Here is a 53632-nt window from a genome sequence, read left to right on the forward strand (position 1 = left end):
GTGGCCCCGGTGTTGAGGCCGTCGAGGAGGCCGTACGCCGCGGGGCTGAGCCCCAGCCCGAGGACGAGGTACAGCGGCAGGACGGCGGTGACCATCTCGGCGGAGACGTCGGTGATCAGGCTGACGCTGCCGAGGGCGACGACGTTGCCGCCGACCACCTTCCACCGGCCGCGGCGGCCCGGTCCCGGGGCGTCGGACGGCAGTTCCGTCCTGCCGATCGTGGAGAGATACACGGGGGTTGCGACCTCCGGGTGCGGGGGCGGATGCCGCCCGCCCCGCAGGGGAGCGGGTGGGCGCGGGCGGCATCCGGCCGGAGCGGGTGCGTCAGTGGCAGGTGCCGGTGCCGCTGTCGTTGTAGGTCTTGCCGGACTGCGGGACGAACTGCCAGTCGTAGCTGTTGGCGTGCAGGGTCAGCTTCAGGACGCCGAAGGTGTCGTTGTTGCGGGCCTCGCTGTTGGGCTGGATGGTGCCGAAGCCGTAGAGGCTCGCGCCGCCCATGCCTGCGACGAACTGGCGCAGGCCGCGCGCGGTGTCCAGCCGGCCGCTCGGGTCCTGCGGGGCGAAGCGCTCGTACTGGTGGTTGTGGCCGGTCAGGATGACCTCGGCGTTGTGGTCGTACAGCGCCTGGACCAGCGGACCGGTCGAGGGGTCACCGGCGTGGCTGGAACTCGACGTCCAGCGGGGCTTGTGCCAGAGGGCCACCGTGCACTGCTTGGTGCTCGCGGCGAGGTCGGCGCGCAGCCACTGTTCCTGCGCGGAGCCCGCGCTCATGGAGACCTCGGAGTTGAGCGCGACTACGTGCCAGGCGCCCAGGTCGTACGAGTAGTAACCGCGGCCCGAGGGACCGGCGTTGGCGCCGAAGTAGTTGAAGTACCCCGAGGCGCCTGAGGTGTGGTAGTCGTGGTTGCCCGGGACGGGCCGGGTACGGGCCTTGTGGCGGCCCCACGTCGGCTCGTAGTACGTGGCGAAGTCCGAGGCGGTGCCGTCGGGGTAGGCGTTGTCGCCGGTGGTGAAGACGGTGCCGGATATGTTGTCCAGCAGGTTCGCCGTCACGCCGTCCCCGGAGCCCGAGGTGGCGATGTCACCGGCGCCGACCAGCACCGGGTCGCCGGTGGGCGGGGTGGTGCTGGGGCTGGGGCTGGGCGTGCTGCCGGTCTCGATCACCAGCTGCGGTGCGGTGGTGCCGGTCTCGCGGGAGTCGTAGTCGGCGCCGTTGCTGCTCGACGAGGTGACGCCGATGCCGAAGGTGCCGTTGCCGGTGACGTACGAGGTCACGTCGACCTCGTACCAGGTGTTGCGGGCGACCGTGCCGAGGGTGCCGAGGGCGGCACCGCTCATGGAGGGCCTGTTGTTGTACGTCACGGACGTCTCGGACCAGCTGGTGTCGGACATCGCGCGGAACGTTCCGCCGCTGCTGCTCTCGGCGCCGGAGACGTCGTCGACGTGGATGCGGAGCGTGGCGCGGAGCACCGGCTGGGTGATGCCGGAGACGTCGAACCTGAGCAGGGTCTGCTTGACCGGGCTGTTGTCCACGCCGAGCTGCTGCGAGGCGCCGTAGTTGGTGCCGGGGTTCTGGCTGTCGACGTGGGCGTCGGCGGTGGCGATGAAGGTGGTGCCGGCCGCTGCCGCCGAGGGGGCGAAGGCGGTGAGGGCGGTGGCGGCCAGGGCGGCCGAGGCGACGGTGCCGACGAGGGCCGCTGTGAGGGCCTTCCGACTGGGCATGCCGAACCTTTCGGTGGGGGACGGGAGCGACACGGAAGGTAGATGCCCAGCGGATCGACCAGATGTTCCAACGGAGTTGGCCGGGTTGCCACGGGATGAACCGCGAACGACACGATCCGGCCGCAGCTGGCCGCAGCTGGCCGCAGCTGGCCGCAGCTGGCCGCAGCTGGCCGCAGCTGGCCGCAGCCGGCCGGAGCCCGGCCGCCGGCCCCCGCCCCCGCTCCCGCTCCCGTCGGCAGGCTGTCACACCGCTCCGCCCCGTCCCACCCACCGGAGCCTGTCGCGGGACGGCACGCGGCAGTCTCTCTCCTTCGTCAGACCCGGCTCCGCCTCTGCAACTGGGCGAGGTGGACGACCACCGTCGTGTAGAAGCGGTCGACCGACTCGCCGACGCTGCGGATGAAGCCGGACTCGGTGTTCCCCCGGGCCCCGCCCATCCCCTTGAACAGCGAGAGGCGGAAGCCGGTGATCGGCGCCCCGTCCCTGGGCAGCAGGTCGCCCGGCTCCGGCCGCAGGCGCTCCAGCGTGCCGCGCGGTCCGTTGTTGGCTTCGACCAGCGTCTCGACGTGCAGGTCGGCAGGCGCCTCGGCGAGGATCCGGACGAGCCGCTTGGCGGCCGTGAGGGGATAGCCGCCCTCGGGCGCCGGCACGTCCATCGACGTACGGAGTTTGCCGGTCCGCAGGTCGGCGGTCAGGCCCAGGATCCCCGGGGAGCCGTCCACCCGGATCTCGGCCGACAGACGGCCCTCGGCACACAGCCTGTCCGCGGCCTCCGCCCGCCGCGCCTCCGGGTCGCCGCCCCGGCGGGCCCGCTGCACCGGCAGTGCCTTCTGCCCGAGTTCCCCGCCGAGCCGCAGGCACAGCTGCCGGACCAGCCGCTCCCAGCTCTCCACCACCTCGGCGGCGCGCGGGTCCCCGGAGGACAGTGTCTCGGCCTCGATGCCGGTCCGCACCGGAACCCATGCCGGGCCCATGTTCTGGAAGCCGTGGCAGCCGGAGTTTTCGTGGTGCAGGTAGTGCAGCAGCTCCTGCAGCAGCCAGGCGTGGGCCGCGCTGCCCACCCCCTCGTGCCGGATGAGCAGCTGCGCGTGCTGCGCGACCTCGGCCCAGGAGAGGTGCCAGAGCCCGACCTTGTGCTTGCGCCGGCCGTCGAGCTTGACGTTGACGAGGGGACTGCCCTCCAGCGCGACGTCGTTGGAGAGCGTGATCACCGCTTCGTAGCCGCGCCGGGCGGCGATGTCCATGTAGTCCTGGACCTGGTCGTCCCTGAGGGGGTTGCCGTTGGTCTTCGTCTCCACGAGGGCCGTCCACAGCTTGCCGGCCCGCTCCACGCGGATCACCCCGTCCGGCCGGCGGGGGGACTCGCCGTGCGGCAGCGCGACCTCGGTGAACGTCTGCATGCGGCCGGCGGGGGCGCCGAATCCGGCCGTGAGCCGGCGTCCGAACTCCGGCACCTCGGCCATGACCGCGAGGAGGACGGACGTGGCCCGGGCCTCGCGTTCCCGGTCGCTCTTGGTGAGGGGCAGGGGGAAGAGGCGGGCGGGCCGCCACGACTCGTTCTCCGCGAGGGACTTCCTCGCGGCCCGCGGGACGGTGATCTTCTTCTTGGCCGTTCGTACGGCCCGGGGCCGGGCCGGCGTGGCGGCGCCGGCCGGTCCCGCCTGGGCGGGGACCGTGGGAGCGCCCGGTGCGCCGGGAGCGGCGACGGCCCCGCCGACCACGGCCGCACCCGCGCCGACCACGGCCGCACCTGCGGCGGCGGTGCCCGAGTCGGCCGTGCCCGTGCCGGTGACGGCCGCGCCCGCGCCGACGACCTCCGCACCGGTGACGGCCGCGCCCACGACGATCGCCGTGACGACGGACCCGCCGTCGCCCGGCCCGTCGCTCCCGGCCGCGTCGGTCCCGTGACCCGCAGAGGACTCGCCCGCACCGGCCCCGTCCGCCGTCACCTCCGCTGCCGCTTCCTCCTCCTCGTCGTCGACGACCGCGATGCCGAAGTCGGTGGCGAGCCCGGCGAGTCCGGAGTCGTACCCCTGGCCCACGGCCCGGAACTTCCATTCCGCGTCGCGCCGGTAGAGCTCCCCGAAGATGAAGGCCGTCTCGGCACCCGCGTCCGGGATCGAGAAGCCGAGGAGCGCCTCGCCCGACCCGTCGGACAGCGTCAGCCGGAGGTCGGCCAGGTCGCCGAAGCGGGCGCCGCCGTACCGGCTGGCCGCGACGACGATCCGCGCCACGTCCGGCGCGACGGCCGTGAGGTCGATACCGATGCGGTCCTCGCTGCCGTCGGGGGTGGGGGTCTTGCCGAGCAGCTGGACGCTGCCGTCCTTCGCCGCGGGCTGGTTGTAGAAGTAGAAGTCGCCGTCGTCGCGGACCTTGCCGTTCTCGTCGAGCAGGATCACCGAGACGTCAGCGTCCCCGTCTCCCGCGGCGCTGCTCCAGCTGAGGCCGGCGACCACCGCGCCGGGCCGCTCTGTGAGCGCGGAGAGCGCGACGTTGGCCCCTTTGGGCATTTCGTGCATGTGGAGTCCCCCCGGACCCGAGGCCGCCGGCGTCGGCTTCCGGCAGCCGTGTCCAGTCGATCGGTTGGTGCTGTGACGTGACACACGTTTGTGGCCAGTGAGTGAACCGTAACTGTCCGCATCCGGAGGGTGGGAGGGCGCTTTTCGGCCACCTCGCACGAGCCCGGTGTGGTGGTCGCACGGGTACGGAGGTCCCCAACTGTGGTGGTCCGCCACATACGCGGGTGGCCCGGGCGCTTCTACGGTGTGGCGACACGACTCGTCCCCCCGGAACCCGCTCGGAAGTGGTGACTATGGCCGCCAAGGCAACCGCTGCAACACCCCCCGGCTCCATCAGGCGCATCGTCGGTGCCAGCCTGATCGGGACCACCATCGAGTGGTACGACTTCTTCCTCTACGGCTCTGCCGCCGCGCTGGTGTTCAACACCCTGTTCTTCCCCGCCGCCGACCCGCTCACCGGCACCCTCATCGCCTTCGTCACCTACGCCATCGGCTTCCTCGCGCGGCCCCTCGGCGGGATCGTCTTCGGCCACTTCGGCGACCGGCTCGGGCGCAAGAAGCTGCTGGTGATCAGCCTGCTGCTGATGGGCGGTTCGACGTTCGCCATGGGGCTGCTGCCCACCCACGCCACCATCGGGTCCGCCGCGCCCGTGCTGCTCACTGTGCTGCGGCTGGTCCAGGGGTTCGCGCTCGGCGGCGAGTGGGGCGGCGCCGTCCTCATCGTGGCCGAACACGGCGGCGACCGGCACCGCGGCTTCTGGGCCTCCTGGCCGCAGGCCGGCGCGCCCGGCGGGAACCTGCTCGCCACCGGCGTGCTCGCGCTCCTCGCCGCCGTCCAGTCCGAGGAGGCCTTCCTCGCCTGGGGCTGGCGGATACCGTTCCTGCTCTCCGGCCTGCTGGTGGTCGTCGGCCTGTGGATCCGGCTCTCCGTCGCCGAGTCGCCCCTCTTCCTGGAGGCGCAGGCCCGGGCCGAGGCCGCCGCGGCCGAGGGCGTCGAGGACCGGGCGCCCGTCGTCCAGGTCTTCCGGAAGTCCTGGCGCGAGGTGCTCACCGCCATCGGCGCCCGGTTCGGCGAGAACATCTCGTACTACGTCCTGACCTCCTTCCTCCTCGTGTACGTGACCGTCCACCTCGGCCTGCCCAAGAGCGCCGCGCTCAACTCCGTGCTCATCGGCTCCGCCGTCCACTTCCTCACCATCCCCGCCTGGGGCGCGCTCTCCGACCGGATCGGCCGCCGCCCCGTCATCCTGATCGGCTCCGTGGGCATGGCGGTGTGGGCCTTCGCCTTCTTCGCGCTGCTGGACACCGAGTCCTTCCCCGTCATCGCGCTGGCCGTGACCGCGGGCCTGCTGCTGCACGGCGCGATGTACGGGCCCCAGGCCGCCTTCGTCACCGAGCTGTTCGACACCCGGGTGCGCTACTCGGGCGCCTCCATCGGCTCGCAGCTGGCCTCGATCGTCGCCGGGGCGCTCGCCCCGATCATCGCCGTCGAGCTGCTGAAGGACTACGGTTCCGCCACCCCGGTCTCCGTCTACCTCTGCCTCGCCGCCCTGGTCACCACCCTCACCGTGGTCCTGGCCCGCGAGACCAGGGGCCGGGCGCTCGCCGAGCCCGGCGCCGTGGCGGCCGCCTCCCCGGCCGCCGAGCGGGTCTGACGGCCGGGCGTCCTACCATCCGGACCATGCACAGCTCTCAGTACGAAGCCCCCGCCGGCGGCGGCCGGGCCGCCCACGCGGCCCGGCTCCTGCTCGACCTGCTCGCCCAGGGCGGCACGGCCGAGGAACTCGGCAGGGTGGCCGAGACCGCCCGCGCCTCCGGAGCCACCCCGGAGGAGCTGGCGTTCATCGCCGGGGCCACCGAGGCCGCCCGCGGCATCCACCGCACCCTCGGCCAGCACCGCCGCCGCGAGGCCGAGCTGGAGGCACTCTTCGACACCGCGGGGGACCTGGCCGGGCTGCGCGACCTGGACGCCGTGCTCCGCGCCATCGTCCGGCGGGCCCGCACGCTGCTGCGCGCGGACGTGGCGTACCTGACCCTGCACGACCCGGCCGCCGGGGACACGTACATGCGGGTCACCGAGGGCTCGGTGTCCGCCGCCTTCCAGCAGCTCCGGCTCAACATGGGCGACGGACTCGGCGGCCTGGTCGCGCAGACGGCCCGCCCGTACGCGAGCACCGACTACCGCACCGACACCCGCTTCCGGCACGTGGCCGCCATCGACACCGGCGTCGCCGAGGAGGGGCTGCGCGGCATCCTCGGCGTCCCGCTGCGCCTGGGCACCCGGGTGATCGGGGTGCTGTTCGCCGCCGACCGGACCGTGCGCGAGTTCACCCAGGACGCCATCGCCCTGCTCGGCTCGCTCGCCGACCACGCGGCCATCGCCATCGACGGCGCCCGGCTGCTGGAGGAGACCCGCGGGGCGCTGGTCTCCCTGGGCGCCGCCAACCAGGCCATCAGCCGGGCCGCCGACACCCACGACCGGCTCACCGACCTGGTGCTGCGCGGCGGCGAGGCCGGCGACGTGGCCCGGGAGACCGCCGCCGTCCTGGGCGGCGCCCTCGTCGTGCACGACGCCGACGGGAGCGAGCTGGCCCGCACCGGTCCCGCAGCCGCCGCGCCCCCGCCCGCGGGGGTGGCCGCCTCCCGGGCGGCCGGCCGGGCCGTCGCCGTCGACGGCGTGTGGGTGTGCGCCGTGCTCGCCGGACCCGAACTGCTGGGCTCCATAGCCCTGTCGGGGCGCACGGAGCTGCCCGACACCGACCGGCGGCTCTTCGAACGGGCCGGCCTGGTCACCGCGCTGCTGCTGCTGATGCGGCGCTCGGTCGCGGAGGCCGAGGACCGGGTGCGCGGCGAACTCCTCGACGACCTGCTCACCCTGGCCCCCGACGCCGGCGCCCGGCAGGTCTCCAGCCTCGCGCTGCGCGCCCGCCGGCTCGGCGTCGACACCACCCGGCCGCACAGCGTGCTGCTGGCCCACTGCGCGCCGGAGGCCCGCTCCCGGCTGGCCACCGAGACGGCCCGGCACGCCCGCGCCCTCGGCGGCCTGGCCGGCCCGCACGGCGGCCACGCCGTCCTGGTCGTCCCCGGCACCGAACCCGGCCCGCTCGCCGCCACCCTCGCCGCAGACCTCGGCCGGGCCACCGGCACCCCCGTCACGGTCGGCTCGGCGGGACCGGCCACCGGCCCCGAGGACTTCCCCACCGCCTACGCCGAGGCCACCCGCTGCCTCACGGCCCTGCACACCCTCGGCCGCACCGGGGACGGCGCGGCGCTGGCCGACCTCGGGTTCGTCGGCGTGCTCCTCGGCGACCGCACCGACCTGGCCGGGTACGTGGACCGGATCCTGGGCCCCGTCATCGAGTACGACCGCAGCCGCGGCACCGAACTCCTGCGCACCCTGGACGCGTACTACCGGCAGGGCGGCAGCCTCACCCGCGCCAAGGACCACCTGCACGTCCACATCAACACCGTCACCCAGCGCCTGGACCGCGTGGCCCGCCTCCTGGGCAAGGACTGGAACACCCCGGCCCGGGCCCTGGAGACGCAGCTCGCCCTCCGCCTGCACCACCTCTCCCGGGGCTGACGCGGCGGCTCCGGGAGCGGCGGCGGATCACCGGCGGCCGCACCCTGGTGTCCGCCGGGGCGGGGTGGCAGCATGCCGCGCATGACGGGGACTGTGGTGAGCGGGACGGAGCAAGGGCCGCGCGGCTGGCCGGTGTTGGGGAACCTGCCGGCGTTCGCGCGCGATCCGCTGGGCTTCTTCGAGGACCTGCGCGACCGGCACGGCGACTGGGTCCCCTGGGCCCTCGGACCGCAGCGCAACCTGCTGGTGTCCCGACCGGAGCACGTCGTGGAGCTGATGGGCGCGGTCGAGGACACCTTCCGGCCGCCCGAGCTCGGCTGGGCCTTCCGCCACCTGCTGGGCGAGGGCGTGGTGCTGAGCACCGGCGCCGACTGGCGGCGCAAGCGGGCGCTGGTGCAGCCCGCCGTACGGCCCCGGCAGGTCAAGGCGTACGCCGCCACGATGATCGACTGCGCCGAGGCGGTGGCCCGCGGCTGGCGCGACGGGGCTCGGATCGACGTCCAGAAGGAGATGGCGGCCCTCACCCAGCGCATCGCCGTCCGCACCCTCTTCGGCACCGAGACCGGCGGCCGGGAGGAGGCGATCGGCGCCGCGATGGCCGTGGCCCAGCGCGAACTCGGCGCGGAGCTGCGCGGCGTCACCGTCTTCCTGCCGCCCTGGGTCCCCACCCCGGGCCGGCGCCGGATGCGTGCCGCGGTCGCGCAGCTCGACGAGGAGATCGCCCGCGTGATCACGGCCCACCGGGCCGCCGCGACGGCCGGCGAGGAGCGCGAGGACCTGCTCAGCCGGCTCCTCGCGGCCCGCGACGAGCGGGGGCTGCCGCTCACCGGGAAGGAGCTGCGCGACGAGTCCATCACGCTCTACATCGGCGGCCACGAGACCACCTCCACCACGCTGACCTGGGCCTGGCAGCTCCTCGCCCGGAACCCCGCCGCGCGCGAGCGGCTGGAGGAGGAGCTGGCGGAGGTGCTCGGCGACCGGCTGCCGGGCCACGACGACTACGCACGGCTGCCCTGGACCCGGCAGGTGGTCAAGGAGTCCCTGAGGCTCTACCCGCCGATCTGGCTGATCACGGCGATCGCGGGGGAGGGGGCCACCCTCGGCGGCCGCCCGGTGCCGGCGGACACCTCGGTGTGGTGCAGCCAGTGGTCGGTGCACCGGGACGCGCGCTGGTTCCCCGACCCGGACGCCTTCCGCCCCGAGCGCTGGACGCCGGGCAGCGAGGACCAAGCCGACGAACGCGCCTGGTTCCCCTTCGGCGGAGGCCCGCGTGCCTGCCTCGGCGCCCGCTTCGCGATGGTGGAGGCGGTGCTGCTGCTGGCCGTGCTCGCCCGGCGGTTCCGGATCGAGCCCGAGGTCCCGATGGGCCGCCCGTTCACCGGACTCACCCTGGTGCCCCGGGCTCCCGTCCCCGCCCGGCTGCGCTCACTACGCTGAGGACACATGCACGTACTGAGCAGCCGGATCCTGCTGACGCCCCGTGACCCCGCCCGCAGCCGCGCCTTCTACGGCGGTGCGCTCGGCCTCGCCGTGTACCGCGAGTTCGGCACCGGCGAGGAGCGGGGCACGGTGTACTTCCTGGGCGGCGGCTTCCTGGAGGTGTCGGGGCGGTCGGCAGAGGGCCCGGCGCCGGGGCTGCGGCTCTGGCTCCAGGTGGCCGACTGCGCCGCCGCGTACGAGGAGCTGCGCGCCCGGGACGTCGAGGTGCTGCGGCCCCCGGTGCGCGAGCCGTGGGGGCTCGTGGAGATGTGGATCACCGACCCGGACGGGGTGCGGATCGCGGTGGTCGAGGTGCCCGAGGACCATCCGCTGCGGTACCGGCCCTGAGGGGCCGGCCGGCGGCGCATGCGGGCGGGCGGCGGCGTGTCCGGTCGGGGCGGTGGATCACGCGGGAGGCCGACGGGCCGTACGGCCGGTCGACGGCGCATAAGGAGCCGGCGGCCCGTACGGCCTGGCCGCGGCCCGTACGGCACCGCCGTCCCGAACGGCCCTGTCCCGGACGGGTGGTGACGGTGGGGCGGAATGCTGAACGGACGGCGCTCCGGGGCGGTCACCGGTTCACGCGGCGGACACCGGCAATTTCCTACTGACCAGTAGACATGGGGGCGCGCCCGGTCCATCTTGGGCGTGAACATGTCATGTCCAGCGGCCCCGCCAGGCCGCCGTCGCGTCCAAGGAGCAACCCCCCATGCCCAAGGCCATGTTGAGAGCCCGCACGACCGCCGCCGCCGCCACCGCGGCCGCCGCTGCCGCCGCCCTGATCGTCTCGGCCGCCCCCGTCCAGGCCGCCCCGGCCCCCGCCAAGGCCCCGGCCGTGATAGCCGCCGCACCGCTCGCCAGTGCCCCCGGCGGCAACGCGGCCATCCTCGGCATCGACTACAACGCCTGGCTGCGCGACGTCGGCGCCGTCGTCGACGTCGCCCGCCCGTACGTGCAGCAGCGCCTCGACGCGTCCCCGGCGGGCGAGAAGCCGGCGATCGTCCTCGACATCGACAACTCCTCGCTGGAGACGGACTTCCACTACTTCTGGACCTGGCCGACCCCGGCCATCTCCCGGGTCCGCGACCTGGTCGCGTACGCCCACTCCCGCGGTGCCGCCGTCTTCTTCGTGACCGCCCGCCCCGGCATCGTCTACTCGCCCACGCTCTACAACCTGAAGACCGTGGGCTACCCGGTCACCGGCCTGTACGTGCGGGACCTGCCGGACCTGTTCGAGGAGGTCAGCACCTACAAGACCGCCAAGCGCGCCGAGATCGAGGCCCGCGGGTACACGATCATCGCCAACATCGGGAACAAGTCGAGCGACCTGGTCGGCGGCCACGCCGAGCGGACCTTCAAGCTGCCGGACTACGACGGCAAGCTCTCCTGACGCGCCGCACGAGCCCGCAGGGCCCGGCGCCCCGGCCGCGCACCGGAATCCGGACGGCGAAACCCGGTTGACGGAGCCGGCCGGGGGCGCTGGGATGGCCTGCCCGTCCCCTGTGAAAGGCAGGCCGTGCGCTCGACTCCCGTGACCCCCGAGGGCGATCTGATCCGCTGGACCGAGTTCCCCGGCCGCGAGCCGGTCCGGGTCTGGCTGCACGGACTGGGCGCGACCTCCGCGTACTTCAACGAGATCGCGCACCATCCACTGCTCGCCGGCCACCGGTCCCTGCTGGTCGACCTGATGGGCCACGGCCTGAGCGACCGCCCGGCCGGGTTCGGGTACGCGCTGGAGGACCACGCCGACGCGGTGGCCGCCGCCATGGCTGCGGCCGGGGTGGCGGACGCCCAGGTGGTCGGGCACAGCATGGGCGGCTCGGTGGCGATCGTCCTGGCCGCCCGGCACCCGCGCCTGGTCTCCCGACTGGTGCTGGTCGACGCGAACCTCGACCCGCTGCCGCCCGCCCCCGGCACCGCCGGGAGCAGTGGCATCGCCGCGTACACCGAGGCGGAGTTCCTGGCCGGCGGCTGGGCCGAGGTCCGCGACCGGGCCGGGGGCCACTGGTGGTCCACCATGCGGCTGACGGACCGTACCGCCCTGCACCGCAGCGCCGTACGGCTGGCCGGCGGCACCCGGCCCACCATGCGGGAGCTGCTGGTGGACCTCGACGTGCCGCGGACCTTCCTCCACCCGGAGGCCGACGGCGCCCCGGACCGGGCCGACGCCCTCGCCGCGGCCGGGGTCGCGGTGGTCCCGGTCGCGGACTGCGGGCACAACATCATGCTGGACAACCCGGACGGCATGGCGGCGGCCACGGCGGAGGGCCTCGGCCGGCCCGCGTGAGGCGCTCCCCTTCTCCCCGGCGGGGATCCGGTCAGCCGGTCAGCCGGTCACCGCCGGCCCGGTGACGCGGGCCGCGATGGTCCGGGCGCAGTCCAGGGCCTCGGTCCGGGTGGTGTCCACCTCCACGTCGTAGGTGACGCCCCGGTGGACGAGGGGGTGCTGCGTGGCGGCCATGCCGGGGGCCCGGTCGCCGCGTGCGATCTCGCGGGCGCCGAGGACCTCCGGGTCGCAGTGCACGCCCACCCAGAGCACGTCCAGCCCCTTGAGGAGGTCGCGCAGGCGCGCCTGCGACGCGGCACCGCCGAGGAACACGTCGTCCACGATGATCCGTGCTCCGGCGCGGGCCATCGCGGCGACACCGGTGTTCCAGGCCTGCTCCAGGTCGCGGAAGCCCGCCCCGACGCTGACCTCGCCGTCCTCCCCGAAGCCGATGCCGAGGCCGCCCTCGCGCATCGCCGCCGGCAGGGTGTCGATCAGGGTGTCCACCCCGATGGCCAGCCAGGGGTCGGGGAGCACGGCCTGGAGGCAGCGGGCGATGCCCGACTTCCCGGCGCTGGAACTGCCGTTGAGTACGATCACATGGGTCATCCGGTCAGCCTAGTGCTGTGGCCGGAAAGGTCTGCCGGGGTCGCGGCGTCCGGTGCGGTGCATCGCAAGGCGGAGGGCCACGGCTCGTACTGGACGTACCTGCGTGGTCCGACAATGCAGCGAGGTGCCGTGCCGGGCGTCGCGAGACGGTGAACCTTTGCGGTCACAGCACTAGGAGCCTCCGGAGGCCCGGCGCCGCCGAATTGCGGGTCCCTGGCACGGCCCTTGGCGCGGCACCCGCTCCGACCCCGCCCCGGGCGCCTCGCCGACCCCGCCCCGGCCGCGTCGTCGCCCCCGCTCCGTGGCCGGTGGCGTGTCGTCTCACCGCTCCCCGGCGGCCCCTGGACACGCGGCACCGTCCGCCGCCTCCGCGCACAGGCTGCCCTCCACCTTGTCCAACAGCCGGAGGAACTCGGCGCGTTCGCCCTCGTCCAGGCCGCGCAGCGTGAGCTCCTCCAGCCGCCGCCACGCGTCGCGCACCTCCTGGAGCAGCCCGCAGCTGGCCTGGGTGGCCTCCACCAGGGCCGCACGCCGGTCCGCCGGGTCCGGCATCCGGCGCACGTGCCCGGCCTGTTCCAGGCGCTGGAGCATCTTGGTGACCGTGGACGGGTCGAGACCCACGGCCTTGATGAGCTCCGACTGGCGCACCGGGCCGTTGTCCCAGAGGTGCATCATCACGAACTCCTGGCCGGGGTAGAGGCCCAGCTCCTTGAGCAGCTTGCCCGCCGCGGTGCGGTGCAGCCGGGCCACCCGGCTCACGGCGTGGCTGACCGGCCCCTCCAGTTCGGCGCCGGGCGCCGCGGTACAGCCGGAGGTCGCGCCCGTGTCGGCGGCGGTGTTCATGATCGCTCCCTGGCGGTTCGGACTCGCTCCCCACATTTTACCTTGGTCGGCCAATGAATGAGTTACAGTGGCTCCCGACGGCATTACTTGGTCGACCCATTATCTTTCTGCGAGGCGACTCATGACCACCGCTTTCGACCCCATCGACCTGTCCGGCGTCCGGCTCGCCAACCGCATCGCCATGGCCCCGATGACCCGCAGCCGCGCCGGCGGGGACGGCGTACCCGGCGAGCTGACCGCCGAGTACTACGCCCAGCGCGCCTCCGCCGGGCTGATCGTCACCGAGGGCGCGCAGCCCTCCGTCGTGGGCCAGGGCTACCCGGACACCCCTGGCCTGCACACCGCCGAGCAGATCGCCGGCTGGCGCAAGGTGACCTCGGCCGTGCACGCCCGCGGCGGCCGGATCTTCGCCCAGATCATGCACACCGGCCGGATCGGCCACCCGGACCTGCTGCCCGACGGCCTCACCCCCGTCGGCGCCTCCGCCGTGACCGCGCGGGGGCAGGTGTACACGCACGAGGGCCCCAAGGACTTCGTCACCCCGCGCGAGCTCACGTCCGACGAGGTACGGGCCACCGTCGCCGACTTCGCGGCTGCGGCCCGCAACGCCGTGGACGCGGGCTTCGACGGCGTCGAACTCCACGGCGCCAACGGCTACCTCATCCACCAGTTCCTCGCCCCCGGCACCAACCTCCGCACCGACGAGTGGGGCGGCACGCCGGAGAACCGGATCCGCTTCGCGGTCGAGGCCGTCAAGGCCGTCGCGGCCGAGATCGGCCCGGAGCGCACCGCCCTGCGCCTCTCGCCCGGCAACGTCTACAACGACATCGACGAGCCGGAGCCGCGCGACACCTACCTGCTGCTCCTCAAGCAGCTGGCCCCGCTGGGCCTGGCCTACCTCCACGTCCTGGAGAGCTCGCCGGAGAGCCGGGAGGTGACGCGGGCCCTGCGCGCCGAGTTCCCCGGGGTGCTCGTCCTCAACCCCGCCACCGAGGGCCCGACCGACCACCGGGCACTGTCCCTGGTCGAGGAGGGACTGGCCGACGTGATCTCCTTCGGGCAGCTCTTCCTGGCCAACCCCGACCTGCCGGAGCGGCTGCGCACGGGCGGCCCGTACAACGCCGCGGACGCCGCGACCTTCTTCGGCGGCGACGCCCGCGGCTACACGGACTACCCGGCGCTCTGAGGACCCGTGCACCCCGGGCCCGCCCTCCCCGCCCGCGGGGCGGGGCGGGGCGGGCCCGGGGAATCAGCCGAATGGCGGCCCGACGTGAATCCTGCGCCGGGAAGATGTGAGGATGGCCCCATGAGCAACAACGTCTTCTTCGACATCACCATCAACGACGAGCCGGCGGGCCGGATCGTCTTCAAGCTGTACGACGAGGTCGTCCCCAAGACGGCCCAGAACTTCCGTGAGCTGGCCACCGGTCAGCACGGCTTCGGCTACGAGGGCTCCTCGTTCCACCGCGTCATCCCCAACTTCATGCTCCAGGGCGGTGACTTCACCGCGGGCAACGGCACCGGCGGCAAGAGCATCTACGGCGAGAAGTTCGCCGACGAGAACTTCGACCGGAAGCACGACCGCCCGGGCCTGCTCTCCATGGCCAACGCCGGCCGCAACACCAACGGCTCGCAGTTCTTCATCACCACGATCGTCACCGACTGGCTCGACGGCAAGCACGTCGTCTTCGGCGAGGTCGTCGAGGGCATGGACCTCGTGAAGAAGATCGAGGGCCTCGGCTCCGGCAGCGGCCGCCTCGCCGCCAAGGTCACGATCGCCAAGTCCGGCATCGTCGAGTAGTCGTCCCCCCACCGGGACACCGCACCACGCGTGCAGGCCCTCCTCCGGAATCCTCCGGGCGGAGGGCCGCCGCGCGTTCCGGCCGGGTGCGGAAACGGGTAGGAACCCTCGTACGGAACCCCAGTCGGCGCCCTCCCCGGTGAGGGAACGGGCGCGTACCGTGGGGTAGGACGGACGGAGGACCCCATATGAGCGCGCTGCCCCACGAGACCCCGCCCCGCACCCTGGGCGATCCGTACCGCCTCGCCGCGGGGGAGGGGCCCCAGAGCATCGCCGAACTGCGTGCCGCGCTCGCCGTCGTCTCCCCGGCCGACCTGACCGCCTTCGACGCGCGCCTCGGCGCAGCGCGGCTGGACGAGGTGCCGCTGGTGCTGACCGAGTACCGGCACGTCTGGGCCCTCCGGGCCCGCCCCGAGGTGGCGGAGGCCATCGGCGCGTCGCTGGAGGGCAGCGAGAAGGCCAGCGGCCTGGACGAGTTCTTCGCACAGTTCGACGGCGCGGGCTTCGACGGGCCCGGCTTCGGTGAGGGGGGCCGTTGAGCGACTGGCACATCCTCCTGCCGGAGCGGCTCAACCGCGAGGTCGCCGAACTCACCCCGGGCGAACGCCAGGCGCTCTACCGCGCGCTCAAGGGGCTGGCCGACGACCCGCGCGCGGACAGCGCCGCCGAACCCGTCGCCAGCGCCGAGCTCCGGCGCGTGCTGGCGGGCCCCGCCACCGACACCGGACGCCTGGTCACCGTGCTGTACCGGGTGATCTCCGACACCCGCACCGTGGCCATCATCTGGATCATCAGCGGCCCCTGAGCGCGAGGACCCGCGCGCAGGGGCCGCCGGGCGGCCCGCGCCCGTACGGAGACGCGCGGCGACGCGCGCGGCCCCGGCCGGCTCCGCGGGCGGGCCCTAGGAGACGAGGCGTACGGCCTGGTCGCGCAGCTCGTAGCGGGCGCCGACCACCGCCAGCCTCCCCGCCGCGATGCGCTCCGCGAGGTCCGGCTCGCACCTGAGCCGGTCGCGGACCAGCCGTACGTGCGCCGTGACCGTCGCGTCGACCCGCGCCTCGCCGTGCTGCGTGCGGTCGATGGCCGGCCGGATCTGGTCCGCCAGGTACTGGATGTGCGCCGGCAGCCGCTCGCCGGTCTCGTCGGCGTGCACGGCCGCCTTCACGGCGCCGCAGGACTGGTGCCCGAGCACCAGCACCAGCGGGACCTCCAGCTCCAGCGCCCCGTACGCGACGCTGCCGAGCACCGCCTCGTCGAGCACCTCGCCGGCCGAGCGTACGGTCATCAGGTCGCCCAGCCCCTGGTCGAACACCAGCTCCGGGGGCACCCGGGAGTCGATGCAGGCCAGCACCACGGCGAACGGGGCCTGTCCGAAGACCAGTTGGCGGCGCACCGCGGGCGACTCGTGCGGGTGGCGCTGCCGGTTCGCGCGCCAGCGCCGGTTGCCCGCGGCCAGCTCGCGCAGGGCCTCGGCGGGCGTGCCGGGACGGGGGCCGGAGCCCGCCGGCGCGGCGGCCGCGGGCAGCGCCCCGAGGGTCAGGCCGCCGCCGGCGACCGCGGTGCCGGCCACGGCTGCACGGAGCAGGCCGCGGCGGCTCGTACCGCGGCGGCCGGCGGGTGCGGAGGACGTGCCTGCCCCGGCGGGGGCGAGGGATATCGGGGGAGTGTCTCTGCTGTCCGTCACCGGCGGACGGTAACCCTTGGCCAGAGGTGAGGGCCCTCAACTCCCCGATGTCGAAGGGGAATCGGACAGACAACGACGGAAAGCAACCGCCTTTCCCGTCCACCGGCACCCCGCCAGCCCAACCCCCGGGGCCGGCCGGCACGGCTCTCCGCCCTCACGGCCCTGCCGGAGACCGGCCGGCCCCTGCCCGAGCCCGTCGCCCGACCGCCCGCGGGCCCCCGGGCGGACCCACTGTGCCATGCTGGGAAGGGCCCTTCCCATCGGGTGTGCGAGGCGTGGCCATGAGTACGGACAGTGGTACGGCGGCGAAGGTCATCGACGAGGCGTACGACACCCTCGCCAAGGAGTTCCGGGGCCCGCTCGTGCGCCCCGACGACCCGTCCTACGAGACGGACCGCAGGATCTGGAACGGCGCGGTCGACCGCCGCCCCGCCCTCATCGCCCGCTGCGCCGGGGTCGCCGACGTGATCACCGTCGTACGCTTCGCCGCCTCCGCCGGACTCCCCGTCGCCGTGCGCGGCGGCGGCCACAGCTTCCCCGGGCACTCCGCGTGCGACGACGGCATCGTCGTCGACCTCTCCCCGATGCGCGGCATCCGCGTCGACCCCGAGCAACGCACCGCCCGCGCCCAGGCCGGCGTACTCCTCGGCGAACTCGATCACGAGACCCAGGCGTTCGGCCTGGCCGTACCGGCCGGCGTGGTCACCCACACCGGCCTGGCGGGCCTCACCCTCGGCGGCGGCATCGGCTGGCTGATGCGCGCGTACGGGCTGACCGTCGACCAGCTGCTCTCGGCCGACCTGGTCACGGCCGACGGCACCCTGGTGACCGCCGACGAGAACCGGAACGCCGAGCTGTTCTGGGGCCTGCGCGGGGGCGGCGGGAACTTCGGCGTGGTCACCGAGTTCACCTTCCGGCTCAACCCCGTCGGCCCCGAGGTGCTGGCCGGCCCCCTGATCTGGCCCATGGAGCGGTCCGCGTCCCTGCTGCGCTTCTACCGGGACTGGATCACCGACGTGCCGGACGCGCTGACCACCGTCGTCATGCACCGCAAGGCCCCGCCCCTGCCCTTCATCCCGCCCGAGCTGCACGGCGCGCCCGTGGTCATGGTCGTCTGCTGCCACATCGGACCGGTCGAGGAGGGCGAGCGCGTCCTGCGGCCGCTGCGCGCCCAGGCCCCGCTGCTGGACCTCTGCGTGCCCAAGCCCTTCACCGCCCACCAGGCGATGTTCGACCCCTCCTTCCCGCACGGCCGCTGGTACTACTTCAAGGCGCTGGACGTGGCCCGGCTGACCGACGAGGTCGTCGACGTGGTCGCCGAGCACGCCGCCCGCATCCGCTCCCCGTTCACCAGCTTCCCGATCTTCCAGCTCGGCGGGGCCGTCGCCCGGACCGGCGACGACGAGACGGCCTTCACCGGCCGGTCCGCCGGCCACACCGTCAACCTCAACGCCATCACCGAGGACGCCGAAGGCTTCGAGGAGGAGCGGGAGTGGGCCCGGGAGTTCTGGTCCGCGCTCGCCCCGCACCAGACCGGCGTCTACGTCAACTTCCTGATGAACGAGGGTGAGGACCGGGTGCGCCAGGCCTACGGACCGCAGAAGTACGACCGGCTGCGCCGCCTCAAGGCCCACTACGACCCCGACAACCTCTTCCACCTCAACCAGAACATCCCCCCGGCCGCCGCCTGACACCCCCGGCCGCGTCCGGCGAGGCCCGCTACGGCTCCTCCTCCCCGGCCGCCAGCCCCTCCGGCACGGCCGCCCGCAGCGCCCGCGTCACCGCGGCCACCCCCGGGTGTGCGGCCCCGCCGCTGCGGTACGCGACCTTGGTGCGGCGCCGCACCGGCAGCCGGGCCAGCGCCACGCCCGCCGGCGGGTCCACCACCCCGAGCTGCGGCACGACCGCGACGCCCTGGCCCGCGGCCACCAGGGCCAGTACGGTGCCGAACTCGTCCACCCGGTGCCGTACCCGGGGAGAGAACCCGGCCGCCTGGCACGCCCGCACCGTCACCGCCTCGCACAGCGTCCCCGGCGTCGCCGTGATCCACGCGGCGTCCCGCCAGTGCGCGAGCACCCGCAGCCTGGCCTCCGCCGGCACGGCTGCGGCGGCGGCCCCGGCAGCGGCGGCGGGGGTGGGGGTGGCCAGGTACATGGACTCGCCGCACAGCGGCTCGGTGTCCAGGCCCGGCTCCCGCAGCGCCGGCACGAAGTCGTAGTCGTGGATCAGGGCCACGTCCAGGTCGCCGGCCCGCAGGGCGTGCGCCACCCCGGCCGGGTCGATCTCCGAGACCATCGGTTCGAGGTTCGGGTGCCGCACGGCCAGCTCCGCCAGGGCGGCGGGCACGATGGACCGGGTCGCCGTGGGGAACGCGCCGATCCGCAGCGGGCCCGCCGGCCCGTGCCGGACCTCCGCCAGCTCCGCGGCCGCCCGCTCCAGGCGCTCCAGCACCGCCTCCGCGTGGCGCACCAGGTTCTCGCCGGCCGGGGTGAGCCGCACCCGCCGCCCGGTCCGCTCCAGCAGGGGCACCCCCGCCTCGCGTTCCAGGGCGGTGAGCTGCTGGGAGACGGCCGAGGGCGTGAAGGCCAGGGCCTCGGCGACGGCGGCGATGGTGCCGCGGAGGGCGAGTTCGCGCAGCAGGCGCAGGCGGCGTACGTCGAGCATCAGTACAGCTTACGTTTTGCCTCAGAAATGCGAACTGGACCTGAGCATTCGGTCGGGGCGAGGCTCGGGGCATGGCACTCGACTTCTTCCCCCAGGGGATCCACGTACCGCTCGTCACCCCGTTCGCGCCCGACGGCGGGATCGCCCTCGGCCCGCTGGAGGCGCTGGCCCACGCCGTCCTCGACGAGGGGGCCGCCGGGCTGGTGGCCCTGGGCACCACGGGCGAGGCGGCCGCCCTGGACGACGGCGAGCGGTCGGCCGTGGTCGACCTGTGCGCCCGGGTCTGCCGCGAGCGCGGGGTCCCCCTGACCGTCGGCGCGGGCGGGTCCGACACCCGGTCCGCCGAGCGGGCGCTGGCCGGGCTGGCCCGGTGGCCGGACCTCGCGGCGGCCCTGGTGACCGTGCCCTCGTTCGCCCGGCCCTCGCCCGAGGGTGTGGTCGCCCACTTCACGCGGCTGGCCGCGACGAGCCCGGTGCCGCTGGTGATCTACCACATCCCGTACCGCACGGGCCGCCCGCTGGACGCCGCGACCCTGCGGGAACTCGGGCGCATCCCGGGCGTCGCCGGGGTCAAGTACGCGGCGGGCGGCATCGACCAGGACACCGTGGACCTGCTCGGCGACCCGCCGGCCGGGTTCGCCGTGCTGGCCGGGGACGACGTGTTCACCTCGCCGCTGCTCGCCCTGGGTGCGGCCGGCGCGGTCCTCGCCTCCGCGCACCTGGCCACCGCCCGCTTCGTCGAGCTGGCCGGCGCCTGGCGGGCGGGGGAGGCCGGGCGGGCCCGGGAGCTGGGACACCGGCTGGCCCGCCTCTCGGCCGCCGCTTTCGCCGAGCCCAACCCGGCCGTCGTCAAGGGGGTGCTGCACGCCCAGGGCCGCATCCCGACCGCGGACGTGCGGCTCCCGCTGCTCCCCGCCCGGCCCGAGTCGGTGGACGACGTCCTCAAGGTACTGGCCGAGCTGGGGGCGTGAGACGGGGGACGCCGTGCGGGCCCGCTCGTCGTGCGACGGCGGGCCCGCGGGCGGGGGTCGCCGGCGCGTGGGGCGCCGGCCCGTGTCCCCTACTCGATGACGAGCTCGACCGGGATGTTCCCGCGGGTCGCCTTGGAGTAGGGGCACACCTCGTGGGCCTGCTTGACCAGCAGCGTGCCGGTCTCGCCCTCCAGGGCCTCCGGCAGCTCGATGCGGAGGGTGACGGCGAGGCCGAAGCCGCTGCCGTCCTGGCCGATGGAGGTCTCGGCGGTGACGGACACCTCGCTGGTGTCGACCTTGGCCTGTCGGCCGACGAGGCCCAGGGCGCTGGAGAAGCAGGCCGCGTAACCGGCCGCGAAGAGCTGCTCGGGGTTGGTCCCCTGGCCGTTGCCGCCGAGCGCCGGGGGCATCGCGAGCGGCAGGTCCAGCTGGCCGTCGGAGCTGACGGCGCGGCCCTCGCGGCCGTTGGCGGTGGCGACGGCGGTGTACAGCGCGTCCATCAGGGGGCTTCCTCTCGTGGCGTGGGCACCCCCCGGCTGCGGCTCGGGGAGCGGCGGCCTGTCCGGCCGTGCCACTAATAGAGCACACAATTCAGTTGTGCACAACTGAATGGCTCCCGAGGTAAGCTGGAGCACATGAGCGAGCACTGGACCGAGAACGTTCCCGACGAGGCCTTCCTCCGGCTGGACGGGCAGATCTGCTTCTCGCTCAACGCCGCCTCCCGCGCCTTCGGCGGGCTGTACCGGGTGATCCTGAAGGACCTCGACCTCACCTACCCCCAGTACCTGGTGATGCTGGTGCTCTGGGAGCGCGGTCCGATGCCGGTCAGGGACCTCGGCCATCACCTGCGCCTCGACTCCGGCACGCTCTCGCCGCTGCTCAAGCGGCTGGAGGCGGCCGGCCTGGTGCGCCGGGAGCGGAGCACGGAGGACGAGCGGTCGGTCTCCGCCCACCTGACCGAGGCGGGCTCGGCGCTGCGGGAGCGGGCCGCGGCCGTGCCCCGCCGGATCGCGGCGGCCACCGGGTACGGACTGGCGGAGATCCAGGACCTCCAGGCGCGGCTCGACCGGCTGACCGCAGCCCTGGACGCGGCGGCCCTGTCCGAAGCCTGAGCCGTTTTGCCTCAGAGGCAAGAAGGATTGCCGGGCAGGCAACAATCTGGCTCAATCGGGGCATGGAACCCGCCCCCGAAGAGGGCCCAGGCCAGGGCCCTGCCGCGCCGGCCGAAGAGCTTCCGGCCGTCGCCCCGCAGCTGCGCGAGCTGCGCCGCCGTACCGGACTGACCCTGGAGGCCGCGGCCGCCCGGGCCAGGCTCTCACCGGCCCACCTGTCACGGCTGGAGACCGGCCAGCGCCAGCCCTCGCTGCCGATGCTGCTCGGGCTCGCCCGTACCTACGGTACGACGGTCTCGGAGCTGCTGGGCGAGACCCCGGCCGCCCCCGACCCGATCGTGCGGGGCGGGGGAGCGGGGGCCCGCGAGGCGGACGGCTGGACGTACTGGCAGGCGGGCGGCTCCGGCCGCGGCATGCAGGCGCTGCGGGTGCACGTCCCGTACGGGCGGTCGCAGGGCGAGCTGGTGCGCGTCCACCCGGGCGAGGAATGGCTGTACGTGCTCACCGGGCGGCTGCGCCTCCACCTGGGCGAGACCGAGTACCTCCTGGAGCCGGGCGACAGCGCCCACTTCGACTCCCTGACGCCCCATCGCATCGCCGCCGCCCAACAGGGCGGTTCCGACCTGCTGTTCGTCCACACGCTGCTGCAGAGCGCCCTGGCCGGGCTGTGCCTGGGCGGCACGCCCCGGCCCAAGATCTGAGGAGACCGCCATGCCGGACAACGTCACCGCCGCCGCGGCACAGGAAGCGGCCGGGCCCGCCGGGGCGCCCACGGGGGACCGGGTCGAAACGAAGTTCCCGCGGGGGCTCGTGATCCGCCTGTTCGCCTACCTCTTCGCGGGGCACGCCTTCGCGGCGTTCCTCTACCTGCTCTTCGAGCTGGGCTCCCGCTCCAACCCCTGACCCTTCGGCCCCACACACGCGAACGCGGCGGCCGGTGCGCACTGCACCGGCCGCCGCGTGGCGTCCCCGCCCCTGCGGGGAGGCCGGAACGGGGACACGGAAGGCGGGCCCGGCCTCGCGGGGGCCGGGCCGGCGGCCTCAGAAGGAGAAGACCGCGTCGCTGCTGTGCTCAAGCGCGCAGCGGTTCGCGAACGTGTGCCGGAAGGACACCCGGGTGCCTTCCCAGATGCCGTCCGCCGTCACGCTGAGCGGACGCCACTCGCGGGTGCACATCGCACCCGAACCGGTGGCGGCGAGGGTGTCGAACGCCGCGTTGGAGGCGCGGAGTTCGGTACAGGCGCCGGAGGGGTCCGGGTGGGTCCCGGTGGCGGTGGGCATGCAGCTGAGCGTCACGGCGCGCAGGACCGTTCCCTCCTCGACGTCGTCCCCGTCGACGAGGGTGAGTACCAGGGCGGACGGCGCGTACAGGCGGGCCGCCCCGGTCTGGGCGGCGTCGGCGGGGGCGACGCCGCTCAGCGCGGTGAGGGCGGTGAGCGCCGTGGTCGTGGCAGCCAGCCCCAGGACCCGTGTCATGGACCGCATTTCGAACACTCCCTGTGTGTGGATTCGGATTGCGGACGTGAGTCTTGCCGAACCCGGCGCCTGATGCCCGGTCATACCATCAGTTTCAGTCGCTGGTTGTGACCGTTTGAGTGCAGGTTGTGCTCGTTTCAGCGCGCTGACCAGTACGAATGCGATCGGGGGATTCGGCCGAAGAAAGCCGTACCCGATTGTTGATCAAGCAAATTTAAGGTGAATAAATCCTTGCGCCATCGAATGGAAGGGCTGAGGGCTCAACTCGGCTGCGGTGAGGGTGAGTTGAGGGATTCCGCTTTCTGGTCTAGACCTTGACAGGTCCAGACCATTTCGGTTCAGTGGGCGGCAGCCCCCCCACGGCAACTCCCCCCACGCAAGGAGCAGTTACGTGTCCCGAGCGCCGTTCCTCCCCGCCCTCGCCACCGTCACCGCCATCGCCGCGGCCGCCGCCTCCCTCGCGATCGCCCTCCCCGCCGCCTCCGCATCCGCCGCCGCGCCCTGCGCCGCCCCCTGGGCCGCCTCCGCCGTCTACACCGGCGGCGCCACCGTCTCCCACAATGGCCGCAACTGGGGCGCCAAGTGGTGGACCCAGGGCGAGACGCCCGGCACCACCGGAACCTGGGGCGTCTGGGCCGACCAGGGCGCCTGCGGCGACGGCGGCGGCACCGATCCGGGCCCCGGCCCGGTCGACCCGTCCGGATTCGTCGTCACCGAGGCGCAGTTCAACGAGATGTTCCCGAACCGCAGCGCCTTCTACACGTACGCCGGCCTCAAAGCCGCCCTCGCCGCCTACCCCGGCTTCGCCAACACCGGCAGCGACACCGTCAAGCGCCGGGAGGCGGCCGCCTTCCTGGCCAACGTCTCCCACGAGACGGGCGGGCTCGTCCACGTCGTCGAGCAGAACACCGCCAACTACCCGCACTACTGCGACGCCGCCCAGCCCTACGGCTGCCCCGCGGGTCAGGCCGCCTACTACGGCCGCGGCCCCATCCAGCTCAGCTGGAACTTCAACTACAAGGCGGCCGGCGACGCGCTGGGCATCAACCTGCTCGCGAACCCCCACCTCGTCGAGCGGGACGCCGCCGTGGCCTGGAAGACCGCCCTCTGGTACTGGAACACCCAGAACGGCCCGGGCACCATGACCGCCCACGCGGCCATGGTCAACGGCGCCGGCTTCGGCGAGACCATCCGCTCCATCAACGGCTCCCTGGAATGCAACGGCGGCAACCCCGCGCAGGTCCAGAGCCGCATCGACGCCTACCAGCGGTTCACCCGCGTCCTGGGCGTCGACCCCGGCGGCAACCTCGGCTGCTGACCGCCGCCCCGAAAGCCGCGTGGGGGCGGCGGTGCCCGCCCCCCACCGCCCCCACGCGCCCCGAGCCCACCGCGCGGCTTACTGTCCGAGCTCCAGCACCCGGCCCGTCTCCGTGCCCTCGACGGTCCGGACGTACGCCTGGGCCACCTCGGCCAGCGGCACCGGCGGGAAGCCGGGGAAGAAGTCCCCGTACGCGTCCAGCGACTCGGTGAACACCGTCGGGCTGACCGCGTTGATCCGCCGCGGCGCGATCTCCGGGGCGGCCGCCTGGACGAACGCCTCGACCGCACCGCTCGCCATCGCCGCCGCCGAGGCGGTCGGCACCGGCCGGCGCGCCGTGATCCCCGTGATCAGCGTGAAGGAACCGCGCGGCGCGATCACGTCCAGGCCCTGCCGCACCAGCTCCAACTGCGCCAGCACCTTGCCCCGGAACGCCGCCGTCCAGTCCTCCGGGGTCATCTTCCCCACCGGCTTGTACGGGACGTCCCCGGCCGCGCTCGCCACCGCGTCCAGCGGGCCGGCCGCCGCGTACATCGCCGCGATCTGCGCCGGGTCGGTCACGTCGTACCGCAGGGCGCCGCCGGAACGCCCGACGGTCACCACCTCGTGGCCGCGGCCGGACAGGGTCTGGTGGACGGCGGAGCCGAGCGTGCCGCCCGCGCCGATCAGGAGGATTCGCATGCCCCGACGCTAGGCGAGCCGCCACGGGCGAGGGAAATGCCTCTCGCGCGGCATTTATGCTTGGCGGTCATGAATGTGGATCTGCGGCACCTGCGGGCCCTCGTGGCGATCGGCGAGGAGGGCACCATCACCGGCGCGGCGGCCGCCCTCCACATCAGCCAGCCCGCCCTCTCGCGCACCCTGGAGCAGCTGGAGAGCCGCCTCGGCACCACCCTCGTGGAGCGCACGACCCGCCGCCTGCACCTCACCCCGGCCGGCCTGCGGCTCCGCGAGCACGCGCACCGGATCCTGAACCAGCTCGACGACGCCCTCACCGAGGCCGCCGCCGGCTCCCGCCCCCTGCGGATCGGCTTCGCCTGGGCGGCGCTCGGCGAGCACACCGTGCGCCTGCTGCGCGACTGGCGCCGCGACCACCCCGCCACCCCCCTCCGCGTCCACCGCGGCGAGGACCCCGCGGCCGCCCTGCGCCGGGGAGAGCTCGACGCCGCCTTCGTCCGCGTCCGCCCCGACGACCCCGGGACCGCCTCCGTCGCCCTCTACCAGGAGCCGCGGATCGCCGCCCTGTGCGCCGACGACCCCCTCGCAGACCGCGACGCGGTCACCCTCGCCGAACTCGCCGCCCGCCCCGTCGTCCTCTGTTCCACCGCGGCCACCACCGACGCGCTGTGGCCCGCGGGCCCGCCCGCCGCCCTGGAGGTCGCCAACGTCGACGAATGGCTCACGGCCATCGCCACGGGCGAGGCCGTGGGCGTCACGGCGGACGCCACCCGCCACAGCCACCCGCACCCCGGCGTCGTCTACCGCCCGCTCGCCGACGCCGGACCCGTGACCGTCCACCTCGCGTGGCCGCGCACCGGCGCCCACCCCGCTGTCGCCGCCTTCCGCGACCACGCCCGCCGGACCCTGGCCGCCAGGCCCTAATTCGGTTGTCCGGCCCGTGCCGGGCGGCCTAGAACTACCGGGTGATACGAGGAGAGAAGACCGGGCTGCGCGCCCGGCACGCCGAGGACGTGCCCCTGCTCCACGCCGAGCTCTACGACGACGTCCCCGGCCACGCACGCGCCGACACCCGGCCCTGGGTGCCCTGGCCCGCCGCGCACGACGAATCGCCCTACGCCGTACGGCCCCCGGGCGAGCGGGACGCCTGCTTCTCGGTGGTCGAACTGGCCACCGGCGAGCTGGCCGGCGAGGCCGTCCTCTGGGACGTCGACCTCCACAACCGCGGCGCCCACCTCGGCCTCGCCCTGCGCCCCGCCTTCCGCGGGCGGGGCCTGGGCGGCGAGGTCGTCCGGCTGCTCTGCCACTACGGCTTCACCGTCCGCGGTCTCCACCGTCTCCAGCTGGAGACGCTGGCCGACAACGCCGCGATGATCGCCGCGGCCAAGCGGAACGGCTTCATCCGCGAGGGCGTGCGCCGCAGCGCGGCCTGGGTGCACGGCGAGTTCCTCGACGAACTCGTGCTGGGCCTCCTCGCCGACGAGTGGACCCCGCCGGCCGCGTAGGCCGCACGGCGGTCCGTACGCGAGCGGGCCCGTACACGAGCGCCCCCTACGCGGACGCCCCGTACGCGGACGCCCCGTACACGAGCGGCCCGGCCCCGGGACCAGATCCCCGGGGCCGGGCCGCTCGCGTGGAGCCGTACGGGCGGCTCAGGCCAGGATCAGCCGGCCCCCGCCGCCGTCCTGCCCCAGGCACTCGCGGTCGATCGCCCGGTTCAGCGCGGCCGGGGAGGCCGCCGCGGCCAGCCGCAGCTCGATGATGGCCCGCACCGCGGGCCACTCCTCGTCCAGGATCGAGTAGAAGGCCGTGCTGCGCACCGCGCCGTCCAGCCCCCGCGAATGCGCCCGGCGGACGCCCTCGCAGGTGGCCCCGAGACGCTCGATCGCGGCCCGCGACCGCGTGTTCCGGGCATCCGCACGCAGCGAGATGCGGCGCACACCCCAGGTCTCGAAGGCGTGCCGCAGCATCAGCAGCTTCATCTCGGCGTTGATCCCCGTCCCCTGGGCGCGGGGCGCCAGCCAGGTGTTGCCGATCTCCGCCGCATCCGGCACCGCCGTCGCCGGATCGCCGTACGGCACGCCCGGCACGGAGGGCCACACCATGGGGCCCTTCCAGTAGTCCAGCTCCAGGAAGCGTGTGGAACCGACCACCCGGCCGTCCGCGGCACTGATCACCGCGAACGGCAGCATCCGGCCCGCCGCCTGTTCGGAGAGGGCATGGTCGATATACCGCTCAGCCGCCTCCAGGCCGTGGGGCACGGGAGTGAAGGCGTACGACGTACGGTCCTCGGCACCGGCCTCGGCGAGCGCGAGGGCGTGGTGGGGTGCGAGGGGCTCCAGCCGCGCGATGCGGCCGGTGAGGGCTACGGGTACAGGCACGGGCCCTTCGGTCCTTCGGATGTCGGAGTGTGCCCCGCACCCTGGTCATGGTGCGAAGGCGGTGGTACAGCATGCGACCGAGGCATGGCTGGGGTGGGAAAGGAAGGGTAAAGCGAGAGGGGCGGTCAGGTGAACGCGGGGCTCTACCTGCCGGGGTGACGCGGAGCCGCGATTGGAATTCGCGGATCGGCGACGGGCTCACCATAAGGCCTAGCCGGTCTTTGGAGAAGGTGGTGGGAGCATGTGGCTGACCACGTTCTCGCCGCGCCCCCCGACAGGCCCCTGACCTGGGGCGGGACACCTCCGGACCAGGCCCGGGCGGCGCGTCGCGGACGCCCGGGTCAAGGCTCGGTCAAAGGCCCCGGCAGCACCCCCGCGCGGCCCCTCCCGCGGCCCCCGAGGGACCTCGTACGGGGACGCGCGCGCTGCCGCTCAGCCGAGGAGCGACGAGGCCTGGCGGACCGCCGTCGCGAGGCGGCGTACGTCCTCGTCCTCGGTGCCGCGTGCCAGCCGCTCCGCATGGCCCGCGAGCGCCGCGGGCGCCACCGCGCCGGGCAGCGGCTCCCAGCCGCCCGAGCGGGCGCGCAGGGCCGACGCCAGGTACGCCGCCACCGCCGAGACCTGGAGACGCGGGTCCGACTCCGACCACAGGGGCGCGGCCAGCGAGGACGCCTCCACGCGGCCCGACTCCTCGTGCGGGGCCCGCGTCCGCGGATCCAGCCAGCGCACCGTCGCCGTCGCCACGTGCCCCGAGGCGCCGGCCCGCAGCCGTACCGCGTACAGCGCCGTCACGGTGTGCCCGGCCCCCACCTCGCCGCCGTCCACCCCGTCGTTCCGGAAGTCGCCGTCGGCCACCTTCCGGTTCTCGTACCCGACCAGCCGGAACCGCTCCACGGTCGCCGGGTCGAACGCCACCTGGGCCTTCGCGTCCCGGGCCCGCAGCTCCACCTGCGCGGGCAGCTGCTCGCAGAACACCGTGCGGGCCTCCTCGGTGTCGGAGACGTACGTGGTGTGCCCGTCGCCCCGGTCCGCGAGCCGCTCCATCAGCTCGTCACCGTACTCGCTGCCCACGCCCACCCCGGACAGGGTGATCCCGTACGCGCGCCGCGCACCCTCGATGCGCTCCAGGATGGCGTCGGCCGAGGTCGCCCCGGTGTTGGCGAGCGCATCGGACAGCAGCACCACCCGGTTCGTCGCCCCCGCCCGCCGGCCGGCCACCGCCACGTCGTACCCGCGGGCCACCCCGGCCTCCACGTTCGTCGAGTCCGCGGTCCGCAGCGCGTCCACGGCGGTGCGGATCCGCTCGCGAGCGCCGGCCAGCCGGGTCATCGGCAGCAGCGTCTCCGCCTCGGAGCTGAAGGTCACCAGGGCGACGGAGTCGTCGTCGCGCAGCCGGTCCAGCATCAGCGCCAGCGAGGAGCGGACCAGGTCCAGCCGCCCCGGCTCGGCCATCGAACCCGACACGTCCACGACGAACGTCAGCGCGGCGGGCGGCCGTTCGGACGCCGGCGCCCCGTCCCGGGTGGCCAGCCCCACCCGTACCAGCGACCAGCCGGGCTGCGCGGTGGCCGCCCCGTCCACGGTCACCGAGAAGCCGTCGCCCTGCGGTCTCGGGTAGTCCTGCCGGAAGCTGTTGACGAACTCCTCGGGGCGCACGGTCGCCGCGTCCGGCAACCGCCCCTGGCCCAGGGCCCGGCGGGCGTAGCCGTACCCGGCCGTGTCCACGTCGAGTCCGAAGGTCGACAGGTAGTCGGCGGGCGGAGCGGACGGCCGCAGGCCGTCGTCCTCGCCCTCCCGGGCGCCCTCCGTCGTGCCCTGCGCCGCGCCTTGGGCCGCGCCTTGGGCCGCGCCGCCTGCGCGGGCACCCCCGCCGGTGGCGCCGCCGCCCGTCACGCCGCCGCTCTCGGGCGCGGCGTAGCGCGGCGGCCGCTGGTACGAACCGTTCGGACCGTCCACGGAGGAACCGCCCCCGCAGCCCGTCACCAGCAGCCCGCCCGCCAGCGTCACCGCCAGCACCTGCCCGTACTTCCTTGTGCAGAGCTCCACTTGGCCCCTCCTCGGTCTACGGCACTTGTGAATGTGACGTCTGCGAAGGCGAAGCGGAGCGCGCGGCAGGGTTGCGAATCGATCTCGAAAGGACAACGCCAGGCGGAATGTAAAGGTCAGGACACGGCCGCCGCCCGCGACCACCGGGATGGGGTCACCAGCGCCAGACGAGGCTCCCGCCTTCGGGGACGGCCGCCCACCGGGCGGCCGCCTCGTCCAGGGCCGCCCCGGTACGGGCCAGCTCGGCCTCGCCGAGCGGCGGGCGGCCCACGCCCCGGCCCGAGGTCGGCAGCCCCGACCACACCCGGTACGCCCAGTTCACCGACAGCTCCGCGGCCAGCACCGCGTCACCGCCGCGCCGCAGCACCTTCAGCCCCGAGCGGCGGTGCCGCGACGGCTCGACGGGCTCGAACCCCTGGAAGGTGGCGCCGCGCGCCACCGCGCCCCAGAAGCCGTCGTCGAGGCCGAGGGCGGACTCGACGACGGCGTGCACCAGGTCGTGCGGCATGGTCGGACCGGTCGGCTGGGCGGGCAGCCGGACGTCCGGCCCCCTGCGGTCGCGGACCAGGATCTCGTGCTGGTTGTCCGGCAGCTTCCGGAAGGACATCTCCATCACGCGCGACGGTAGGCCGCCCGGCCGCCGGGACCAACCGGTTTTCAGGAGCGCGGCAGCAGCCGCTGCACCTTGCCCTTCAGGTCCGCCTGCAGGTAGCCGCCGCCGTACTCGTCGGAGACGTACACCCGCATCGTGGCCTCCTTGTCGATCAGCCCCCGGTCCACGATCACGTAGCGCATGGTGGGCTTCTCGACGCCGAGTTCCGAGTCCGCCCGCTTGATCAGCCCCGGCAGGGCGTCCCAGTTGACCGTCGCCAGGTCGATCGGCTCGTCGTCCGCGTCCAGCGTGCTGCCGGGGCCGGTACGGCGGGCCGAACCGCCGATGTCGTAGCGGTAGTCGTCGTACACGCCCTTGCGGCCCTTGGGCGTGATGTCCGCCATCGCGTACTGCTCGTAGATGGTGATCTCGACGACCTTGTCCGTGCCCGCGGCCTCCTTGAACGAGGCCACGGCGGCCCGCACGTTCGCCGGGGTCAGCAGGGTGCCCTTGGTCACCACGCCGCCCGAGCCGGTCCCGCCGTCCGTCGCGTCCTTGTCGTCGGTGCCCGTGGTGGCCGGGACCGTCGGGCGCACCGACGACCCGCCCGTCGCCCGGCCCCCGCCGCCCCCGGCGTTCGAGTCCTTGCCGTCCGGGATCAGCTGCGTGAGCGCCACGGTCGCCGCGATCAGCGCCCCGCAGATCGCGATGGCCAGCACCACCGACCGCCGGCCGCCCGGGGGCCGCGGTGCGGGCACCGGCGACGGCGCGGTGGGCGCGCCGCCGTACCCGCCGGGGGCGGACACGGGCGGGTACGGGGTCGGCGACCCGTACGGGCTGCCCCCGTACGGGCCCTGCCCGTACCCCGGCTGCCCGAACTGGCCCTGCCCGTACGGGGAGGCCCCGTACGCCCCCGCAGCGACCCCGGGCTGCGCCACCGGGGTCACGGGCGTCCGCGGCACGGGGGGCGCGTCCTGCTTGGCGAAGCCGCCGAGACCGCCCGGCGCCGTCGGCGCGCCGGCCGCCTCCCCGGCCGCCCGCAGCAGCTCCTCCAGGCGCTCGGCGTCGGGCCGCGCGGCCGGGTCGCGCACCAGCAGCGCGGCCACCACGGGCCCCAGCGGGCCGGACCGGACCGGCGGCGGCACCGGGTCCTCCAGCACCGCGACCATGGTGGCCATGGTGGTCGCCCGGCGCAGCGGGTGCATGCCCTCGGTCGACACGTACAGCATCATGCCCAGCGACCACAGGTCGGAGGCCGGGTGGCCCTCCTCGCCCCGGATCCGCTCGGGCGCGATGTACTCGGGGGACCCGATCAGGTCCCCCGTGGCGGTCAGGCTGGTGGAGCCGCGCAGCGCGGCGATGCCGAAGTCGGTCAGGACCGCGCCGCCGTTGGGGCGCAGCAGTACGTTCGCGGGCTTCACGTCGCGGTGGTGTACGCCGGCCGCGTGCGCGGCGCGCAGGGCGGCCAGCACGTCCAGGCCGATCCGCACCGCGTCCGCCACCGGCAGGGAGCCCCGGTCCAGCCGGTCCGCGAGGGAACCGCCCTGCACGAGCTCCATCACGATCCACGGGTGCGAGCCGTCGGCCGGCTCGATGATCTGGTGGATGGTGACCACATGGGGGTCGGCGAGCCGGGCCAGCGCCCTGGCCTCCCGCACCGCCCGCTCGCGCAGGGTGCGCGCCAGCGCCGGGTTGGCCTCCGCCACCGCGGGGTCGGGCGGCCGGACCTCCTTCAGCGCGACCTCACGGTCGAGGGAGATGTCCCGGGCCCGCCACACCGTGCCCATGCCGCCGCTGCCCAGCCGTGCCAGCAGTTCGAAGCGGCCGTCGATCAGCCGTCTGCCGGCCTCACTCGTGTCCATGGCAGGTCATAGTAGGAGCATGAGAGAACGCCGGATGACGGGCGTCGGGGGGATCCGGCTCTCGTACGCGGCCTGGGGCCCGCCGGAGGCCCCCGCGATGGTCCTCCTGCACGCCACCGGGGAGGGCGCCGACGACTGGGAAACGGTCGCGCCGGCGCTGGCAGGGGAAGGCGCCGGGAGCGGCGCGGCCGCCGCACCCTGGCGGGTGTACGCCCCCGATCTGCGCGGCCACGGCCGCAGCGACCGCCCGGGCACCTACTCGCTGGAGCTGATGCGGGACGACCTGCTCGCCTTCCTCGACGCCCTCGGGCTCGGCGAGGTCGTGCTGGTCGGGCACTCCATGGGCGGCGTGGTGGGCTACCTGTTGGCCCAGGACCAGCCGGAGCGCGTCCGCGCACTGGTCCTCGAGGACGTGCCGGTGCCGCGGCCCCGGAAGCCGGTGGCGCCCGTGCGCCCCGAGGGCGAACTGGACTTCGACTGGGACATGGTGCTCGCCGTACGGGCCCAGATCGACACGCCCGACCCCGCCTGGGCGGGCCGGATGGGGCGCATCGGCGCCCCCGCCCTGCTGCTCGCCGGCGGCCCGGCCAGCCATGTGCCGCAGGACGGGATCCGCGAGATGGCCCGCGCCCTGCCCGACGCCGAACTGGCCGACGTACCGGCCGGGCACCTGATCCACGCCGCGGAACCCGAGGAGTTCGTGCGGCTGGTACGGGACTTCCTCGCCCGGCGGGTGCGGGGCGGCGGGCGCCCGTAGCCGGCCGGGCACGGCGGTGCGCGGGACGCCGGACGCACGCCGTGCGCGTCACCGCGTCCCGTGGAGCGCCACCTCGGGCGGCGTCACCGCGCCCCGGGCGGCCTCACCGCACCCCGCGCGTGCGGAACTGCACGCTGACCCGGGGGCCCACCGCCCGCGTCGACTTGGGGACCGCGTGCTCCCACGTGCGCTGGCAGGAGCCGCCCATCACCACCAGGTCGCCGTGGCCCAGGGGGAGGCGTATCGCGGTGGGGCCGCCGCCCCGCGGCCGCAGGGCCAGGTCGCGCGGGTCGCCGACGGAGACGATCGCGACCATGGTGTCCTCGCGCGAGGACCGCCCGGTGCGGTCGCCGTGCCAGGCCACGCTGTCCCGGCCGTCGCGGTAGAGGCAGAGCCCGGCCGTGGTGAACGGCTCCCCGAGCTCGGCGGCGTAGTGCGCCGACAGCGCCTCGCGGGCCTCGGTGAGCGACGGGTGGGGGAGCGGGGCTTCCTCGTCGTAGAAGGCGAGCAGCCGCGGCACGTCCACCTCGCGCTCGTACATCTGCCGCCGCTCCGCCCGCCAGGGGACCTCCGCCGCCAGGTGTTCGAACAGCGCGTCCGCCCCGCTGACCCAGCCGGGCAGGTGGTCGATCCAGGCTCCCGAGCCCAGCCCGGTGCGCCGCAGCCCGGTCAGCGGGCCGAGGCGGATCTCGTCGGTCTGGTCGAAGAGCGAGCCCTGGAGGTGCGCGTGCATGGTTCCAGCGTACCCCCGGTGCTCGAATGCATGTACGAATCCGGGGGTGAGTCCGGGGAACGCCCCCGCACGGCCGCGCGGCGGGGCGCCGCCGCCGTCTCCCTGCCGCCGTCGTGATGCGCCCCCCGCCCCCACGCGGCAGGATGAGCCGCATGCTGCTGGCCGAGGTGGCGCGGGTGTCGCGGGAGGTCGCCGCGACCTCGGCGCGCTCACGGAAGAAGGAACTGCTGGCCGGGCTGTTCGCCGCCACCGACGCGGACGACGCCCCGCTCGTCATCGCCTACCTCGCCGGACGCCTCCCCCAGGGCCGGCCGGGCGTCGGCTGGTCCACCCTCCGCCACCCCGTCCCGCCCGCCCCGGAACCCACCCTCACCGTCCGGGACGTCGACGCCGCCGTCACCGCCCTGGCCGCCGTCTCCGGCGCCGGCGCGCAGGCCGGGCGCCGCCGCGTCGTCGCGGAACTGCTGGGCGCCGCCACCGCCGACGAGCAGCCCTTCCTGCTGCGGCTGCTGGGCGGCGAGGTCCGCCAGGGAGCGCTCGACGCCCTCGCCCTGGAGGGCGTGGCCGTCGCCGCCGGCGTCCCGGCCGACGCGCTGCGGCGGGCCGTCATGCTGGACGGCTCGCTGCCCCGGGTGGCGCGCGCCGTACTGGCCGGGGGCGCGGACGCGCTGGCCGCGTTCACGCTGCGGGTCGGGGTCCCCGTACAGCCGATGCTCGCCCACACCGCCAAGTCCGTGGCCGAGGCCCTGACGGCGCTCGGGCCGTGCAGCGTGGAGGAGAAGCTCGACGGGATCCGCGTCCAGGTCCACCGCGACGGCGCCGACGTACGGGTCTACACCCGCTCCCTCGACGAGATCACCGCCCGGCTCCCCGAGGTCGCCGCCCTCGCCGCGGACCTGCCCGGCGACCGGTTCATCCTCGACGGCGAGGTCATCGCCCTCGGCCCCGGCGGCCGACCCGTCGCCTTCCAGGAGGTGGCGAGCCGGGTCGGGTCACGCGTCGACGTGGCCGCCGCACGGCAGGCGCTCCCGCTGTCCCCCGTCTTCTTCGACGTACTCGCCGCAGACGGGCGGGAACTCCTCGACCTGCCCGTACGCGAAAGACAGGCCCGCCTCGACGCCCTCGTGCCCGAGCCCTCCCGCATCCGGCGCCTCGTCGTCGAAGACCCCTCCGAACAGGCCGGCAGCGCAGAGGAGTTCTGGGCCGAGACGCTGCGGCGCGGCCACGAGGGCGTCGTCGTCAAGGCCCTGGACTCCGCCTACACCGCCGGCCGCCGCGGCCGCTCCTGGCTCAAGGTGAAACCCGTCCACACCCTCGACCTGGTCGTCCTCGCCGCCGAATGGGGCCACGGGCGGCGCACCGGCCTGCTGTCCAACCTCCACCTCGGCGCCCGGGCCGCCGACGGCGGCTTCGTCATGCTCGGCAAGACCTTCAAGGGGCTCACCGACGAGATGCTGCACTGGCAGACCGGCCGGCTGCGCGAACTGGCCGTCGAAGACAGCGGGTTCACCGTCCGCGTTCGGCCCGAACTGGTCGTCGAGGTGGCCTTCGACGGCCTCCAGCGCTCCACCCGCTACCCGGCCGGCGTCACCCTCCGGTTCGCCCGCGTCGTCCGCCACCGGCCGGACAAGAGCCCCGCCGAGGCCGACACCGTCGAGACCGTCCTGGCCACCGGAGGACCGGCGGCCGAGGCCTGAACCCCCGCCCGGGCGGGGACCCCGTACGCCGGCCCTTGCCCGGGCGGGACCCCGTACGCCTCCCCTTGCCCGGGCGGACCCCGTACCCGCGTCACGGCGGGCGGGAAGGGGACCCCGTACCCCCGTCACGGCGCGCGACGGCACCGGACGGAACCGGAGAACCCGGCACACCTTTGGTACACGTGACCCATGGGACTCACCAGCACCTCGTTCCTCGTGCTCCTCGCGGTGCTCACCGCGCTCGCGATGCTGGCCACGCTCCTCCTCTGGGCCCGCGTGCCCGGCCCGGGCCCGCTCCGCTGGACCGGCCGGCTGGCCATGATCGCCCTCTGCCAGCTCACCGCGGTCGCCACCGTCGGGGCCTGGGTGAACAACGGCTACGGCCTCTACGCCTCCTGGAACGACCTGCTCGGCACCGACGCCTCCGACACCGTCGACGCCTCCATGCCCGGTCCCCCCGCCCGCCGCGCCCAGTTCACCCCCGGCGCTTCCGGCACCCTCAGCACCTACTTCCGCGGCACCCGCTCCCGCCTCTCCGGCGAAGTCCTCGTGTGGACGCCACCCGGGTACGACGACCCCGCGCAGCGAACCACCCGCTACCCCGTGGTCATGCTGCTCCACGGCATCCCCGGCGCCCCCGAGTCCTGGCTCGAACACGGCGGCATGCCCGACGCCTACCGGCGCTTCGTCGACGACGGCACCGCCCGCCCCGCCCTCCTCGTCATGCCCACCATCGACCCCGGCGGCATCGACACCGACTGCGTCGACACCCCGCTGCGCAAGAACGCCACCTGGCTCGCCGACGACGTCACCGAACTCGTCGCCGGCCACTTCCGCACCCTGCCCGCCCCCGGGGGCTGGGGCCTCATGGGCATCTCCACCGGCGGCTACTGCGCCGCCCGGCTGCCGCTCCAGTACCCGGGGACCTTCGCCGCGGGCGTGGCCCTGGACCCCGACCCGCTCGCCGGGGACCCGGACGTCATCCCGGACGCCGCGCTGCGCGCCCGCACCAGCCCCCTCGCGCTGGTCAAGGGCACCAAGGCCGACGTGTCCCTGTTCCTGGCCACCTCGCGCCAGGACCGCGACAGTCCGGTGGGCGCCATCGAGGAGTTCGCCCGCGCCGCGGCGGGCACCCCGGTCCGGCTGAAGACGCTTGTCGTCCCCGAGGGCGGGCACAACTTCCGGACCTGGACCGGCATGTACCCGTCCGCACTGCCCTGGCTCAGCGACCGGCTCACCCCGCCCGCCGGGCCGGATCAGCCGACGACGAAGTCGAACTCCGTGCTCTCGCCCACGGTCCCGTACGCGCCGACCGTCCAGACCTCCATCCAGTAGCCGCCGCTCGCCGGAGGTGTCCAACTCGCCCGGGTGCCGGTCGTCTTGTGCACTCCGCTGTCGTACGTGGTGTTGTCCACGCGCCACGCGCCACGCGCCACGCGCCAGGTCGGCGGGCGCGGGCGGGTGGCCGGGCCGCCCGTCGCGACCGGCGAGACGTTCCCGTAGTGGTCGACGGCCTGGACGCGGTAGTGGAGGGCCGTGCCCCACCAGGAGCCCGCGTCCGTGTACGAGGCGCCGGTGACCTTCGCGGGGCCGTCCGGGTCCTCCTGGCCCAGGGGCGCGCCCCAGACCGGGTAGTGGTGGGTGTCGTCGGTGTTCGCCGTCCGGCGGACCACGTTGCCGGCCGTCGTGCCGGCGGCGGTGATGCCGGTGACCCGGGCGGGCGGGGTGACGTCCGGCGCGCCGGTGTCCGCCGTGGCCGAGTGCGCGGAGACGTTGCCGGCCGCGTCCACGGCCCGGACCCGGTAGTACCAGCGCCGGTGGATGTCGGCTGAGATGTCGCGGAACACGTCGGAGGGGGCCAGGGTGGCGATCCGCGTGAAGGTGCCGGACGCGGAGGACGCGCGGGAGAGGCGGTAGGAGGCCACCCCGCTCGCGCGGGTCCAGTCGGTCTCGACGGCACCGCCGCGCACCCGGGCCGCCAGGCCGGTCGGCGCCGCGGGGGCGGTCCGGTCCACCGTGGTCACCTTCGCGTCGGTGCTGTCCGGCGAGACGTTGCCCGCCTTGTCCACCGCGCGGACCTCGCAGGCGTAGGCGGCGCCCGTCGCGGGTGGCGAGCCGACGTACGAGGTGGTGGTGCGGAGCGTGTCGGTCAGCCGGGTCCAGGCCGTGCCGCCCGCCTTGCGCCGGTACACGTGGTAGCCGGCGAGGTCCATCTCCGGGGAGCGGTTCCAGCGGAGCGGTGCGGGTGGTGCTGACGTCGGTCCAGGCGTCGATCTTCCGGACGCCGTCGAGGTACACGCGCACGCCGTCCCGGGCCTTCGCGGTGAGGGTGAACGGCCCGCCGGAGCCGAAGTCCCGGGTGACCGTCCAGCGGACCCGCAATGTCACATGTCGAACTGCAGGTTCGTCAGCCCCTGCGGGCGGGCGCCGGACAGGAAGGTGCGACCTCACGTGTCGTCGTGCTCGAACCCCAGCCGGTCGATCACGTCGATCACGCCGTCGACGCTCTCGCACAGCCGGACGGTGATGGGGACCAGGCTCTTGCGCTCCACCGTCCCGCTCAGCGTCACCCGCCCGTCGACGACCTCGACGGTGAGCGCGGAGGGGGAGAGGTTCAGGGTGCGGGTCAGCACGTCCTCGAGGATCTCCTGCTGGATCGACCGGTCCCGCCGCAGGAACACCCGCAGCAGGTCGCTGCGGCTGATGACGCCGATCAGGAAGCCGCTGCCGTCCACCACGGGGAGCCGCTTGATGCCCCGCTCCTCCATCACGCGGGCCGCCTCCACCGCGCTCCACTCCGGCCGGGCCACCACCGCGGGACTGGTCATCAGGCCCTCGGCCGTGCTGGCCCCCGTACCGTTGCTGCGCTCGCCGTCCGGAGTGTGACGGCGCAGCAGGTCCGCCTCGGAGACGACGCCGACGGGCTTCCCGTCGTCCACCACGGGAACGGCCGTGATCCCGTACTCGTCCAGCAGCCGCGCGATCTCCTTGAACGTGGTGCCCCGCTGCACGCTCACGGAGGCGGGAGTCATCAGATCGGCCACCCTGCGGTGCCTCATGGTGTGTCCAGTCCTCTACGGAAGGTGTGGTTTGTCCACCCTTGTCTATCAGGACCGGCTCAGTACCGAACCCCGAGGGTCGTCGCCAGGCACCCGCCGCCCACCGCGCGGCCAGGGCCGGCGGCCGTGCCCGTAGCGGTCACCTTCCACTCGCCGACGTCCTCGGCGTAGCCGCTGTTCAGCGCGAACTGCACGGTCACCGGCTTGGAGCCGTCGGGCAGCTGGAACGTCAGGTAGCCCAGCGCGGTGTTGCCGGCCGGGATGGTCAGCGCGACGGGCAGCCGCGGCCCGGCCGTGGTCTTCGCCACGACGTCCGCGTCGAACTGCTGCCCCTGGGCGTCGACCAGTGTCGCGCCGTTCACCGGGCTGTCGCGGTACGGGCCCCTCCCGATGTTCTTGAGCCGGAACTGGACCGAGACGTAGCGGTTCCCCTCGTCGGGCGTGAAGAACTCGTCGGAGGAGGTGGCCGGGTCGACGACCTTCAGGACGGTCACGGCGACCTTCTCGGACCGCTGGCCGGTCAGTGTGACAGTCGTCCCCAGCGGGACGGGCTCGGCGGGGGCGGCGGACGCCTGCGCGCCCAGTCCGCCCGCGACGAGCGCGAGCGCTGCCAAGAGCGAGGCCGGTAGACGGCGCATGGCTCCTCCCGGTGGCTGGTCCCCGAGGGCGCGTGCCGGAGCTACCTCCACGATGCTCCCGGGCCGCGCCCGCCGCCACCCGGTCGGCGCAGTGCCGTGGCGGCGCAATGTCACAGGTGACCGCACAACGTCACAGGTGACGCCTTCGGGTGACCGGAGACCCGGCTCAGGACGTCACACCGTCCAGCCCCCGCGCGTCCAACGGCAGCCCCCACACGTTCCGCCGGTGTACGGCACCCAGCTCGGCCAGCAGCGGCGAGGGCGGCACCACCAGCACCGGGCAGGCCGCGCGCGCCACGCAGTACCGCGCCACCGACGGCCGCAGCAGGCGCCGCAGCGGTCCCCGCTGCCCCGCGCCGACCACCAGTACGTCGTCCGGCGCCCGCGCCACGTCCACCAGCACCGCGCCGGGCGTTCCCACGGCCGTCAGGCCCGCGAGGGTCACGCCGGGCCCGGCCGGGCCGAAGGCCTCGTCCAGGATCTCCCGCAACCGGGCCACGGCCGCCTCCCGCCAGGTGTCCCGCTGCGTCCGGTCCCGCCCGGGCAGCTGCCAGGCCAGTACCGTCCACAGGTCCGCACCCCGCTGCCGGGCCTCCGCCGCGGCCCGGTGCAGCGCCGCCGCACCCGCCGGAGTGCCGCTGACCCCGACCACCACCCGCATCGCGTCCCCTTTCCCCGCCGGGCGACGTACCCGGCCCTCCCATCGAACGCCCGCCCGCACCCGGCGGGAACCGGCCATGACGCATTCCTGACGCCCCCCTGACGTGCCCGGGGCGAACCCTGACGCGCTCCTGACGTCGCCCCCGGGACCGTCCCGCCCCGGGCGGATGACCACCCGTCAGCGGACGCCCGGCATACGGGTGTCCGCGCACGGCCATCCGGCTGGCGGCGGCGCGCCCCGCGGCCGGAAGGCCCCGTTCGTGTCGCCTGGGGTCGGACGCACCGGTTCTCCGCACGGGGCCCGCTCGTCACCACCAGTGAGGCAGTTCCATCATGAGCCTGAGCATCCGCAACCAGCTCGCCGGCACCGTCACCTCCGTCACCTCCGGCGATGCCATGGCGACCGTCGCCGTCCGGCCGGCCGGCGGCCAGGACATCACCGCCGCCATCACCGCCGACGCCGTGAAGGACCTCGGCCTCGCGGCCGGCACTCCCGTCATCGCGCTGGTCAAGGCCACCGAGGTGGCCCTCGCCACCGCCGAGGTCCCGGGCATCAGCATCCGCAACCAGCTGCCCGGCACCGTCACCGGGCTCTCCACCGGCGCCGCCATGGCCAGCGTGAAGCTCACCGTCGCCGGCGGCGACCTGACCGCCGCCATCACCAGGGACGCCGTCGAGGCGCTGGGCCTCGCGGCCGGCTCCTCCGTCGTCGCCCTCGTCAAGTCGACCGAGGTCTCCCTCTCGGTCGCCTGACGCACCGCGTGCCCCGCCTCCCGAGGGAGCCGGGGCACGCCCCTGTCCGTGTCCGCCGGCCGAGGTACCCGCGACAGCCACGCGGCGGGAAACCGCCGTCCCGCTCGCTACAGCCGGTCGATGAAGACGCTCGTCGACTTCACCCGGGCCGTGGCCCGCTTGCCGACCTCGATGCCCAGTTCCTCCACGGCCTCCCGTGTCAGCAGAGACACCAGCCGGTGCGGCCCCGCCTGGATCTCCACCTGCGCGGCCACGTCGCCGAGCTTGACGGCCGTCACGATCCCCGGGAACGCGTTGCGCGCCGAGGTGTACGCGGACTCCTCGTCGGAGTCCCCGTCCTGCGCGACCTCCACGCAGAACGCCGCCAGGTCCTTCCCCTCCACGAAACGCCTGCCACCCTCGCGCCGGGTGGGGAAGCGCCCCGCGTCGGCCCACCGCCGCGCCGTGTCCACGCTGACGCCCAGCAGCCGGGCCGCCTGCCCGATCGTGTAAGACTCCATGCCCTCACCCTAGGGGGCCACCCGCGCCCGGCCCGATGCGCCCCGCGCCACCCCCTGGTGACCCCCGGGGTCCGAGACGGTCGCGCGGCGCGGAGGCGGGCGGGCAACCGATTTCGCGGAAACGGTGGTCAGTGGGGTGGAAGGGGGATGCGGGATGCATGCCGAGGAGGAAGAGGAGTTCCAGGCGTTCGTGAGGACGCACTGGACCCGACTGGTGCGCACGGCGTACCTGCTGACGGGCGATCCGCACGACGCGGAGGACCTCACGCAGACAGCGCTGGCCAAGGCGTACCGGTCGTGGCGGCGGGTGTCGCGCAGCGAGCGCCCGGAGGCGTACGTGCGGCGGATGCTGGTCACCTGCAACAGCGACCGGTTCCGCAAGCGGCGGGTGCCGGAGCGGCTGACCGGCGCCCCGCCGGACACCGTGGCGCAGGGGGACGCGGCCGGGGAGTGGGTGGAGGAACGCACCGCCCTGATGGCCTCGCTCGCGATACTGCCGGCCCGGCAGCGGGCCGTGGTGGTGCTGCGGTACTGGGAGGACCTCGCCGAGGCGGAGGTCGCGGAGGTGCTCGGCTGTTCGGCGGGCACGGTCAAGAGCCAGGCGTCCAAGGGCCTGGCGAAACTGCGGGCCTGTCCGGGCCTCGCACGGATCACGGACCGGCGCGGCCCGGTGACGGCGGACCAGGGGGTACGGGGATGAGCGAGCGGTACGAAAGCCACTTCGAGGAGGCGCTGCGCGACCTGCTGGCCGAGGACGCGGCCGAGGTACAGCCCGCCCCGGTGCCGTACGCGGCGATCGTCCGGCAGGGCCGGGTCGAGCGGCGCCGCAGGGCGCTCGCGGTCGGCGCCGCCGTGATCGCGCTGACGGTGGTGCCGGCGGGGGCGTTCGCGCTGGCCGACTTCGGCGGGCACGGCTCCGGCAGGGTGGCCGCCCCGGCGCCCACCGCCGTGAAGCCGAGCGCGGACACGGCCTCACCGGAGCCGGGGGGACCCGCCGCGCCCGCGACGCCGGGGCAGTTGGCCGACGGGATCACGCTGGAGCAGGCGGCCCAGGGGCTGACGGACTGCCTGGCCGTGAGCGGAGCGCACGGCGCGAAGGGCGCGCAGCGGGGCACCGCGACCGAGCGGGACCACGGACAGGCAGGGGACTACCGCCTGCTGCTCGCCGTCCGGTCCACCGGGGACGACAACGCCCCGGGCGACGGGATCCACGTCGTCGCCGTGAAGGAAAAGGCTCCGGCCACCCGGCTGATCTGCACGGTCAAGGACGGCAAGGCGGTCGGGATCAACGCCTCGGTCGGGGGAGGACCGGTGCCGGGCGAGGGCAGGGTGGTCCCGGACATCAACGGCCAGAAGCTCTACCGCCAGGCCGTCATCACCAGCCCCGGCTACCGGCTGCCCTTCCGCTGGGGCGCCATCGGCACGGTCGACCCGTCGATAGCCAGGGTCACCGTCGCGTACGGAGACGGGCCGGCCGCGGAGGCGGCCCTGGACCACGGCTGGTACGCGGCGACCGGCGTGCTGACGGAACAGCCCGGCAGGGCTCCGCACGTGGTGGGTTACGACGCGGCGGGCAAGCGGGTCTATGACTCGGACGAGGACCGTATGTACGACCGGGCCCTCTAGCCGGCGGCGGGCCGGGCGGGGGCGGGGCGCCGCCGCACCCAGACCAGCACCAGCACGGAGGCGACGGCGGCGAAGGCGCACCAGGTGGAGGCGAATTCCAGCCGCCACAGGGCCACGCACAGCACCGCGCCGACGGAGAGCAGCACGCCCAGGAGGCGCAGCAGCCGGTCACCGGAGAGGAGGAGGGCGCCGAGCGTGGCGCACAGGTAGAGGACGACCAGGACACCGGCGCCCGGCAGGTCCAGCAGGTAGCCGACGGTGTGGCCGCGCACCTCGGCCACCGGCTCGCGGCGGGTGAGCCCGTACGCGAGCACCCCGGCGGCGGCCAGGCCGGCCGCGAGCGGGGCCAGGAGCCGGCGGGGAGCGGCCGGGCCGGCGGCGAGGAGCACGCCGAGCGGAACCCAGAGGGCGGCGACCGGGAGTGCGATCACCGCCCAGGCGGTGGTCGCGGCACCGGAGCCGCCTCCCGACCGCCAGACGGCGGACTCGACGATCTGGTGGGCGCCGAGCAGTGCGGGCAGCGCGGCGACCATCAGGTCGCGGGGCCTCCGCACGGACGCCAGGCAGGCCACTCCGACCGCCGACACGGCCGTTCCTGCCACGAGGTCCGCCGTCGCGCTCCAGCACATACGGGGGAGTGTGCCCGGTGGCCGAACTCCGCTGCCGTAACCGGACGGTCTGGTAGAAACGCGTCGTGGCCGACCTTGAGATCGCGAGCGCGAGCACCGCGGACCTGCTGCTGATGCGTGACTGGGCCGAGAGCGAGGGGTGGAACCCGGGGGAGGGCGACCGGTTCGCCTTCGCCGTCGCAGATCCCAGAGGGTTCCTGATCGGGCGCCACCGGGGCACTCCCGTGGCGTGCATCTCCGCGGTCCGGTACGGCGCGGGGTTCGGGTTCATCGGCTTCTACATCGCCCACCCGTCCGTACGGGGCCAGGGGTACGGGATCCAGCTGTGGCGGGCGGGGATGGCGGCCCTCGACGGGCGGCTGGTCGGCCTGGACGGTGTGGTCGAGCAGCAGGACAACTACCGCAAGTCCGGTTTCCGTCCGGCCTGGACCAACCTCAGGTACGAGGGCGTCCCGGTGCCCGGGGACCCGTCGCTGCCGGCGGGGGTCGAACTGGTCGACGCCCGGGAGGTGCCCTTCGAGCGACTGGCCGCCTACGACCGGCGGTTCTTCCCCGAGCCGCGCGACGCCTTCCTGGCGGCCTGGACGGGACTCCCGGGCCGCACGGCGTACGTCGCCCTGCGCGACGGGGCCGTCGAGGGCTTCGGTGTGATCCGGCCGGGAGTGACAGCGGACCGGATCGGCCCGCTGTACGCGGCCGACCAGCGGATCGCCGTGGCCCTGCTGCACCGCCTGGCCTCCGCGGCGGCGGGCCGCCCGGTCTCGGTCGACGCCCCGGACGTCAACCCGGCGGCCCTCGCCCTGATGGCGGGCGCCGGCCTGACCCCCGTCTTCGAAACGGCCCGCATGTACACCGGCGACACCCCGACCCTGGACTTCCCGAACCTGTACGGAGTCACGAGCCTCGAACTGGGCTGAGCCCGCCGCAGGCGCCGTGCCCTGGGCATCCGGTGGGGGACGGCTCGTGGCCGACCACGGGGCCGAACAGCGCGCTGACAGGGGAGACCGGCTGCCACCGTCCGCGATGTGCGGACCCTCGCGCTCTGGTGGTTGCGGGGGCCGGGTGCCCGGGGCGGGGGAGGCTCGGGCACCCGGCGGTTTTGTGGGCCGGGGGTTACGCGGCTGCCGGGAGGGTGCCGGAGGCGGCGGCGCCGGCGATGGCTCGTACCGCGAGGGGGATCTGGTCGGCGGTGAAGTCCAGGTGCGTGACCACGCGTACGGTCGTCGGGCCGAAGACGCTGACCCGGACTCCGTACTCGTCCATGGTGTGCCGGCCGAACTCGGCGGCGGTCAGGCCCGTCGCGGCGACGTCGAAGAGCACGATGTTGGTCTCCACGTGCTCCGGGTGGATCACCAGGCCGGGGATGCCGGCCAGCTCGGCGGCGAGGCGCCGGGCGTTCGCGTGGTCCTCGGCCAGCCGCTCGACGTGGTGGCGGAGCGCGTAGACGCCGGCCGAGGCGACCACGCCGGCCTGCCGCATGGCGCCGCCCCAGCGCTGCTTGAGCCGCCAGGCCTCCTCGATGAACGCGTGGGAGCCGGCGAGGAGTCCGCCGACCGGCGCGCCGAGGCCCTTGCTGAGGTCGATGAAGACGGAGTCGAAGTGCGCAGCGTAGGTGACCGGCTCGATGCCGGAGGCCACCGACGCGTTGAGCAGTCGGGCGCCGTCCATGTGAGTCCACAGGCCGTGCTCGCGGGCGATGCCGGTGATCCCGGCGACGGTCTCCAGCGGCCAGACGGTGCCGCCGCCCGCGTTGGAGGTCTGCTCGATGACCACGCCGGAGGTGCGCGGCGCGTACCGGCTGGGGGTGCGGATCGCGGCGCGGAACTGCTCGGGGGTGAAGACACCGCGCTCGCCCTGGAGGGCGCGGACGTTGATGCCGCTGATCGCGGCGGGCCCGCCGACCTCGTAGTTGATGATGTGCGCGGTCGCGTCGGCGAGCACCTCGTCGCCGGGGCGCGAGTGCAGGGCCAGGGCGATCTCGTTGCACATGGTGCCGGAGGGCAGGTAGACGGCGGCTTCCTTGCCCAGGAGCTCGGCCGCCATGGCGGTCAGTTCGTTGACGCTGGGGTCCTCGCCCTTCTGCTCGTCCCCGATCGGGGCCTGGGCCATGAAGGCGCGCATCTCGGGGGTCGGGAGCGTGATGGTGTCGCTGTAGAGGTCGACGACGGGGCGCTTGACCGGGGTGATGGCGGCAGGAGTGCTCACGGGTCTTCTGTCTCTCTGGTCAGGGTGTGACGTGTGACGTTGTACGGGTTGCGGTCCGCTTGTGGCGGAGTGCGGCCCGAGTCGGCCGTGCGGGCGCGGGTCAGCCGCGGCCGGCGAAGACCGGACGGAGGTACGTGGCGGCCGAGGCGGCGCGGATGCCGGCCTCGTCGGCCGTCGCGCCGGTGCACCAGAGGGTGCCGTACTCGCTGCGCTGGTCCTTGGCGTCGGCCAGCTCGTCGCCGGGCCGCGCCGTGATGCGGATGGACTCCAGCCCCGGCACCCGCTCGGCGAGTTCGCGTCCGGCGACGCCCTCGAAGCGGCCGCCGCCCCGGGCGTACAGTGCCTGCTCGGAGGCGGCGCGCACGGGCGCCGGCACGGCGACCGGCTCGCCCAGGTAGGAGGCGACGATCCCGTCGAAGACGTTCCAGTCCAGCGCGGCGGAGACCATGGTGGAGACGTTGCGGCCGGCGAACCGGGGGTTGAACTCCACGATCTTCGGCCCGTCGGCGGTGAGGGCGAACTCGATGTGCGCGGGACCCTGGTCGTACGACAGCAGTCCGGCGAGGTCGGCGCAGATCCGCTCGATCGCGGCGTGCGCCGCGGGGGCCAGGTCCACCGGGAAGCGGATGGCCAGCTCCATGAAGTACGGCAGCTCGCTCATGATCCGGTCGCTGATGCCCAGGACGTGCGGGACGCCGCCCGCGTACAAGACCTCGGCGCTGACCACCGGGCCGATGAGGAACTCCTCGACCAGCGGCACGCCGCCCTGCGCCTCGGACTCGGCCAGCACGGCCGGGAAGTGGGCCCGCACCTCGTCGGCGTCGGACGCGGACACCACGCCGTAACTGCCGGTGCCGATGGAGGGCTTGAGGACCACCGGGTAGCCGGTCGCCTCCGCCGCCGCGAGCGCGGTGGCCAGGTCGGCGGCGGCCGTGCTGCGCGGTGCGGGGATGTCCCGCTCGGCGCAGGCGACGCGGAAGGCGTGCTTGTCCTGGGTGAGGCGGACGGCCTCGGTGGGGAGGAAGGGGATGCCCAGCTTCTCGGCCGCGGTGGCGGCGGGCAGCAGGAACTGCTCGTTCGGCGCGATGAGCGTGAACGGGGCGTCGTCGAGCAACTCGGCGAACAGCTCGGTGAGTTCCTCGGTGGAGCGGGTCTCGCGGACGCGCACGTCGACGGCGCCGGTCTCCAGCAGGGCGCGCAGGGGGTCGTTCGCGTAGCGCCCGGTGTCGCGGGTGACGAAGGTGACCCGGTCGGCCTTGCGGGTGGCGGCCTCGACGAGCCGCAGGCCCGTGCCGCTGGTGAGTGCTTCGACGATGACGAGGTGGTCGGCCATTGGTGCGGTCGTCCGTTTCTGGTACGGGAGGGGTGGGGTTTACGAGGTCTTCGCCGGGGCGGGGGCGCGGGCCGCGCCCGGAGCGGGAACCGGGGCACCGTCCGGCACCGCAGCCCCCCGCGAACGAGCGCGCAGGCGCGGCACGACGACCACCAGCCCGGCCGTCAGCAGGCACAGGGCGGCGGCGCCGGCGAACGGGTACCAGCCGGTGTCCGAGCCGGTGTCGCCGGCCAGCGCGGTGCCCACGGACCCGCCGAGGGACTCGGCGACGCCCCAGATCAGGCCGGCGAAGCCGAACGCGGTGAACGAGTCGCCCGCGGCCTTCTTCGACAGGATGCTGTCCGCTGCGGGGGACCACACCAGCTCCGAGAAGGTGAACACGGCCACGCCGACGAACACCACGGGCCAGGCCGCCCCCTGCCCCGGTACGAACAGGACGAGGGACAGCGCCAGCAGCACCAGCCCCAGCGCGATGACCGCCCGGTCGCCGCGCCGCCGCGCGATGCCGTCGGTCCAGCGCGCCACCAGCGCCTGGAACAGCACGATGAGCACCGCGTTGACCAGGAACAGCAGGCTGATGACCCCGGTGGAGACGTGGGCGGCGACGTACACCGGCAGGACGTTGGCGAACTGCGCGTACGCCACCCACAGCGTGGCCATCACGCAGGCCCACAGCAGCACGTCCCGGTTCGGGAGCCCGAACCGCGGCCGCCCGCCTCCGGGCGCGGCCGCCCGCACGTCGCCGGGGGCACCCCAGGCGAGGGCCGCGGCCACCAGGAAGCCGGCCACCGGGACCAGCGGGAAGGCCCGCCCCGTCGCGGACATCAGCCAGCCGCCGGCCACCGGGCCGAGGGCCGCGCCGCCGTTGACGGCGGCGTTGAGCCGGCCGAAGGCGCGCAACCGGGTTTGCTCGTCACAGCCGTTGGCGATCAGCGCCTTGGTGCCCACGTTGGCGCAGGACACCGCCGTGCCGTTGACCGCGAGGACCGCGAGCCAGGCCGCCGCGCTCCGGAGGCCCAGAGCCACCGGCACCACCAGGACCGCCGCGGCGAGGACGTACCCCGCCACCAGGACCAGCCGCAGGCGGAACCGGACCACGACGAACTGCATGGCCACCGCGCCGGCGCGCATGCTGAGCAGGTGCACCCCGACGGCGGTGGCGGCCACGGGGACCGGCATGCCGAGCGTGGTGTGGAGCCAGATGGCCAGGAAGGGCGAGATCACGTAATAGGCGCTGCTGCCGAGCGCTCGTGATGCCAACGTGGGCCACAGCCCTGGCATGTGCGGAGACATCAGAGGGATTCCTTGCGTGGATCGATGTGCGTTACACAAACACACGGACCCAGTGAAGGCAATCAAAACCAGTCAGACCTGACATATTCCCTGGGAATCCGAGGGAAACCTAAAGAACCGCCCCGCAATCCCTCGCTGCCCGCGCAATCAACCCACCGGCAGCGGACGGGTGTTCCACCCCGCGATCACCGGCTCCCCGTGCTCCGTGGACAGCCTGCTGACCGTCCCGGTCCGCAGCAGGAACAGCCTCCCCTCCGCGGGCGGCAGTCCCAGGTATCGCGCCGTCAGGACGCGCAGGAAGTGACCGTGGGCAACCAGCACGGCATCCCCGTCGGCGCCGTCGAGCGCCGCCGCCACCCGGGCCAGCACCCGGTCGGCCCGCGCCCCGACCTCCTCCGGACTCTCGCCCGGGTGCTCCGCGTCGCCCGGCGGCACCCCGTCCCGCCAGAGCGACCAGTCAGGCCGGGTGCGGTGGATCTCCGCCGTGGTGACGCCCTCGTACGCCCCGTAGTCCCACTCGTGCAGGTCGGGATCGGTCTCCCCCTGGGGCAGACCCGCCAGCCGCGCCGTGCTGCGGGCGCGGGTGAGCGTACTGGTGAGCACCAGCGCAGGGGAGAGGCCGGTGAAGTACGGGGCGAGCGTGATCGCCTCCTCGACGCCCCCGGCCGTCAGCGGCACGTCCGTCAGCCCGGTGTGCCGCCCCGAGGCGCTCCACGCCGTCTCGCCGTGCCGGACCAGCAGCACATCGCCCATTCCCGCCCCGCCTCCTCGCGTACGCCGGTCCGGGCACCTCCCGGACCCCCCTACGGTGCGTCAGCCGGAGCCCGGCACCCGCCGGGACGCGCCGAGAACGGTCCACGCTCGGCCGGGATCCGACGATCACGCAGGAGGCGTCGAAGCTGCGCTGTGCGGTACTGGACGACTACCAGGGGGTCGCCGAGGGCCTGGCCGACTGGACCCGGATCGCCGACCGGACCGAAACCCGTTTCCTGGGGCGGCCCGTCTCACTCCGGACCGCACGCACAGACGCCGGGAGGGCTCGGCCCCGGCACCGATGGCTGTGTGGGCGGCCTGACTCGGCCCGACGGCCTGTCTGCCGCCGAGACGGCGGGAGCGCGTAGCGATCTGTGGCGGCTTATGAAGGGGCACAGGCGGCCCGGAGGCCGCCGAGCCGACCGCGTGGGCCTGCGGACGGGGACGCGTGCCCCGTCGGCCGGCGGCTCGGCAGCAGCGTCGGTCGCCGGAGGCGGTCCCCCCGACCCCGGTCACGACCATCAGGGAGGGCTGTGGCCTGTGTTCCTCCGGGGCGTTCTTCGGGGGTTGTCCGCCGAGGGTCTTTGCCTTCCGGACCGGGGTGGGCGGTCAAGGGTGCCCCGAAGGGTCATCGCGCAGCGACGCGGAGCGCAGCGCAGCGCCCTTGAGGGCCCACCCCGGTCCGGAAACCCTCGGTCGGCGGACAACCCCACACCGGGCGGCATCCAGACACCGGACCCGGGGCGGGGGCGGCTGTGCACAGGCCCGCCAGAGCTCCGCCGAACCCCCCCAGAGCCGCCCCGGATCAGGACCGGACGAGCAGCAGTACCGCCGCCGCGACCACGCCGACCAGCAGAGCCAGGGTCCGCGGGCGGCTCCCGATGCCGCGGAGCACCGGAACGAACGCGTCGACCGCGTACCGGCCGGGCCCGGTCAGGGTGAGCGCGGCCGCCGCGGCGGCGAGCAGCAGTTCGTACTCGACGCCCTTGGGGGCGAAGAAGGACCCGCTCCAGACCACGGCCATGGCATTGATCATGGTGCCGGTCACGGCCGCGCCGGCCAGCGGGGTGAGCAGGCCCAGCGCGAGGGCCAGGCCACCGAGGGTCTCGGTGAGGCCGGCCAGGACGGCCATCGCCTCGGGCGCCGGGTAGCCGCTCATGCCGAAGAACTGGCCGGTGCCCTCGACGCCCCCGCCCCCGAACCAGCCGAAGAGCTTCTGGGAGCCGTGGGCGGCCATGGTCAGGCCGAGGACGAGTCGCAGCACCAGCAGCCCGGCGTCACGGGCCGCGCCGCCGGCGTGGGGGCCGGCGGCAGCGGTCTCGGCAGCGGTCTCGGCAGTGGTCTCGGCGGTGCGCAGGGCCGCGGACGGGGAGGCCATGAGGGGTCCCTTTCGTTGGGGAGCCGAAAGTGCTTCGAATTTGAACTTCACGTGCAGCCCCGACCATAGCCCGTCGTTCAAATTGGAACAACTGCCGTACGCTGGCCCCATGGGTGACACGCGATGGCTGAACGACGACGAGATGCGGGCGTGGAGCGGCTTCCTGGCCGCTTCGGCGCTGCTGAACCGGCGCCTGGACCAGCAGCTCAAGGACGACTCCGGCCTCTCGCACCCGCAGTACGAGATCCTCGTCCGCCTCTCGGCCGCCCCCGGCGGCGAGCTGCGCATGACGGAGCTGGCCGACGGGCTGATCAACTCGAAGAGCGGGCTGACCTACCAGGTCACGCAGCTGGAGAAGGCGGGCCTGGTACGGCGGCGCAGCTGCCCGTCCGACGTACGGGGAATCTTCGCCGTCCTCACCGAGCAGGGCCGGGAGCGGCTGGAACAGGCGGCCCCGGGCCACGTCGAGGCGGTGCGCCGGCACCTGATCGACGTACTGACGCCCGACCAGATCGGCGCCCTGGCCGACGGCCTGGGCGAGGTCACCCGCCGCCTGCGCGCAAGCCGCTGACGAAGCGACTCCCCTGGCGCCGTCGCTCGCCCCGACGCGCTCAGCGCAGCGCAGCGACCTCCACATAGCGCCGGTGCCGTGGCCCCCGGTACAGCAGGGCGTCCCAGCCCGCCCGCTCCAGGACCGAGCGGCACTCCGCCAGCCGGGCGGCCTCCTCCTCGGCGGCCCGGCCGCCGGGCGGCCCGAGCCAGCTCACCCGTACGGTGCCGGGCTCCTCGCCGGCACGGACCACGTACCCGGTCTCCGACCGCCGCCCGGCCGCGTCCACCGCGGAAGCCGGCACCCCCGCAGCCTCCAGGGCCAGGGACACCGCCCGCAGCGGCCGCTCCCGCTCCCAGGGCGCCGGGCGCTCCGCGGGATCCCCCGGACGCCCGTCGTCCCCCGCGTTGACGAGCCGGCGGATCTGGCGCAGCCCCTCGTACGCGGTCCGCACCTCGGCGGCCCGGGCCCGCGCCCGCTCCGGCGGTACGGGCGCCCCGTCCCCCGTAGCCGGCTCGAAGGCACCCGCCCCCGCCCCCGCACCCGAACCCGCACCCGAGCGCGCACCCGCACCCGCACCTGAGCCCACCCCCGAGCCCGAGCCCGCACCCGCCACAGTCATCCCTGCCTCCCACACCCGCACCTCATGGGCCACCACCGGACCGGCCAGCACGCCCCGGTCACCACCGTCCCGGTCACCACCGTCCCGGTCACCATCGGCCCCGGCCACCACCGCCCCGGCCGCCCCCACCAGTGGACCACCACTCCCACCCCACACGCCCCACCCCCGTTCTGAGTACGTGAGGCCGAACGACCTGAGTACCAGGCCCGATTCCCGCCCCCCACCCGCCGCGATCGAATGGGCCCATGAACACCGACGCCCCGCGCCGGCCCGCCGCACTCCGGCAGGTCACCCTCACCGGCTCCGCCCTCGCCACCGCCCTGCTGCCGCTCGTGGTGGGCGTGCTGGCGGCCAAGGCGCTGGCCGCCGACCCGCTGACGCCGGTGAACGCCCTGATCACCACGGGGGCGCACCGCCCCCGGATCACGCCCGCCCACTGGCGCACCTGCGGGCGCAGCGCCCTCGGCCGGGTGCGGGGAAGCGGCCGGGCGCTGCGGCGCTACACGGGGTCGTGCACGGTCTCGCAGTCGCGCACGGGGTTCTCCCGCAGCCACTCCACCACCTGCCGGGCATGCCCGTCGGGCGGGAAGACCGGATAGAAGACGTGCTCGATCAGGCCCTCCCTGACGACCAGGGTGATGCGCCTGAAAAGGGACCGGCCGTCGAACTCGAAGACCGGCAGCCCCAGGGCCGAGGCCAGTGACAGCGAGGGGTCGGACAGCATCGCGAAGGGCAGCCGCAGCCGCTCGGGCAGGACGGCCAGGTCGTGCACGGCCTCCCCCTCCCCGGCGGCACCCTCCTCCACCGCGGCACCCTCCTCCCCGGCGGCGCCCGCCCCCGTGGCGGTGCTGTTGCGGTACGCCGCCTCGCGGAGGTGCGCGCTGAGCACGGCCCGGCGCTCGGCGAGCGCCTCGATGCGGGCCGTCAGTTCGCCGATGGCCTCGCGGTAGCCGGCGAGGGCGGCGGGGCAGTCGTCGCCGTGCGTGCCGCCGGCCGCCAGACAGTCGAGGAACGGCCGGGTGCGGTCGACGGGGATGCCGAGGGCGCCGAGCGTGCGGATCTCGCGGACCAGGCGTACGTCGTGCTCGCCGTAGTCGCGGTAGCCGTTGGCCAGCCTCGCCGGGCTGACCAGGCCCATCGCCTCGTAGTAGCGCACCGCCTTGACCGTCGCTCCTGCGCGACGGGCCAGCTCACCGATCTTCATGCGGACCTCCCGACCGGCAACCTAAACCCTGCCCCGAGGGTCAAGGTCAACCTCGGCCCCGGATGCGGACCCGCCCGGCGCGCCCCAGGCTGGAGCCATGCATCACGCGCCGATCGTCGTGCACCGGCTGTCGCCCTCCGGCGGACGCCGGGTGACGCTGCGGGTCGAGGGCCACGAGGACATCCTCGGCCTGGCCAGGAACGACGCGGACGTCATCGAGTTCCTCCGCCGCGCCGGCGTCCCCGACCCCGACGAGCTCGTGCTCGGCGACTCCGGGCTGATCGACTGGGTCGGCGCCGAACCGCACGTCTACGACACCGAGCCCTCGGACACGGACATCCCCTGACGCGCACCTGCGCTGCCCGGTACTCAGCCCTCAGTACCGGCGGACACGCCCGAGGGTTTCCTGACCGCGCCCCACCGCGCCACCGGCAGCGGGCACGAGGCGCCAGGCACGAGGCGCCCGGCGCAGGGCGTTGGGAACCGGAACGGCAACGTGAGTCACCAAGTTCCGGGCCACCGACAGAAACTGTTTTTGCGTCACCCCGCGCCTGCGGCGCCCCGGGCCGGGCGAAGACGCTGCGCCTACCCGGTCCGGCCGCTCAGCGACTCCGTCAATCCGAGTGGGTCATGCCGGGACAAGCGCATCGTGCCGTCCCGGGGCGAGCGGCGGCAGCGCACCGGATCCTGGACCGCGACAGCCGAGGTGGGGGACCTCACTCTTCAGTGAGCGTGATCAGATCACCTTCGATGATGCAGCCCAGCAAGTCGGCGCGGCGGCACTCCGGCGCACGGTCCAGGTCAAGGATGAGGTCTGCCGAGCCGGGCGGCGAGATGACCCCCAGCTGCACGCGCTGTTGGCGGAGGGTGTACTGGGCCGCGTCCCCGCTGTTGATGCGCAGGATCTCCTCGACGGGAGGGACGTTCTGAAGGATCCGCACATCCCTGTTCCGATTGTTCCTGATGGTGAAGGTCCGCTCCGCCCTGAGGGCCGCAACGGAGTGGCCAGTCCCCGCGACGTGGCCGCTGCCGACCTGAAGGTCGCGCCCTGCCACGTTGTTCCCGTTGCCGATGACGTTCCCGTCACCCTGGCTGAACACCACACTCACAGCCGGTGAGTCAAGAGCATCCGCGGCCGCCACCGGAGACGACGAGACCATCCCAGCCACCACGGAAACCGCCACCATCACCGCACGAAGACCACGCATACACCACTCCCAGAACGGACGACCCCCACCAGGCGCTCACACCATAGACGGCACGAGCCATGCAAATGGTGAATAACGTATGCAACACCGCAAAGCACAGGTAAATGCGCAATGTGTCTCTAAAGAGGCGATCTTCTGGTGGCTGGTGCCGGAACTGTGATGCAGGCCCATCGGCCGCCTGGGCCCATGGGTGTGACGGAAGGTTTCGCTGCTCGGAGGTCCGTGACGGTATGTAGGATCAGCTGTGTGACTGCCGGGTCGGCCTTGGGCCACACACGAAACGGGTTCCCGGCCTCGGCGTGAGCACGGGGCGGGCACGAGCCCCGCCACCCCTCCGCGTCTTCATTCCGGCGCCCCCTGAGGCGTCCGTCCACTTCACATCCCGAAGCCCGAAGACCGGAGATCCTCCACCCCATGACGCATACCCA

At 74.4% G+C, this 53632-nt stretch carries 59 protein-coding genes (2 of these 59 cut by a window edge); 30 read left to right on the forward strand and 29 right to left on the reverse strand.

Going from position 1 to position 53632, the window contains the following annotated elements; translation table 11 throughout:
* From ACIF6F_RS25975 to ACIF6F_RS25985, 3 genes are all read right to left on the reverse strand, one after another.
* Positions 1–233, reverse strand: the 5' portion of a protein-coding gene (locus tag ACIF6F_RS25975; protein ID WP_399951115.1) for an MFS transporter. The gene continues 1129 nt to the left of window position 1, outside the view; only the first 233 of its 1362 coding nucleotides appear in the window; it begins with the start codon at positions 231–233; its stop codon lies off the left edge, out of view.
* Positions 234–324: 91 nt separating this feature from the next.
* Entirely contained in the window at positions 325–1722 is a 1398-nt protein-coding gene (locus ACIF6F_RS25980; RefSeq protein ID WP_399951118.1) for a DNRLRE domain-containing protein, read from the reverse strand.
* A 314-nt stretch (positions 1723–2036) separates the two neighbouring features.
* Positions 2037–4241 carry a TerD family protein gene (locus ACIF6F_RS25985; protein ID WP_399951121.1) on the reverse strand — a complete coding sequence of 735 codons (2205 nt, stop codon included), beginning with the start codon at positions 4239–4241 and terminating at the stop codon, positions 2037–2039.
* Positions 4242–4534: 293 nt separating this feature from the next.
* Here ACIF6F_RS25985 and ACIF6F_RS25990 point away from each other — a divergent pair, with 293 nt between their 5' ends.
* The 6 genes from ACIF6F_RS25990 to ACIF6F_RS26015 all read left to right on the forward strand — a co-directional run bounded on the left by ACIF6F_RS25990 (position 4535) and on the right by ACIF6F_RS26015 (position 11590).
* Positions 4535–5896 (forward strand): MFS transporter, encoded by a 1362-nt coding sequence (locus tag ACIF6F_RS25990; protein WP_399951125.1) that lies wholly within the window; start codon positions 4535–4537, stop codon positions 5894–5896.
* A gap of 26 nt (positions 5897–5922) precedes the next feature.
* Complete coding sequence (locus tag ACIF6F_RS25995; RefSeq protein ID WP_399951128.1) at positions 5923–7824, forward strand: helix-turn-helix domain-containing protein; 1902 nt, start codon at positions 5923–5925, stop codon at positions 7822–7824.
* 81 nt (positions 7825–7905) lie between these two features.
* Positions 7906–9261, forward strand: coding sequence for a cytochrome P450 (locus tag ACIF6F_RS26000; RefSeq protein ID WP_399951132.1), 1356 nt, complete (start codon positions 7906–7908; stop codon positions 9259–9261).
* A gap of 6 nt (positions 9262–9267) precedes the next feature.
* Positions 9268–9651: a VOC family protein gene (locus tag ACIF6F_RS26005; RefSeq protein ID WP_399951135.1), complete on the forward strand. Its 384-nt coding sequence runs from the start codon at positions 9268–9270 to the stop codon at positions 9649–9651.
* A gap of 361 nt (positions 9652–10012) precedes the next feature.
* On the forward strand, positions 10013–10693 hold the full coding sequence (locus ACIF6F_RS26010; protein ID WP_399951138.1) for an HAD family acid phosphatase: 681 nt from the start codon (positions 10013–10015) through the stop codon (positions 10691–10693).
* 126 nt (positions 10694–10819) lie between these two features.
* A complete protein-coding gene (locus ACIF6F_RS26015; RefSeq protein ID WP_399951141.1) occupies positions 10820–11590 on the forward strand; it encodes an alpha/beta fold hydrolase in 771 nt (256 codons plus the stop codon).
* A 39-nt stretch (positions 11591–11629) separates the two neighbouring features.
* On the opposite strand, the gene cpt is transcribed toward ACIF6F_RS26015, so the two are convergent.
* Together cpt and ACIF6F_RS26025 are read right to left on the reverse strand one after the other, a co-directional pair.
* Entirely contained in the window at positions 11630–12169 is a 540-nt protein-coding gene (gene cpt / locus ACIF6F_RS26020; protein ID WP_399951376.1) for a chloramphenicol phosphotransferase CPT, read from the reverse strand.
* A 330-nt stretch (positions 12170–12499) separates the two neighbouring features.
* Positions 12500–13021 (reverse strand): MarR family winged helix-turn-helix transcriptional regulator, encoded by a 522-nt coding sequence (locus tag ACIF6F_RS26025; RefSeq protein WP_399951144.1) that lies wholly within the window; start codon positions 13019–13021, stop codon positions 12500–12502.
* A 121-nt stretch (positions 13022–13142) separates the two neighbouring features.
* On the opposite strand from ACIF6F_RS26025, the gene ACIF6F_RS26030 reads away from it, so the two are divergent.
* The 4 genes from ACIF6F_RS26030 (at position 13143) to ACIF6F_RS26045 (ending at position 15627) form a co-directional block, all read left to right on the forward strand.
* Entirely contained in the window at positions 13143–14207 is a 1065-nt protein-coding gene (locus tag ACIF6F_RS26030; protein ID WP_399951147.1) for an alkene reductase, read from the forward strand.
* Positions 14208–14327: 120 nt separating this feature from the next.
* Positions 14328–14822: a peptidylprolyl isomerase gene (locus tag ACIF6F_RS26035; RefSeq protein WP_399951150.1), complete on the forward strand. Its 495-nt coding sequence runs from the start codon at positions 14328–14330 to the stop codon at positions 14820–14822.
* A 188-nt stretch (positions 14823–15010) separates the two neighbouring features.
* Positions 15011–15361: a hypothetical protein gene (locus ACIF6F_RS26040; RefSeq protein WP_399951153.1), complete on the forward strand. Its 351-nt coding sequence runs from the start codon at positions 15011–15013 to the stop codon at positions 15359–15361.
* Positions 15358–15627, forward strand: coding sequence for a hypothetical protein (locus ACIF6F_RS26045; protein WP_399951157.1), 270 nt, complete (start codon positions 15358–15360; stop codon positions 15625–15627). Before ACIF6F_RS26040 ends, ACIF6F_RS26045 begins: the two co-directional genes overlap by 4 nt.
* Before the next feature lie 96 nt (positions 15628–15723).
* Here ACIF6F_RS26045 and ACIF6F_RS26050 read toward each other — a convergent pair whose 3' ends face one another.
* On the reverse strand, positions 15724–16479 hold the full coding sequence (locus ACIF6F_RS26050) for a carbonic anhydrase (RefSeq protein WP_399951379.1): 756 nt from the start codon (positions 16477–16479) through the stop codon (positions 15724–15726).
* Between the two features lie 308 nt (positions 16480–16787).
* Here ACIF6F_RS26050 and ACIF6F_RS26055 point away from each other — a divergent pair, with 308 nt between their 5' ends.
* Positions 16788–18197, forward strand: a complete 1410-nt coding sequence (locus ACIF6F_RS26055) for an FAD-binding oxidoreductase (RefSeq protein WP_399951160.1) — start codon at positions 16788–16790, stop codon at positions 18195–18197.
* 28 nt (positions 18198–18225) lie between these two features.
* On the opposite strand, the gene ACIF6F_RS26060 is transcribed toward ACIF6F_RS26055, so the two are convergent.
* Positions 18226–19170, reverse strand: a complete 945-nt coding sequence (locus ACIF6F_RS26060) for a LysR family transcriptional regulator (protein WP_399951163.1) — start codon at positions 19168–19170, stop codon at positions 18226–18228.
* 71 nt (positions 19171–19241) lie between these two features.
* On the opposite strand from ACIF6F_RS26060, the gene ACIF6F_RS26065 reads away from it, so the two are divergent.
* Positions 19242–20141, forward strand: coding sequence for a dihydrodipicolinate synthase family protein (locus ACIF6F_RS26065; protein WP_399951166.1), 900 nt, complete (start codon positions 19242–19244; stop codon positions 20139–20141).
* A gap of 89 nt (positions 20142–20230) precedes the next feature.
* Here the strand turns inward: ACIF6F_RS26065 and ACIF6F_RS26070 are convergent, their stop codons facing one another.
* Positions 20231–20641 (reverse strand): organic hydroperoxide resistance protein, encoded by a 411-nt coding sequence (locus tag ACIF6F_RS26070; protein WP_399951170.1) that lies wholly within the window; start codon positions 20639–20641, stop codon positions 20231–20233.
* A 135-nt stretch (positions 20642–20776) separates the two neighbouring features.
* Here ACIF6F_RS26070 and ACIF6F_RS26075 point away from each other — a divergent pair, with 135 nt between their 5' ends.
* From ACIF6F_RS26075 to ACIF6F_RS26085, 3 genes are all read left to right on the forward strand, one after another.
* Complete coding sequence (locus ACIF6F_RS26075) at positions 20777–21253, forward strand: MarR family winged helix-turn-helix transcriptional regulator (protein ID WP_399951173.1); 477 nt, start codon at positions 20777–20779, stop codon at positions 21251–21253.
* Between the two features lie 62 nt (positions 21254–21315).
* On the forward strand, positions 21316–21954 hold the full coding sequence (locus tag ACIF6F_RS26080; RefSeq protein WP_399951176.1) for a helix-turn-helix domain-containing protein: 639 nt from the start codon (positions 21316–21318) through the stop codon (positions 21952–21954).
* Between the two features lie 10 nt (positions 21955–21964).
* A complete protein-coding gene (locus ACIF6F_RS26085; protein ID WP_399951179.1) occupies positions 21965–22156 on the forward strand; it encodes a DUF6126 family protein in 192 nt (63 codons plus the stop codon).
* A gap of 138 nt (positions 22157–22294) precedes the next feature.
* Here the strand turns inward: ACIF6F_RS26085 and ACIF6F_RS26090 are convergent, their stop codons facing one another.
* Positions 22295–22738, reverse strand: a complete 444-nt coding sequence (locus ACIF6F_RS26090; protein WP_399951182.1) for an SSI family serine proteinase inhibitor — start codon at positions 22736–22738, stop codon at positions 22295–22297.
* A gap of 427 nt (positions 22739–23165) precedes the next feature.
* Between ACIF6F_RS26090 and ACIF6F_RS26095 the strand changes: the two genes are divergently transcribed.
* On the forward strand, positions 23166–24047 hold the full coding sequence (locus ACIF6F_RS26095; protein WP_399951381.1) for a glycoside hydrolase family 19 protein: 882 nt from the start codon (positions 23166–23168) through the stop codon (positions 24045–24047).
* Between the two features lie 78 nt (positions 24048–24125).
* Here the strand turns inward: ACIF6F_RS26095 and ACIF6F_RS26100 are convergent, their stop codons facing one another.
* Positions 24126–24728: a short chain dehydrogenase gene (locus tag ACIF6F_RS26100; protein WP_399951185.1), complete on the reverse strand. Its 603-nt coding sequence runs from the start codon at positions 24726–24728 to the stop codon at positions 24126–24128.
* A gap of 69 nt (positions 24729–24797) precedes the next feature.
* On the opposite strand from ACIF6F_RS26100, the gene ACIF6F_RS26105 reads away from it, so the two are divergent.
* Both ACIF6F_RS26105 and ACIF6F_RS26110 read left to right on the forward strand, forming a co-directional pair.
* On the forward strand, positions 24798–25649 hold the full coding sequence (locus tag ACIF6F_RS26105; protein WP_399951188.1) for a LysR family transcriptional regulator: 852 nt from the start codon (positions 24798–24800) through the stop codon (positions 25647–25649).
* Positions 25650–25690: 41 nt separating this feature from the next.
* A complete protein-coding gene (locus ACIF6F_RS26110) occupies positions 25691–26230 on the forward strand; it encodes a GNAT family N-acetyltransferase (RefSeq protein ID WP_399951191.1) in 540 nt (179 codons plus the stop codon).
* A 147-nt stretch (positions 26231–26377) separates the two neighbouring features.
* Here ACIF6F_RS26110 and ACIF6F_RS26115 read toward each other — a convergent pair whose 3' ends face one another.
* The 4 genes from ACIF6F_RS26115 to ACIF6F_RS26130 form a co-directional block, all read right to left on the reverse strand.
* Positions 26378–27106: a GNAT family N-acetyltransferase gene (locus ACIF6F_RS26115; RefSeq protein WP_399951196.1), complete on the reverse strand. Its 729-nt coding sequence runs from the start codon at positions 27104–27106 to the stop codon at positions 26378–26380.
* Positions 27107–27538: 432 nt separating this feature from the next.
* A complete protein-coding gene (locus ACIF6F_RS26120; RefSeq protein WP_399951199.1) occupies positions 27539–29152 on the reverse strand; it encodes a von Willebrand factor type A domain-containing protein in 1614 nt (537 codons plus the stop codon).
* Positions 29153–29306: 154 nt separating this feature from the next.
* Complete coding sequence (locus ACIF6F_RS26125) at positions 29307–29765, reverse strand: hypothetical protein (RefSeq protein ID WP_399951201.1); 459 nt, start codon at positions 29763–29765, stop codon at positions 29307–29309.
* Positions 29766–29809: 44 nt separating this feature from the next.
* The gene (locus tag ACIF6F_RS26130) at positions 29810–31606 is read right to left on the reverse strand and encodes a serine/threonine-protein kinase (RefSeq protein WP_399951204.1); all 1797 of its coding nucleotides are present in this window, start codon (positions 31604–31606) and stop codon (positions 29810–29812) included.
* A gap of 19 nt (positions 31607–31625) precedes the next feature.
* On the opposite strand from ACIF6F_RS26130, the gene ACIF6F_RS26135 reads away from it, so the two are divergent.
* Positions 31626–32363 (forward strand): alpha/beta fold hydrolase, encoded by a 738-nt coding sequence (locus tag ACIF6F_RS26135; protein ID WP_399951207.1) that lies wholly within the window; start codon positions 31626–31628, stop codon positions 32361–32363.
* A 103-nt stretch (positions 32364–32466) separates the two neighbouring features.
* Here the strand turns inward: ACIF6F_RS26135 and ACIF6F_RS26140 are convergent, their stop codons facing one another.
* Complete coding sequence (locus ACIF6F_RS26140; protein WP_399951210.1) at positions 32467–33096, reverse strand: alpha-ketoglutarate-dependent dioxygenase AlkB; 630 nt, start codon at positions 33094–33096, stop codon at positions 32467–32469.
* Between the two features lie 152 nt (positions 33097–33248).
* On the opposite strand from ACIF6F_RS26140, the gene ACIF6F_RS26145 reads away from it, so the two are divergent.
* Entirely contained in the window at positions 33249–34793 is a 1545-nt protein-coding gene (locus ACIF6F_RS26145; RefSeq protein WP_399951213.1) for an ATP-dependent DNA ligase, read from the forward strand.
* A gap of 189 nt (positions 34794–34982) precedes the next feature.
* Positions 34983–36128, forward strand: a complete 1146-nt coding sequence (locus tag ACIF6F_RS26150) for an alpha/beta hydrolase (RefSeq protein WP_399951216.1) — start codon at positions 34983–34985, stop codon at positions 36126–36128.
* Here the strand turns inward: ACIF6F_RS26150 and ACIF6F_RS26155 are convergent.
* The 4 genes from ACIF6F_RS26155 to ACIF6F_RS26170 all read right to left on the reverse strand — a co-directional run bounded on the left by ACIF6F_RS26155 (position 36050) and on the right by ACIF6F_RS26170 (position 39151).
* On the reverse strand, positions 36050–37006 hold the full coding sequence (locus tag ACIF6F_RS26155; RefSeq protein ID WP_399951219.1) for a hypothetical protein: 957 nt from the start codon (positions 37004–37006) through the stop codon (positions 36050–36052). The two genes, ACIF6F_RS26150 and ACIF6F_RS26155, sit on opposite strands and share 79 nt — an antisense overlap.
* A 234-nt stretch (positions 37007–37240) precedes the next feature.
* Positions 37241–37852, reverse strand: coding sequence for a CBS domain-containing protein (locus tag ACIF6F_RS26160; RefSeq protein WP_399951223.1), 612 nt, complete (start codon positions 37850–37852; stop codon positions 37241–37243).
* A gap of 59 nt (positions 37853–37911) precedes the next feature.
* A complete protein-coding gene (locus ACIF6F_RS26165; RefSeq protein WP_399951226.1) occupies positions 37912–38490 on the reverse strand; it encodes a DUF4352 domain-containing protein in 579 nt (192 codons plus the stop codon).
* Positions 38491–38656: 166 nt separating this feature from the next.
* On the reverse strand, positions 38657–39151 hold the full coding sequence (locus tag ACIF6F_RS26170) for a universal stress protein (RefSeq protein WP_399951384.1): 495 nt from the start codon (positions 39149–39151) through the stop codon (positions 38657–38659).
* 332 nt (positions 39152–39483) lie between these two features.
* On the opposite strand from ACIF6F_RS26170, the gene ACIF6F_RS26175 reads away from it, so the two are divergent.
* The gene (locus tag ACIF6F_RS26175; protein ID WP_399951229.1) at positions 39484–39903 is read left to right on the forward strand and encodes a molybdopterin-binding protein; all 420 of its coding nucleotides are present in this window, start codon (positions 39484–39486) and stop codon (positions 39901–39903) included.
* Between the two features lie 107 nt (positions 39904–40010).
* Here ACIF6F_RS26175 and ACIF6F_RS26180 read toward each other — a convergent pair whose 3' ends face one another.
* On the reverse strand, positions 40011–40403 hold the full coding sequence (locus tag ACIF6F_RS26180; RefSeq protein WP_399951232.1) for a molybdopterin-binding protein: 393 nt from the start codon (positions 40401–40403) through the stop codon (positions 40011–40013).
* 154 nt (positions 40404–40557) lie between these two features.
* Here ACIF6F_RS26180 and ACIF6F_RS26185 point away from each other — a divergent pair, with 154 nt between their 5' ends.
* Together ACIF6F_RS26185 and ACIF6F_RS26190 are read left to right on the forward strand one after the other, a co-directional pair.
* The gene (locus tag ACIF6F_RS26185) at positions 40558–41103 is read left to right on the forward strand and encodes a SigE family RNA polymerase sigma factor (RefSeq protein ID WP_399951235.1); all 546 of its coding nucleotides are present in this window, start codon (positions 40558–40560) and stop codon (positions 41101–41103) included.
* On the forward strand, positions 41100–42029 hold the full coding sequence (locus tag ACIF6F_RS26190) for a hypothetical protein (protein WP_399951238.1): 930 nt from the start codon (positions 41100–41102) through the stop codon (positions 42027–42029). Before ACIF6F_RS26185 ends, ACIF6F_RS26190 begins: the two co-directional genes overlap by 4 nt.
* Here the strand turns inward: ACIF6F_RS26190 and ACIF6F_RS26195 are convergent.
* Complete coding sequence (locus ACIF6F_RS26195; RefSeq protein ID WP_399951242.1) at positions 42026–42658, reverse strand: DUF6629 family protein; 633 nt, start codon at positions 42656–42658, stop codon at positions 42026–42028. The two genes, ACIF6F_RS26190 and ACIF6F_RS26195, sit on opposite strands and share 4 nt — an antisense overlap.
* A gap of 65 nt (positions 42659–42723) precedes the next feature.
* Between ACIF6F_RS26195 and ACIF6F_RS26200 the strand changes: the two genes are divergently transcribed.
* The gene (locus ACIF6F_RS26200; protein WP_399951245.1) at positions 42724–43575 is read left to right on the forward strand and encodes a GNAT family N-acetyltransferase; all 852 of its coding nucleotides are present in this window, start codon (positions 42724–42726) and stop codon (positions 43573–43575) included.
* A gap of 196 nt (positions 43576–43771) precedes the next feature.
* Here the strand turns inward: ACIF6F_RS26200 and ACIF6F_RS26205 are convergent, their stop codons facing one another.
* The 5 genes from ACIF6F_RS26205 to ACIF6F_RS26225 all read right to left on the reverse strand — a co-directional run bounded on the left by ACIF6F_RS26205 (position 43772) and on the right by ACIF6F_RS26225 (position 49620).
* Complete coding sequence (locus ACIF6F_RS26205) at positions 43772–44863, reverse strand: threonine aldolase family protein (RefSeq protein ID WP_399951248.1); 1092 nt, start codon at positions 44861–44863, stop codon at positions 43772–43774.
* A 100-nt stretch (positions 44864–44963) separates the two neighbouring features.
* A complete protein-coding gene (locus tag ACIF6F_RS26210) occupies positions 44964–46196 on the reverse strand; it encodes an ATP-grasp domain-containing protein (protein ID WP_399951251.1) in 1233 nt (410 codons plus the stop codon).
* A 39-nt stretch (positions 46197–46235) separates the two neighbouring features.
* Positions 46236–47489 carry an MFS transporter gene (locus ACIF6F_RS26215; protein ID WP_399951254.1) on the reverse strand — a complete coding sequence of 418 codons (1254 nt, stop codon included), beginning with the start codon at positions 47487–47489 and terminating at the stop codon, positions 46236–46238.
* 147 nt (positions 47490–47636) lie between these two features.
* On the reverse strand, positions 47637–48242 hold the full coding sequence (locus tag ACIF6F_RS26220; RefSeq protein WP_399951257.1) for a histidine phosphatase family protein: 606 nt from the start codon (positions 48240–48242) through the stop codon (positions 47637–47639).
* A gap of 805 nt (positions 48243–49047) precedes the next feature.
* Complete coding sequence (locus ACIF6F_RS26225) at positions 49048–49620, reverse strand: DoxX family membrane protein (RefSeq protein WP_399951261.1); 573 nt, start codon at positions 49618–49620, stop codon at positions 49048–49050.
* A gap of 109 nt (positions 49621–49729) precedes the next feature.
* Here ACIF6F_RS26225 and ACIF6F_RS26230 point away from each other — a divergent pair, with 109 nt between their 5' ends.
* Positions 49730–50191 carry a MarR family winged helix-turn-helix transcriptional regulator gene (locus tag ACIF6F_RS26230; protein WP_399951264.1) on the forward strand — a complete coding sequence of 154 codons (462 nt, stop codon included), beginning with the start codon at positions 49730–49732 and terminating at the stop codon, positions 50189–50191.
* 40 nt (positions 50192–50231) lie between these two features.
* Here ACIF6F_RS26230 and ACIF6F_RS26235 read toward each other — a convergent pair whose 3' ends face one another.
* Entirely contained in the window at positions 50232–50792 is a 561-nt protein-coding gene (locus ACIF6F_RS26235; RefSeq protein WP_399951267.1) for a hypothetical protein, read from the reverse strand.
* 24 nt (positions 50793–50816) lie between these two features.
* Between ACIF6F_RS26235 and ACIF6F_RS26240 the strand changes: the two genes are divergently transcribed.
* Positions 50817–50966: a hypothetical protein gene (locus ACIF6F_RS26240; RefSeq protein WP_399951270.1), complete on the forward strand. Its 150-nt coding sequence runs from the start codon at positions 50817–50819 to the stop codon at positions 50964–50966.
* A 71-nt stretch (positions 50967–51037) separates the two neighbouring features.
* The gene (locus ACIF6F_RS26245; protein WP_399951273.1) at positions 51038–51391 is read left to right on the forward strand and encodes a hypothetical protein; all 354 of its coding nucleotides are present in this window, start codon (positions 51038–51040) and stop codon (positions 51389–51391) included.
* Here the strand turns inward: ACIF6F_RS26245 and ACIF6F_RS26250 are convergent.
* A complete protein-coding gene (locus ACIF6F_RS26250; RefSeq protein WP_399951276.1) occupies positions 51292–51996 on the reverse strand; it encodes a MerR family transcriptional regulator in 705 nt (234 codons plus the stop codon). The two genes, ACIF6F_RS26245 and ACIF6F_RS26250, sit on opposite strands and share 100 nt — an antisense overlap.
* Before the next feature lie 97 nt (positions 51997–52093).
* Between ACIF6F_RS26250 and ACIF6F_RS26255 the strand changes: the two genes are divergently transcribed.
* Positions 52094–52342, forward strand: coding sequence for a hypothetical protein (locus tag ACIF6F_RS26255; protein ID WP_399951279.1), 249 nt, complete (start codon positions 52094–52096; stop codon positions 52340–52342).
* A 370-nt stretch (positions 52343–52712) separates the two neighbouring features.
* Here ACIF6F_RS26255 and ACIF6F_RS26260 read toward each other — a convergent pair whose 3' ends face one another.
* A complete protein-coding gene (locus ACIF6F_RS26260; protein WP_399951282.1) occupies positions 52713–53204 on the reverse strand; it encodes a hypothetical protein in 492 nt (163 codons plus the stop codon).
* Between the two features lie 414 nt (positions 53205–53618).
* On the opposite strand from ACIF6F_RS26260, the gene ACIF6F_RS26265 reads away from it, so the two are divergent.
* Positions 53619–53632: the beginning of a VOC family protein gene (locus ACIF6F_RS26265; protein ID WP_399951286.1), read on the forward strand. 490 nt of this gene lie beyond the right edge of the window; the window shows 14 of its 504 coding nt (coding positions 1–14); the start codon lies at positions 53619–53621; its stop codon lies off the right edge, out of view.

Origin of the sequence: Streptomyces sp. NPDC086023 (genome assembly GCF_044540325.1) — a bacterium.
Classification (GTDB): domain Bacteria; phylum Actinomycetota; class Actinomycetes; order Streptomycetales; family Streptomycetaceae; genus Streptomyces.

Bases quoted from the DNA above. Each gene is read 5' to 3' on its own strand.
- ACIF6F_RS26145 (WP_399951213.1), top strand. From the start codon at position 33,249: ATGCTGCTGGCCGAGGTGGCGCGGGTGTCGCGGGAGGTCGCCGCGACC.
- ACIF6F_RS26010 (WP_399951138.1), top strand. From the start codon at position 10,013: ATGCCCAAGGCCATGTTGAGAGCCCGCACGACCGCCGCCGCCGCCACC.
- ACIF6F_RS26135 (WP_399951207.1), top strand. From the start codon at position 31,626: ATGAGAGAACGCCGGATGACGGGCGTCGGGGGGATCCGGCTCTCGTAC.
- ACIF6F_RS26100 (WP_399951185.1), bottom strand. From the start codon at position 24,728: ATGCGAATCCTCCTGATCGGCGCGGGCGGCACGCTCGGCTCCGCCGTC.
- ACIF6F_RS26025 (WP_399951144.1), bottom strand. From the start codon at position 13,021: ATGAACACCGCCGCCGACACGGGCGCGACCTCCGGCTGTACCGCGGCG.
- ACIF6F_RS26190 (WP_399951238.1), top strand. From the start codon at position 41,100: ATGAGCGAGCGGTACGAAAGCCACTTCGAGGAGGCGCTGCGCGACCTG.
- ACIF6F_RS26160 (WP_399951223.1), bottom strand. From the start codon at position 37,852: ATGAGGCACCGCAGGGTGGCCGATCTGATGACTCCCGCCTCCGTGAGC.
- ACIF6F_RS26155 (WP_399951219.1), bottom strand. From the start codon at position 37,006: ATGGACCTCGCCGGCTACCACGTGTACCGGCGCAAGGCGGGCGGCACG.
- ACIF6F_RS26175 (WP_399951229.1), top strand. From the start codon at position 39,484: ATGAGCCTGAGCATCCGCAACCAGCTCGCCGGCACCGTCACCTCCGTC.
- ACIF6F_RS25980 (WP_399951118.1), bottom strand. From the start codon at position 1,722: ATGCCCAGTCGGAAGGCCCTCACAGCGGCCCTCGTCGGCACCGTCGCC.
- ACIF6F_RS26065 (WP_399951166.1), top strand. From the start codon at position 19,242: ATGGCACTCGACTTCTTCCCCCAGGGGATCCACGTACCGCTCGTCACC.
- ACIF6F_RS26130 (WP_399951204.1), bottom strand. From the start codon at position 31,606: ATGGACACGAGTGAGGCCGGCAGACGGCTGATCGACGGCCGCTTCGAA.
- ACIF6F_RS26060 (WP_399951163.1), bottom strand. From the start codon at position 19,170: ATGCTCGACGTACGCCGCCTGCGCCTGCTGCGCGAACTCGCCCTCCGC.
- ACIF6F_RS25995 (WP_399951128.1), top strand. From the start codon at position 5,923: ATGCACAGCTCTCAGTACGAAGCCCCCGCCGGCGGCGGCCGGGCCGCC.
- ACIF6F_RS26080 (WP_399951176.1), top strand. From the start codon at position 21,316: ATGGAACCCGCCCCCGAAGAGGGCCCAGGCCAGGGCCCTGCCGCGCCG.
- ACIF6F_RS26180 (WP_399951232.1), bottom strand. From the start codon at position 40,403: ATGGAGTCTTACACGATCGGGCAGGCGGCCCGGCTGCTGGGCGTCAGC.
- ACIF6F_RS26170 (WP_399951384.1), bottom strand. From the start codon at position 39,151: ATGCGGGTGGTGGTCGGGGTCAGCGGCACTCCGGCGGGTGCGGCGGCG.
- ACIF6F_RS25990 (WP_399951125.1), top strand. From the start codon at position 4,535: ATGGCCGCCAAGGCAACCGCTGCAACACCCCCCGGCTCCATCAGGCGC.
- ACIF6F_RS26055 (WP_399951160.1), top strand. From the start codon at position 16,788: ATGAGTACGGACAGTGGTACGGCGGCGAAGGTCATCGACGAGGCGTAC.
- ACIF6F_RS26220 (WP_399951257.1), bottom strand. From the start codon at position 48,242: ATGGGCGATGTGCTGCTGGTCCGGCACGGCGAGACGGCGTGGAGCGCC.
- ACIF6F_RS26070 (WP_399951170.1), bottom strand. From the start codon at position 20,641: ATGGACGCGCTGTACACCGCCGTCGCCACCGCCAACGGCCGCGAGGGC.
- ACIF6F_RS26005 (WP_399951135.1), top strand. From the start codon at position 9,268: ATGCACGTACTGAGCAGCCGGATCCTGCTGACGCCCCGTGACCCCGCC.
- ACIF6F_RS26075 (WP_399951173.1), top strand. From the start codon at position 20,777: ATGAGCGAGCACTGGACCGAGAACGTTCCCGACGAGGCCTTCCTCCGG.
- ACIF6F_RS26040 (WP_399951153.1), top strand. From the start codon at position 15,011: ATGAGCGCGCTGCCCCACGAGACCCCGCCCCGCACCCTGGGCGATCCG.
- ACIF6F_RS26185 (WP_399951235.1), top strand. From the start codon at position 40,558: ATGCATGCCGAGGAGGAAGAGGAGTTCCAGGCGTTCGTGAGGACGCAC.
- ACIF6F_RS26140 (WP_399951210.1), bottom strand. From the start codon at position 33,096: ATGCACGCGCACCTCCAGGGCTCGCTCTTCGACCAGACCGACGAGATC.
- ACIF6F_RS26085 (WP_399951179.1), top strand. From the start codon at position 21,965: ATGCCGGACAACGTCACCGCCGCCGCGGCACAGGAAGCGGCCGGGCCC.
- ACIF6F_RS26240 (WP_399951270.1), top strand. From the start codon at position 50,817: ATGGGCCACCACCGGACCGGCCAGCACGCCCCGGTCACCACCGTCCCG.
- ACIF6F_RS26230 (WP_399951264.1), top strand. From the start codon at position 49,730: ATGGGTGACACGCGATGGCTGAACGACGACGAGATGCGGGCGTGGAGC.
- ACIF6F_RS26035 (WP_399951150.1), top strand. From the start codon at position 14,328: ATGAGCAACAACGTCTTCTTCGACATCACCATCAACGACGAGCCGGCG.
- ACIF6F_RS26245 (WP_399951273.1), top strand. From the start codon at position 51,038: ATGAACACCGACGCCCCGCGCCGGCCCGCCGCACTCCGGCAGGTCACC.
- ACIF6F_RS26210 (WP_399951251.1), bottom strand. From the start codon at position 46,196: ATGGCCGACCACCTCGTCATCGTCGAAGCACTCACCAGCGGCACGGGC.
- ACIF6F_RS26165 (WP_399951226.1), bottom strand. From the start codon at position 38,490: ATGCGCCGTCTACCGGCCTCGCTCTTGGCAGCGCTCGCGCTCGTCGCG.
- ACIF6F_RS26030 (WP_399951147.1), top strand. From the start codon at position 13,143: ATGACCACCGCTTTCGACCCCATCGACCTGTCCGGCGTCCGGCTCGCC.
- ACIF6F_RS26125 (WP_399951201.1), bottom strand. From the start codon at position 29,765: ATGGAGATGTCCTTCCGGAAGCTGCCGGACAACCAGCACGAGATCCTG.
- ACIF6F_RS25985 (WP_399951121.1), bottom strand. From the start codon at position 4,241: ATGCACGAAATGCCCAAAGGGGCCAACGTCGCGCTCTCCGCGCTCACA.
- ACIF6F_RS26260 (WP_399951282.1), bottom strand. From the start codon at position 53,204: ATGCGTGGTCTTCGTGCGGTGATGGTGGCGGTTTCCGTGGTGGCTGGG.
- ACIF6F_RS26000 (WP_399951132.1), top strand. From the start codon at position 7,906: ATGACGGGGACTGTGGTGAGCGGGACGGAGCAAGGGCCGCGCGGCTGG.
- ACIF6F_RS26225 (WP_399951261.1), bottom strand. From the start codon at position 49,620: ATGGCCTCCCCGTCCGCGGCCCTGCGCACCGCCGAGACCACTGCCGAG.
- ACIF6F_RS26150 (WP_399951216.1), top strand. From the start codon at position 34,983: ATGGGACTCACCAGCACCTCGTTCCTCGTGCTCCTCGCGGTGCTCACC.
- ACIF6F_RS26090 (WP_399951182.1), bottom strand. From the start codon at position 22,738: ATGCGGTCCATGACACGGGTCCTGGGGCTGGCTGCCACGACCACGGCG.
- ACIF6F_RS26255 (WP_399951279.1), top strand. From the start codon at position 52,094: ATGCATCACGCGCCGATCGTCGTGCACCGGCTGTCGCCCTCCGGCGGA.
- ACIF6F_RS26195 (WP_399951242.1), bottom strand. From the start codon at position 42,658: ATGTGCTGGAGCGCGACGGCGGACCTCGTGGCAGGAACGGCCGTGTCG.
- ACIF6F_RS26235 (WP_399951267.1), bottom strand. From the start codon at position 50,792: ATGACTGTGGCGGGTGCGGGCTCGGGCTCGGGGGTGGGCTCAGGTGCG.
- ACIF6F_RS26105 (WP_399951188.1), top strand. From the start codon at position 24,798: ATGAATGTGGATCTGCGGCACCTGCGGGCCCTCGTGGCGATCGGCGAG.
- ACIF6F_RS26250 (WP_399951276.1), bottom strand. From the start codon at position 51,996: ATGAAGATCGGTGAGCTGGCCCGTCGCGCAGGAGCGACGGTCAAGGCG.
- ACIF6F_RS26215 (WP_399951254.1), bottom strand. From the start codon at position 47,489: ATGTCTCCGCACATGCCAGGGCTGTGGCCCACGTTGGCATCACGAGCG.